55 protein-coding genes, 8 tRNA genes and 2 pseudogenes are annotated in these 54,703 nt (G+C 71.0%); 24 read left to right on the top strand and 41 right to left on the bottom strand.

Annotated elements, in window-relative coordinates:
- Positions 1-330 precede the first annotated feature (330 nt).
- From motA to IPJ78_18520, 3 genes are read left to right on the top strand one after another with little or no spacing between them, the layout of a single operon-like run.
- Entirely contained in the window at positions 331-1,197 is an 867-nt protein-coding gene (motA, locus tag IPJ78_18530; protein ID MBK7908531.1) for a flagellar motor stator protein MotA, read from the top strand.
- Positions 1,198-1,203: 6 nt separating this feature from the next.
- Positions 1,204-2,037: an OmpA family protein gene (locus IPJ78_18525; GenBank protein MBK7908530.1), complete on the top strand. Its 834-nt coding sequence runs from the start codon at positions 1,204-1,206 to the stop codon at positions 2,035-2,037.
- Positions 2,038-2,067: 30 nt separating this feature from the next.
- Entirely contained in the window at positions 2,068-2,511 is a 444-nt protein-coding gene (locus IPJ78_18520) for a response regulator (protein ID MBK7908529.1), read from the top strand.
- Here the strand turns inward: IPJ78_18520 and IPJ78_18515 are convergent.
- The gene (locus tag IPJ78_18515) at positions 2,489-2,887 is read right to left on the bottom strand and encodes a hypothetical protein (protein ID MBK7908528.1); all 399 of its coding nucleotides are present in this window, start codon (positions 2,885-2,887) and stop codon (positions 2,489-2,491) included. The genes IPJ78_18520 and IPJ78_18515 overlap by 23 nt on opposite strands.
- 34 nt (positions 2,888-2,921) lie before the next feature.
- Here IPJ78_18515 and chrA point away from each other — a divergent pair, with 34 nt between their 5' ends.
- Positions 2,922-4,139 carry a chromate efflux transporter gene (gene chrA / locus IPJ78_18510; protein ID MBK7908527.1) on the top strand — a complete coding sequence of 406 codons (1,218 nt, stop codon included), beginning with the start codon at positions 2,922-2,924 and terminating at the stop codon, positions 4,137-4,139.
- On the opposite strand, the gene IPJ78_18505 is transcribed toward chrA, so the two are convergent.
- Positions 4,108-4,977 carry an AraC family transcriptional regulator gene (locus IPJ78_18505; protein MBK7908526.1) on the bottom strand — a complete coding sequence of 290 codons (870 nt, stop codon included), beginning with the start codon at positions 4,975-4,977 and terminating at the stop codon, positions 4,108-4,110. The two genes, chrA and IPJ78_18505, sit on opposite strands and share 32 nt — an antisense overlap.
- Positions 4,978-5,030: 53 nt before the next feature.
- On the opposite strand from IPJ78_18505, the gene IPJ78_18500 reads away from it, so the two are divergent.
- Positions 5,031-5,486, top strand: a complete 456-nt coding sequence (locus IPJ78_18500; protein MBK7908525.1) for a hypothetical protein — start codon at positions 5,031-5,033, stop codon at positions 5,484-5,486.
- On the opposite strand, the gene IPJ78_18495 is transcribed toward IPJ78_18500, so the two are convergent.
- Complete coding sequence (locus IPJ78_18495; GenBank protein ID MBK7908524.1) at positions 5,470-5,964, bottom strand: GNAT family N-acetyltransferase; 495 nt, start codon at positions 5,962-5,964, stop codon at positions 5,470-5,472. The genes IPJ78_18500 and IPJ78_18495 overlap by 17 nt on opposite strands.
- Before the next feature lie 64 nt (positions 5,965-6,028).
- Positions 6,029-6,101 (bottom strand) — tRNA-Gly (locus tag IPJ78_18490).
- Between the two features lie 94 nt (positions 6,102-6,195).
- On the opposite strand from IPJ78_18490, the gene IPJ78_18485 reads away from it, so the two are divergent.
- The 8 genes from IPJ78_18485 to IPJ78_18450 all read left to right on the top strand — a co-directional run bounded on the left by IPJ78_18485 (position 6,196) and on the right by IPJ78_18450 (position 13,623).
- The gene (locus IPJ78_18485) at positions 6,196-7,482 is read left to right on the top strand and encodes an acetyl-CoA hydrolase/transferase family protein (protein ID MBK7908523.1); all 1,287 of its coding nucleotides are present in this window, start codon (positions 6,196-6,198) and stop codon (positions 7,480-7,482) included.
- Between the two features lie 100 nt (positions 7,483-7,582).
- The gene (locus IPJ78_18480; protein MBK7908522.1) at positions 7,583-7,960 is read left to right on the top strand and encodes a GntR family transcriptional regulator; all 378 of its coding nucleotides are present in this window, start codon (positions 7,583-7,585) and stop codon (positions 7,958-7,960) included.
- Entirely contained in the window at positions 7,957-8,862 is a 906-nt protein-coding gene (locus tag IPJ78_18475) for an ABC transporter ATP-binding protein (GenBank protein MBK7908521.1), read from the top strand. The genes IPJ78_18480 and IPJ78_18475 overlap by 4 nt, the downstream gene beginning before the upstream one ends.
- A complete protein-coding gene (locus tag IPJ78_18470) occupies positions 8,862-9,518 on the top strand; it encodes a hypothetical protein (GenBank protein ID MBK7908520.1) in 657 nt (218 codons plus the stop codon). Before IPJ78_18475 ends, IPJ78_18470 begins: the two co-directional genes overlap by 1 nt.
- Positions 9,511-10,662 (top strand): hypothetical protein, encoded by a 1,152-nt coding sequence (locus IPJ78_18465; GenBank protein ID MBK7908519.1) that lies wholly within the window; start codon positions 9,511-9,513, stop codon positions 10,660-10,662. Before IPJ78_18470 ends, IPJ78_18465 begins: the two co-directional genes overlap by 8 nt.
- A complete protein-coding gene (locus tag IPJ78_18460; GenBank protein MBK7908518.1) occupies positions 10,659-11,795 on the top strand; it encodes a hypothetical protein in 1,137 nt (378 codons plus the stop codon). Before IPJ78_18465 ends, IPJ78_18460 begins: the two co-directional genes overlap by 4 nt.
- A gap of 227 nt (positions 11,796-12,022) precedes the next feature.
- Positions 12,023-13,267 carry an ammonium transporter gene (locus IPJ78_18455; GenBank protein MBK7908517.1) on the top strand — a complete coding sequence of 415 codons (1,245 nt, stop codon included), beginning with the start codon at positions 12,023-12,025 and terminating at the stop codon, positions 13,265-13,267.
- Positions 13,267-13,623 (top strand): P-II family nitrogen regulator, encoded by a 357-nt coding sequence (locus IPJ78_18450; protein MBK7908516.1) that lies wholly within the window; start codon positions 13,267-13,269, stop codon positions 13,621-13,623. Before IPJ78_18455 ends, IPJ78_18450 begins: the two co-directional genes overlap by 1 nt.
- Positions 13,624-13,723: 100 nt before the next feature.
- Here the strand turns inward: IPJ78_18450 and IPJ78_18445 are convergent.
- The 9 genes from IPJ78_18445 to IPJ78_18405 form a co-directional block, all read right to left on the bottom strand.
- Positions 13,724-13,795, bottom strand: a tRNA-Thr gene (locus IPJ78_18445).
- A 65-nt stretch (positions 13,796-13,860) separates the two neighbouring features.
- Positions 13,861-13,942, bottom strand: a tRNA-Leu gene (locus IPJ78_18440).
- Between the two features lie 84 nt (positions 13,943-14,026).
- Positions 14,027-14,101 (bottom strand) — tRNA-Asp (locus IPJ78_18435).
- 96 nt (positions 14,102-14,197) lie between these two features.
- Positions 14,198-14,269: transfer RNA gene (locus IPJ78_18430), tRNA-Glu, on the bottom strand.
- Between the two features lie 39 nt (positions 14,270-14,308).
- Positions 14,309-14,381, bottom strand: a tRNA-Glu gene (locus IPJ78_18425).
- Between the two features lie 55 nt (positions 14,382-14,436).
- Positions 14,437-14,509, bottom strand: a tRNA-Trp gene (locus IPJ78_18420).
- Positions 14,510-14,557: 48 nt separating this feature from the next.
- Positions 14,558-14,631, bottom strand: a tRNA-His gene (locus IPJ78_18415).
- 80 nt (positions 14,632-14,711) lie between these two features.
- The gene (gene efp / locus IPJ78_18410; protein ID MBK7908515.1) at positions 14,712-15,278 is read right to left on the bottom strand and encodes an elongation factor P; all 567 of its coding nucleotides are present in this window, start codon (positions 15,276-15,278) and stop codon (positions 14,712-14,714) included.
- 86 nt (positions 15,279-15,364) lie between these two features.
- Positions 15,365-15,949: an arylesterase gene (locus tag IPJ78_18405; protein ID MBK7908514.1), complete on the bottom strand. Its 585-nt coding sequence runs from the start codon at positions 15,947-15,949 to the stop codon at positions 15,365-15,367.
- A 192-nt stretch (positions 15,950-16,141) separates the two neighbouring features.
- Here IPJ78_18405 and IPJ78_18400 point away from each other — a divergent pair, with 192 nt between their 5' ends.
- Positions 16,142-16,861 (top strand): ABC transporter ATP-binding protein, encoded by a 720-nt coding sequence (locus tag IPJ78_18400; GenBank protein ID MBK7908513.1) that lies wholly within the window; start codon positions 16,142-16,144, stop codon positions 16,859-16,861.
- On the top strand, positions 16,861-19,410 hold the full coding sequence (locus IPJ78_18395; protein MBK7908512.1) for an FtsX-like permease family protein: 2,550 nt from the start codon (positions 16,861-16,863) through the stop codon (positions 19,408-19,410). Before IPJ78_18400 ends, IPJ78_18395 begins: the two co-directional genes overlap by 1 nt.
- Positions 19,411-19,563: 153 nt before the next feature.
- On the opposite strand, the gene IPJ78_18390 is transcribed toward IPJ78_18395, so the two are convergent.
- Complete coding sequence (locus IPJ78_18390; GenBank protein ID MBK7908511.1) at positions 19,564-22,062, bottom strand: IPT/TIG domain-containing protein; 2,499 nt, start codon at positions 22,060-22,062, stop codon at positions 19,564-19,566.
- Positions 22,063-22,151: 89 nt separating this feature from the next.
- Here IPJ78_18390 and IPJ78_18385 point away from each other — a divergent pair, with 89 nt between their 5' ends.
- The gene (locus tag IPJ78_18385) at positions 22,152-22,745 is read left to right on the top strand and encodes a hypothetical protein (GenBank protein MBK7908510.1); all 594 of its coding nucleotides are present in this window, start codon (positions 22,152-22,154) and stop codon (positions 22,743-22,745) included.
- Here IPJ78_18385 and IPJ78_18380 read toward each other — a convergent pair.
- Both IPJ78_18380 and IPJ78_18375 read right to left on the bottom strand, forming a co-directional pair.
- On the bottom strand, positions 22,723-23,838 hold the full coding sequence (locus IPJ78_18380; protein MBK7908509.1) for an aminotransferase class V-fold PLP-dependent enzyme: 1,116 nt from the start codon (positions 23,836-23,838) through the stop codon (positions 22,723-22,725). The two genes, IPJ78_18385 and IPJ78_18380, sit on opposite strands and share 23 nt — an antisense overlap.
- Positions 23,839-23,936: 98 nt before the next feature.
- Complete coding sequence (locus IPJ78_18375) at positions 23,937-24,206, bottom strand: hypothetical protein (GenBank protein MBK7908508.1); 270 nt, start codon at positions 24,204-24,206, stop codon at positions 23,937-23,939.
- Between the two features lie 15 nt (positions 24,207-24,221).
- On the opposite strand from IPJ78_18375, the gene IPJ78_18370 reads away from it, so the two are divergent.
- Positions 24,222-25,166 carry a COX15/CtaA family protein gene (locus IPJ78_18370; GenBank protein ID MBK7908507.1) on the top strand — a complete coding sequence of 315 codons (945 nt, stop codon included), beginning with the start codon at positions 24,222-24,224 and terminating at the stop codon, positions 25,164-25,166.
- Here the strand turns inward: IPJ78_18370 and IPJ78_18365 are convergent.
- Together IPJ78_18365 and IPJ78_18360 are read right to left on the bottom strand one after the other, a co-directional pair.
- Positions 25,102-26,280, bottom strand: a complete 1,179-nt coding sequence (locus IPJ78_18365; GenBank protein ID MBK7908506.1) for an NTP transferase domain-containing protein — start codon at positions 26,278-26,280, stop codon at positions 25,102-25,104. The two genes, IPJ78_18370 and IPJ78_18365, sit on opposite strands and share 65 nt — an antisense overlap.
- Entirely contained in the window at positions 26,277-27,164 is an 888-nt protein-coding gene (locus tag IPJ78_18360) for an EamA family transporter (GenBank protein ID MBK7908505.1), read from the bottom strand. The genes IPJ78_18365 and IPJ78_18360 overlap by 4 nt, the downstream gene beginning before the upstream one ends.
- A gap of 45 nt (positions 27,165-27,209) precedes the next feature.
- On the opposite strand from IPJ78_18360, the gene IPJ78_18355 reads away from it, so the two are divergent.
- Positions 27,210-29,321 carry a patatin-like phospholipase family protein gene (locus tag IPJ78_18355; protein ID MBK7908504.1) on the top strand — a complete coding sequence of 704 codons (2,112 nt, stop codon included), beginning with the start codon at positions 27,210-27,212 and terminating at the stop codon, positions 29,319-29,321.
- 28 nt (positions 29,322-29,349) lie between these two features.
- Here the strand turns inward: IPJ78_18355 and IPJ78_18350 are convergent, their stop codons facing one another.
- Together IPJ78_18350 and IPJ78_18345 are read right to left on the bottom strand one after the other, a co-directional pair.
- Entirely contained in the window at positions 29,350-30,567 is a 1,218-nt protein-coding gene (locus IPJ78_18350; protein MBK7908503.1) for an HDOD domain-containing protein, read from the bottom strand.
- Positions 30,568-30,634: 67 nt separating this feature from the next.
- On the bottom strand, positions 30,635-32,332 hold the full coding sequence (locus IPJ78_18345; GenBank protein MBK7908502.1) for a response regulator: 1,698 nt from the start codon (positions 32,330-32,332) through the stop codon (positions 30,635-30,637).
- Positions 32,333-32,450: 118 nt separating this feature from the next.
- On the opposite strand from IPJ78_18345, the gene IPJ78_18340 reads away from it, so the two are divergent.
- On the top strand, positions 32,451-34,499 hold the full coding sequence (locus IPJ78_18340; protein MBK7908501.1) for a CocE/NonD family hydrolase: 2,049 nt from the start codon (positions 32,451-32,453) through the stop codon (positions 34,497-34,499).
- Between the two features lie 6 nt (positions 34,500-34,505).
- Here the strand turns inward: IPJ78_18340 and IPJ78_18335 are convergent, their stop codons facing one another.
- From IPJ78_18335 to IPJ78_18315, 5 genes and pseudogenes are all read right to left on the bottom strand, one after another.
- Positions 34,506-34,781: a DUF1905 domain-containing protein gene (locus IPJ78_18335; protein MBK7908500.1), complete on the bottom strand. Its 276-nt coding sequence runs from the start codon at positions 34,779-34,781 to the stop codon at positions 34,506-34,508.
- A 1-nt stretch (position 34,782) separates the two neighbouring features.
- Positions 34,783-35,466 carry a DUF4349 domain-containing protein gene (locus tag IPJ78_18330; GenBank protein ID MBK7908499.1) on the bottom strand — a complete coding sequence of 228 codons (684 nt, stop codon included), beginning with the start codon at positions 35,464-35,466 and terminating at the stop codon, positions 34,783-34,785.
- Between the two features lie 14 nt (positions 35,467-35,480).
- Positions 35,481-36,800, bottom strand: a complete 1,320-nt coding sequence (locus IPJ78_18325) for an alpha amylase C-terminal domain-containing protein (GenBank protein ID MBK7908498.1) — start codon at positions 36,798-36,800, stop codon at positions 35,481-35,483.
- Positions 36,801-37,173: 373 nt separating this feature from the next.
- A pseudogene (locus IPJ78_18320) lies at positions 37,174-37,749 on the bottom strand (ATP-binding cassette domain-containing protein).
- A complete protein-coding gene (locus tag IPJ78_18315) occupies positions 37,659-37,955 on the bottom strand; it encodes a hypothetical protein (GenBank protein MBK7908497.1) in 297 nt (98 codons plus the stop codon). Before IPJ78_18315 ends, IPJ78_18320 begins: the two are co-directional and overlap by 91 nt.
- Positions 37,956-38,063: 108 nt before the next feature.
- Here IPJ78_18315 and IPJ78_18310 point away from each other — a divergent pair, with 108 nt between their 5' ends.
- Together IPJ78_18310 and IPJ78_18305 are read left to right on the top strand one after the other, a co-directional pair.
- Positions 38,064-38,522, top strand: a complete 459-nt coding sequence (locus IPJ78_18310; protein ID MBK7908496.1) for a hypothetical protein — start codon at positions 38,064-38,066, stop codon at positions 38,520-38,522.
- Between the two features lie 13 nt (positions 38,523-38,535).
- Positions 38,536-40,809, top strand: a complete 2,274-nt coding sequence (locus tag IPJ78_18305) for a glycoside hydrolase N-terminal domain-containing protein (protein ID MBK7908495.1) — start codon at positions 38,536-38,538, stop codon at positions 40,807-40,809.
- Here the strand turns inward: IPJ78_18305 and IPJ78_18300 are convergent.
- The 10 genes from IPJ78_18300 to IPJ78_18255 all read right to left on the bottom strand — a co-directional run bounded on the left by IPJ78_18300 (position 40,758) and on the right by IPJ78_18255 (position 45,835).
- Positions 40,758-41,771, bottom strand: a complete 1,014-nt coding sequence (locus IPJ78_18300) for an AAA family ATPase (protein ID MBK7908494.1) — start codon at positions 41,769-41,771, stop codon at positions 40,758-40,760. The genes IPJ78_18305 and IPJ78_18300 overlap by 52 nt on opposite strands.
- Positions 41,772-41,785: 14 nt before the next feature.
- Complete coding sequence (locus IPJ78_18295; GenBank protein MBK7908493.1) at positions 41,786-42,103, bottom strand: hypothetical protein; 318 nt, start codon at positions 42,101-42,103, stop codon at positions 41,786-41,788.
- Positions 42,104-42,148: 45 nt separating this feature from the next.
- Positions 42,149-43,417: an aminoacetone oxidase family FAD-binding enzyme gene (locus tag IPJ78_18290; GenBank protein MBK7908492.1), complete on the bottom strand. Its 1,269-nt coding sequence runs from the start codon at positions 43,415-43,417 to the stop codon at positions 42,149-42,151.
- Positions 43,414-43,950, bottom strand: coding sequence for a DinB family protein (locus tag IPJ78_18285; protein ID MBK7908491.1), 537 nt, complete (start codon positions 43,948-43,950; stop codon positions 43,414-43,416). The genes IPJ78_18290 and IPJ78_18285 overlap by 4 nt, the downstream gene beginning before the upstream one ends.
- The gene (locus IPJ78_18280) at positions 43,951-44,331 is read right to left on the bottom strand and encodes a hypothetical protein (protein MBK7908490.1); all 381 of its coding nucleotides are present in this window, start codon (positions 44,329-44,331) and stop codon (positions 43,951-43,953) included.
- A complete protein-coding gene (locus IPJ78_18275; protein ID MBK7908489.1) occupies positions 44,331-44,792 on the bottom strand; it encodes a hypothetical protein in 462 nt (153 codons plus the stop codon). Before IPJ78_18275 ends, IPJ78_18280 begins: the two co-directional genes overlap by 1 nt.
- On the bottom strand, positions 44,789-44,947 hold the full coding sequence (locus IPJ78_18270) for a hypothetical protein (protein ID MBK7908488.1): 159 nt from the start codon (positions 44,945-44,947) through the stop codon (positions 44,789-44,791). Before IPJ78_18270 ends, IPJ78_18275 begins: the two co-directional genes overlap by 4 nt.
- Positions 44,948-45,099: 152 nt before the next feature.
- On the bottom strand, positions 45,100-45,261 hold the full coding sequence (locus IPJ78_18265; protein MBK7908487.1) for a hypothetical protein: 162 nt from the start codon (positions 45,259-45,261) through the stop codon (positions 45,100-45,102).
- 70 nt (positions 45,262-45,331) lie between these two features.
- Complete coding sequence (locus tag IPJ78_18260) at positions 45,332-45,553, bottom strand: DNA-binding protein (protein MBK7908486.1); 222 nt, start codon at positions 45,551-45,553, stop codon at positions 45,332-45,334.
- A gap of 42 nt (positions 45,554-45,595) precedes the next feature.
- Positions 45,596-45,835 carry a hypothetical protein gene (locus tag IPJ78_18255; GenBank protein MBK7908485.1) on the bottom strand — a complete coding sequence of 80 codons (240 nt, stop codon included), beginning with the start codon at positions 45,833-45,835 and terminating at the stop codon, positions 45,596-45,598.
- 823 nt (positions 45,836-46,658) lie between these two features.
- Here IPJ78_18255 and IPJ78_18250 point away from each other — a divergent pair.
- A complete protein-coding gene (locus IPJ78_18250) occupies positions 46,659-47,441 on the top strand; it encodes a hypothetical protein (protein MBK7908484.1) in 783 nt (260 codons plus the stop codon).
- 334 nt (positions 47,442-47,775) lie between these two features.
- Here the strand turns inward: IPJ78_18250 and IPJ78_18245 are convergent, their stop codons facing one another.
- Both IPJ78_18245 and IPJ78_18240 read right to left on the bottom strand, forming a co-directional pair.
- Positions 47,776-48,279: an RDD family protein gene (locus tag IPJ78_18245; protein ID MBK7908483.1), complete on the bottom strand. Its 504-nt coding sequence runs from the start codon at positions 48,277-48,279 to the stop codon at positions 47,776-47,778.
- Positions 48,280-48,906: 627 nt separating this feature from the next.
- The gene (locus IPJ78_18240) at positions 48,907-49,557 is read right to left on the bottom strand and encodes a hypothetical protein (GenBank protein ID MBK7908482.1); all 651 of its coding nucleotides are present in this window, start codon (positions 49,555-49,557) and stop codon (positions 48,907-48,909) included.
- A gap of 281 nt (positions 49,558-49,838) precedes the next feature.
- Between IPJ78_18240 and IPJ78_18235 the strand changes: the two are divergent.
- Positions 49,839-50,794, top strand: a pseudogene (locus IPJ78_18235) (IS30 family transposase).
- A 28-nt stretch (positions 50,795-50,822) separates the two neighbouring features.
- On the opposite strand, the gene IPJ78_18230 reads toward IPJ78_18235, so the two are convergent.
- The 3 genes from IPJ78_18230 to IPJ78_18220 form a co-directional block, all read right to left on the bottom strand.
- On the bottom strand, positions 50,823-51,110 hold the full coding sequence (locus tag IPJ78_18230) for a hypothetical protein (protein ID MBK7908481.1): 288 nt from the start codon (positions 51,108-51,110) through the stop codon (positions 50,823-50,825).
- 139 nt (positions 51,111-51,249) lie between these two features.
- The gene (locus tag IPJ78_18225) at positions 51,250-51,648 is read right to left on the bottom strand and encodes a hypothetical protein (GenBank protein MBK7908480.1); all 399 of its coding nucleotides are present in this window, start codon (positions 51,646-51,648) and stop codon (positions 51,250-51,252) included.
- A 232-nt stretch (positions 51,649-51,880) separates the two neighbouring features.
- Entirely contained in the window at positions 51,881-52,888 is a 1,008-nt protein-coding gene (locus IPJ78_18220) for an NAD(P)-dependent alcohol dehydrogenase (GenBank protein MBK7908479.1), read from the bottom strand.
- A gap of 256 nt (positions 52,889-53,144) precedes the next feature.
- Here IPJ78_18220 and IPJ78_18215 point away from each other — a divergent pair, with 256 nt between their 5' ends.
- Entirely contained in the window at positions 53,145-53,972 is an 828-nt protein-coding gene (locus IPJ78_18215) for an AraC family transcriptional regulator (protein ID MBK7908478.1), read from the top strand.
- 238 nt (positions 53,973-54,210) lie between these two features.
- Here IPJ78_18215 and IPJ78_18210 read toward each other — a convergent pair whose 3' ends face one another.
- Positions 54,211-54,468, bottom strand: coding sequence for a hypothetical protein (locus IPJ78_18210; protein MBK7908477.1), 258 nt, complete (start codon positions 54,466-54,468; stop codon positions 54,211-54,213).
- Positions 54,469-54,703 lie beyond the last annotated feature (235 nt).

Below are 54,703 nucleotides of genomic sequence, written 5' to 3'. Positions count from 1 at the left end.
GCGGATCGAGCGCCATCTCGCCCTCGCGGTCGGGGAGGAGTGAGCGGAGATCGGCGTGCATCGCGAAGAGCCGGTCGACCACCGCGCTCAGATCCTCGGGCGCGCGTGGCAGGGCCGCTGCGCCATCGTGGCGCAGTGACGAGGTGACACCGTCGGCCGCCGTGGTGATGTTCGCGAGCTCATGCAACAGCCCGCGCATCACGAGTGTCACGGCGCCGTCCTCCGCATCCGATGCGGTCACGTTCCCCCTCCCGAGGCCGATACTGAGGGTGTCGGCACCCCCGTTCCATGACGGCGGGGCGCCCCTTCCCGCAACCCTTCCGGGACCTCGTGCAACTCATCGCTGGCTTCGTCGTCCTGTTCGGCTCGATCATCGGGGGCTACGTGATGCATCACGGCCAGGTCGGCGTGCTGCTCCAGTGGTCCGAGTTCATCATCATCGGTGGCGCCGCCATCGGCGCGTTCGTGGTGAGCAACGAGGTGTCGGTCATCAAGGGCAGCGTCTCCCGCCTCCTCGGGCTCCTCAAGCCCAACCCGTACACCGCCGAGGTCTACGCGCAGCAGCTGCAGATGATCTACGAGATCATGCAGATCGCCGCGCGCGATGGCCTCGTCGGCCTCGATGCGCACATCGAGGACCCCGAGAAGAGCCCCGTCTTCCAGAAGTACCCGTTCTTCCTCAAGAACCATCACGCCGTCGACTTCTTCACCGACACGCTCAAGTCGCTCTCGTCGGGCGCGATCGAGGACCACCATCTCGCCGACGTGCTCGACGCCGACCTCGAGAAGCATCATCACGAGGAAGCGCTCATCCCCGCCGCGATCAACAAGATGGGCGACGCGATGCCCGGATTCGGCATCGTCGCCGCGGTGCTCGGCGTCGTGATCACGATGGGCTCGATCGGTGGTGCCGCGTCGGTCATCGGCGAGAAGGTCGCCGCCGCGCTCGTCGGCACCTTCCTCGGCATCCTGCTCGCGTACGGCGTCGTCGGCCCCATGGCCACCGCGGTCGAGGGACGCCTCGCGTCCGAGCACGCGTATCTCCAGGTCTTCCGCGCCGCCCTGCTCGCCTTCGCCCGCGGCGACGCGCCCAAGCAGACCACCGAGGCCGCCCGCCGCTCGCTCGACCCGCATGTCCGCCCGAGCTTCACCAAGCTCGAGGAACTCATGAAGGGCACCAAGTCGCAGACCGCGTAACCGCCCATGCCTCCGGCCGGGAAGGACAAGAAGAAGGTCATCATCAAGAAGAAGGGCGGCGGCGGACATGCCGGCCACCACGGCGGGTCGTGGAAGGTCGCCTATGCCGACTTCGTCACCGCGATGATGGCGTTCTTCATGGTGATGTGGATCGTCGGCATGGACGACAGCGCCAAGGAATCCATCCAGGGCTACTTCTCCAACCCGGTGGGCTTCAAGAAGGGCTTCGGCTCCGGCTCGAGTCCCATGGGCTCGGGCAACACGCCCGTGCTCGGCATGCGCGAATCGCCCATGCCGGCCCGCATGGCGGAGGAAGCGGCGATGGAGTCGACCCGCGAACGCCTCCAGGCCGCACTCGACCAGTCGGACCTCGGCGGCCTCGAGGGGAACATCGACGTGCGCATGACCTCGGAAGGGCTGCGCATCGAGTTCGGCGAGGGCCTCATCGGCGATGCGACCTTCGCCTCGGGCTCCTCGGTGATGACCGAACCGATGCTGCGCGCGATCGCCATCCTCGGTGCCGAGATCGCCGTCCTCCCCAACGCCGTGATCATCGAGGGGCACACCGACGGTGTGCCCTTGGTGCGGGCTGGGGGGTATTCCAACTGGGAGCTCTCGTCCGACCGCGCCAACGCGGCGCGGCGCGCCCTGCTCACGCAAGGCGTCACCCCGGACCGCGTGGTTTCGGTGCGGGGAATGGCGGATCGGAGCCCCAAGATCGTGGACTTCCCCCTCGACCCGCGCAACCGGCGCATCTCCGTGCTCCTCCCCTTCCGCACCGCAGGCCCCGGCGGCCCCGAACAGACCCCGTCAGACGTCGCGGCGGCTCCGGTACCGTGACCGCCCCGAACCCGGTTCGTCCGGGTACTGATGCTCGCCACCAGCCGACCGTCCGTGCCTGACGCGAACACGCTCCGACCTGGACCGCGCCCGCGGCCCTGCCTCCTCCTCGTCGAGGATGAGCAGTCGCTCCTGCGCGCCTTCGGGCTGGCGTTCGAGCGGGCCGGTTACGAGGTGCTCCAGGCCGCGGACGTCCCGGCCGCCCTCGAGCACTGGCGCGCCCGCGAGCGCGACATCGCGGTGATCATCTCCGACGTCCAGATGCCCGGCCCGATGGTCGAGGTGCTCATCGCCGAGGCGCGCCGGCGCGAGCCGCGCGTGGGGATCCTCCTCATGTCCGGCGAACTGCGCGGCACCGAGCAGCGCATCACCGACCTCATGGCCTCGGTCGATGGCTTCCTCGCCAAGCCGCTCCGCATCGACGCGCTCAAGCTCGAAGTGGAGCGTCAGCTCAAGGCGCGCGCGCAGGGCTGAGGATCGGCGCCTCGCGACGCGGCCAGGCCGCCATCGCGGGGAGGAGCAGCAACGACAACGCGACCGCGGCGCGGCGCGCATCCTCCATGCCGAGCAGGACGCCGAGCCCGGCGCCAAGTCCGCTCCCCGCGAGCAGTCCGACGATCGCGGCCAGCGCGCCATGCCGGAGCCAGACCACCTGCGCGAGGAGCAGCACCGGCACCACCCCGCCCCACGGCGCCGGCAGCAACCAGATGAGCGCGGCCAGGCCGAGCACGGCGTTCACGAGCGTGACGCGAAGCGCGCGCGGCGAGACGACGACGCCCTGCACCGGCCCCAGAGGCGGGCCGTGCGGCGGCGTCCCCGTCCGCGTCGATGGAGCATGAACGGGTGTCACCACCCGCTCCGAGGAGGTTCGCATTGCCTTGAGTATCGGCCGATATTCCCTCGCTGTGCACACCCCGCTCCGCGACCTCGCCGCGCTCTTCCTCCGTCTCGGCGCCACCGCCTTCGGCGGACCGGCCGCGCACGTCGCGATGATGGAGGACGAGGTCGTCCGGCGCCGCGGCTGGATGTCGCGCGAGGCCTTCCTCGACCTGTTCGGCGCCTCGCAACTCATCCCCGGCCCCAACAGCACCGAACTCGCGATCCACATCGGCTATGCACGCGCGGGATGGCCCGGGCTCCTCGTCGCGGGCGCCTGCTTCATCGTCCCGGCAATGGCGATCGTGTGGGCCATCGCTTGGGCGTACGTGCGCTTCGGCGCGCTCCCGGCGGCGGCCGGTCTCCTCGCCGGCATCAAGCCCGTCGTCCTCGCCATCATCGTGCAGGCGCTCTGGTCCCTCGGACGCACCGCCCTCGTCTCGGCGATGACGCTCTCCATCGGGGCGCTCTCGCTCCTCGGCATCGCGCTGGGGATCCACGAGCTCGTCGTGCTCGCGGCCGCCGCGGGACTGGCCGGACTCGACTGGCGGCTCACGCGCGGCGGCAACCTCTGGGAACGCGGCGCGTCGCTGGTCCTGCCGCTGCCGTGGGCGTCCGCCGTGCGCGCCGGTGCGCGTCCGGAAGCCGCGAATGCCATGGCGATGCTCGGCGGCGGTGCGGCGGCCGTGGCCATCCCGGTCACGCTGGTCAAGCTCTTCCTCGCCTTCGCCAAGACCGGCGCCGTCCTGTTCGGCAGCGGCTACGTGCTCATCGCCTTCCTGCGTGCCGATTTCGTCACACGCACCGGATGGCTGACGGAGTCGCAGCTGCTCGACGCGATCGCCGTCGGCCAGTTCACCCCCGGCCCGCTCTTCACCACCGCCACCTTCGTCGGCTATCTGGTGGCCGGCCACGCGGGCGCGCTCGTGGCGACCGCGGGCATCTTCCTCCCCGCGTTCGTCTTCGTCGCCGCCACCGCGCCGCTGCTCCATCGCCTCAAGGACGCACCGGCCGCGCGCGCGGTGCTCGGCGGGCTCAACGCGGCCTCGCTCGCGCTCATGCTCGCGGCCACGCTCCCGCTCGCGCGGGATGCCTTCGCCGCGCCCTCGCTCGCCGTGCCGCTCTTCGTCCTCGCGCTCGGGCTGCTGCTGCGCTATCGCGTCAACTCGGTCTGGCTCGTGCTCGGCGGCGCGCTCATCGGGTGGGTCGCGACCGCGCGGCCGTGAACACGGCGGTGAAGGCGGGCATCGCGGCGAGGAATCCCGCGGGCGGCGCCCCGGCGAAATCGCGGAAGTCGCGCACCAGGTGCGACTGGTCGTAGTAGCCGCACTCGAGCGCGACGCGCGAGCAGCTCGCGGGGTCGTCGCGCCACGCGGCGAAGACCCGCTGGAAGCGCACGATCCGTGCGAGCATCTTCGGCGAGAGGCCGGCCGCCGTCGCGAAGCGCCGCTGCAGCGTGCGAGTGGTCACGCCGAGCGTGCGCGCCAGCGCGTCGATCTCCACCGCGCCATGCGACCCGCGGATCGCCCGCACCGCCTGCCCCACCAGCTCGTCCGGCGGCGACGAGACCTCCACCAGCGCACGCATCGCGTCGTCGAGGGCGAGCACCTGCGCCTCGAGATCGGACTCGAGCGAGAGTTCCGTCCGCAGCGCCGCGAGCGCCGGCTGGGCGGAGGCACGGAGCGACTCCACCGGCGCCCACGAGTCCGTGAGCGCCGACACGTCGTCCTGGAGCAGCGAGGCGGCGTGCGCCTCCAGCCGCACCGCGACGAGGTCCATCCGGCCGGTCGGCCTCACGACCATCGGACCGAGGATCTGCCCCACGAGGAAGGCCGACGGCTGCAGGGTGCGCGTGCCGTCGGCGGCCACGTGCTCCCAGGGCGGCCCGAGGTTGATGATCAACTCCGGCGACCCATCCGGCAGCGCGGGCTCGGCAACGCCATCGGGATCCGGCTCGCCGCGCAACCACCAGTAGGTGCGCACGAGCCCGGCGAGTTCGGGATGCGGGGGCCGCTCGACGTACTCCATCCCCGGAAGATCCCGCCGCGCGTCGGATTCGTGCAAGCGCCTCCACGCGAGGCCCGCTAGCCTCCGGGCAACCTCTCCTCCCTCCCCTCATGCGCCGACTTCTCCTCGCCTTCGCCCTCCTCGTCCCCGCCTCGGCCTCCGCCCAGGTGCAGCAGCTCCGCTGGCTCGCCGGCTGCTGGGAGCTCCGCACCCCCACCCGCGTCACGCAGGAGAGCTGGATCGCGCCGGCTGGCGGCCTCATGCTCGGCACCAGCCGGACGGTGATCCGCGAGGTCGCACGCGAGTTCGAGTTCCTGCGCATCGAGCCACGCGGCGGCACGCCGACGTACGTCGCACAGCCAGGGGGCGGCACCGCCACCGCCTTCGGCGCGACCGTCGTGAGTGACACCGCGGTCACGTTCGAGAACCTCCAGCACGACTTCCCGCAGCGGATCATCTACCGGCGCATCGGAAGCGACTCGCTCGTCGCGCGCATCGAGGGGCCGCAGGGCGGCCAGCAGCGCGGGATCGACTTCCGGATGAAGCGGATCAGCTGCGATCGGTGAGCGCGCCGCGCTCGCGCGTCAGCTCCACCATCGTCGGTCGGAAGCCGGCGCGGGCGAAGAGCCGCTGCGCCGCCTCGTTCCGCGCCGCGGTCGAGAGCACGACGCGCGGGGCGCCGCGCCGCTCGAGTTCGGCGATCGTCGCCTCGAGCAGGGCGCGCCCCGTCCCCGCATTGCGCACCGCGGCGTCGACCACGAGATCGTGGATCACGCCCGCCGGACCGCGCAACGTCATCCAGTCCTGCCCTTCCATCCCCGCATAGCTGTAGCCGACCACCACGCCCGCTCGCTCGGCGACCATCACCAGCGCGTCCGGCTCCTCCAGCTGCGTCCCGAGGAATCCCGCGTATCCCTCCGCGGTCTGCGCGGTCGCCGCGATGAAGCGCGCCGCGTCCATCTCGTGATGGAGCCGGACCAGCATCGCACCGAGGCGCCCGATCACGGGCAGGTCGGCGGGAACGGCGGCGCGGATGGTGGGCATCGGAATAGGATGGAAGTGACGAAGCCCCCGGCGCAGTGCGCCGGGGGCTTCGGTCCTGCGGAGGAGCGGGCGATGGGACTCGAACCCACGACGTCCAGCTTGGGAAGCTGGCATTCTACCAACTGAATTACGCCCGCGTGCAGTGGAGTATACCCCGCGGCGGGAACCCCGACAAGCGGGTGGTGACGTCCCCGCTACCCCCCGACATACCCCCCTGTCACCTTTCGGCCCATGCGCCCCGTCCCCGACTGGAACTCCCGTTCCCTCCCCGCCGAGGAGGCCGTCCGCGGCATCTCCTCCGGCATGAACGTCTTCGTCCACGGCTCCGCCGCGACGCCCACCACGCTCCTCGAGGCGCTCGCCAAGCGCGCCGACGTCGAGAACGTGACGCTCTACCACCTGCACCTCGAAGGCCCGGTGCCGTGGACCACGCCCGAGCACGTCGGGCGCTTCCGTTCCGTCTCGCTCTTCACCGGCGCCAACATGCGCGAGCCGGTGAACGCCGGCCGCGCCGACTTCGTCCCGATCTTCCTCTCCGATGTCCCCTCGCTCTTCCTGAGCGGGCGCGTCCGCCTCGACGCCGCGCTCGTCCAGCTCTCGCCACCCGACCGGCACGGCTACTGCTCCCTCGGCACCAGCGTCGACGCCGCACGCGCCGCGGTCGACAGCGCGCCGATGATCATCGCCGAGATCAACAACCAGATGCCGCGCACGCACGGCGACACCTCCGTGCCGTTCGAGGAGATCGAGGCCTTCACGCATACCGACCGGCCGCTCCCGCAGCATCTCCCCGAGGCAGAGTCGCCGGTCATCGCGCGCATCGGCGAGCTCGTCGCGGGGCTCGTCGAGGACGGCAGCACCCTGCAGATGGGCATCGGCGCCATCCCCGACGCGGTGCTCAGCCGCCTGCACGACCGGCACGACCTCGGCGTGCACACCGAGATGTTCTCCGACCGCCTCGTGGATCTCGTCGAGGCCGGTGCGGTGAACAACCGCCTCAAGGCGATCTTCCCCGGCCGCATCGTCACGAGCTTCGTGCTCGGCTCCAAGCGCGTCTTCGATTTCGTGAACGACAACTCCGAGGTCGAGTTCATCAGCGCGGACATGTCCAACGACACCGGGCGCATCGGCCGCAATCCGAAGGTCGTCGCGATCAACAGCGCCATCCAGGTGGACCTCACCGGTCAGGTCTGCGCCGACTCGATGGGCAGCCGCATCTACTCGGGGATCGGCGGGCAGATGGACTTCATCCGCGGCGCCGCCCGCAGCGCCGGTGGCAAGCCGATCATCGCGCTGCCGAGCACCGCCGCCGGCGGCAAGCTCTCGCGCATCGCGGCCACGCTCACCGAAGGCTCCGGCGTGGTGACCACCCGCGGGCACGTGCACTGGATCGTGACCGAGTACGGCGCGGTGAACCTCCACGGCAAGAGCCTGCGGGAACGCGCCGAACTGCTCACGAGCATCGCGCATCCCGACTTCCGCGCCGAGCTGACCAAGGCGGCCCGCCGGGGGCTCTGACCCGGGGGCCGGTCCCCGCGGCGCCCCGTCGCCGCTTCCGGGCTCTTGACAGGGATTCCCGGTCGTCCTACTGTATGGTTACACCAACACAGTAGGGCAAGTGTTCAAATCCATCGATCCTCGCAGCCCAACGCCGCTCTACGCCCAGATCGCCGACCGCATCCGGTTGGCGGTCGCGGCGGGTGAGCTGGTCAAGGGCGAGAGTCTCCCCAGCGTCCGCGCCCTGGCGACCCAGTTGCGCGTGAATCCCGCCACGATCGTCCAAGCCTATCGCGAGCTCGAACGCGATCGGATCCTGGAGATGCGGCAGGGCTCCGGGACCTTCGTCGCCGACGTCCCCACCGAGACGCGCGCGAAGGAGAAGTCCGTCGCCGCCCAGCGCTTCGTCCGCCAGATGCTCACCGAGGCCGCGCGGCAGGGACTCTCCCCTTCCGACCTGCACACCGCCCTCGAACGCGAACTCCCGGAGTCCAAGTGACCGACGCGATCAAGATCCGCAATCTCGCCTGGCGCGCCGGAAAGGAGTTCGCCATCCGCGACCTCGCGATGACGGTTCCGACCGGCGCCATCTACGGGTACCTCGGCCCCAACGGGTCGGGCAAGACGACGACCATCCGCCTCATGCTCGGCATGCTCCCGCCCGCCGATGGCGCGATCGAGGTGCTCGGCCACAGCGTGCCCAAGTTCGCGCATCGGGCGCTCGAGCGGATCGGGTACGTGCCGGAGCGGCTGCACCTCTACCAGTCGCTCACGGTCGATGAGTCGATCCGCTACCATCGCGCCTTCTACAAGGATTTCGACGGCACCGAGGCCGAGCGGCTCCGCAAGCGCTTCGGGCTCCGCGAGGACCAGCTCGTCCAGCGCCTCTCCAAGGGCGAGGCCGGCAAGCTCATGATGCTCCTCGCGCTCTCGCAGCGCGCCGAGCTCCTCGTGCTCGACGAACCGACCGACGGCCTCGACCCGGTGATCCGCCGCGAAGTGCTCGGCGCGCTCGTCGAGTACGTCGAAGCGAAGCAGGCGACGGTGTTCATCTCCAGCCACCTCGTGCACGAGCAGGAGCGCATCTGCGACTGGGTCGGCGTGATGGACGGCGGCCGCATGATCGCCGAACTGCCGATGCAGGAGTTCCGGAGCGGGATCAAGCGGCTCCGCGTCTCTCAGGCCCCGGTGGTGCGCGATGCGGCGCCGTTCGCGCTGCTCTCGCGCGAGACGCTCACCGCGTCGCACGAGGAGTGGGTCGTGCGCGGCTGGCAGCCGGAGATGCGCGAGTGGTTCCAGCGCGTCGGTGCCGACGTGCGCGAGATCCAGGACCTCGACCTCGAGGAGAGCTTCGTCGAACTGCTCCGCGGCGCCCGCACCGTCACCCAGGAGACCCGCTGATGTTCGGCCAGATCCTGTACACCCAGATCAAGTGGTCGCGCATCTCCCTCGCGACGCTCTCGGTGCTCAGCTTCGCGGCGCCCGCTGCGATCTGGCGCACCTTCCACGGCTCCTACTATCGGACCGCCTCGGCGATGGAGGTGCTGAGCGGGTTCGGCATCCTCGGCACCGCGCTCGCGATCCTCGCCTTCCTCACGGGCTTCGTGATGGTCGCGCACGCGTGGCAGGCGGATGCCGCGGCGAAGCACGTCTACCCGCTCTCGCTCCCGCTGCCGTGGCATCGCTACGTCATGCTCCGCTTCGGCGCCGGCGCGGTGCTGCTCGTCGTCCCGACCCTCGCGCTGCTGCTCGGCTCGCTCCTCATCCTCGCGATGATCGAGATCCCGAGCACCCTGCACGCGTATCCGATCGGGCTCGCCGCACGCTTCCTTCTCGGCTCGTTCGTCGGGTACGCGCTGACGTTCGCGTTGCAGTATCTGTCGGGGAAGAGCGCCGCGAAGGTGCTGCTCATCCTGCTCGTCGGCTTCTCCGTCTTCGCGATCGGCGCCGAGAGCACCGGGCACAGCGAGTGGGTCACGAACCTGCTCGGCGCGCTCTTCGAGTACCCGGGGCCGCTCGGCGTCTTCGGCGCCGAGTGGATGCTGATCGATGTCTGAGCGGCGGCGCGTCCTCATCTGGGCGGCCGCGTCGGCGATGGCGCTGTCGAGCGGCGCCGCGATGGCGCCCCTCGGTGCGCAGGACCTCGAGACGTGGCGGGCACGGAAGAACGAACAGTCGGCACGGACGACAGAGGCGCGGCGCGTCTACGATGGCCGCTTCGGCCGGACGGTCGTCTTCGATCACCCCCTCGTGACCAGCGCGATCGGCAGCGTCGCCGCGAGCGCCGGGCTCCCGTCGGGCGACAGTGCGGCCGCCGTCGCCGGCTTCGCGCGCGCCGAGCGGATCCTGCGTGAGCGCCATGGCGCGGCCGCCGTCGCCCTTCTCGCCTCCGCGCGCTGGGGCATCGAGTACGAGGACCCGTCCGCGCGCGACCAGATGGGCCTGCGACGCGTGGACTTCCGGCATCGCGTCCGGCTCGCACGGCTCGACGTCAAGCAGGAGCCGGGGGTCACCGTCAGTCCGGTCGCCGTGGACGAGGTCGAGCGCTTCGTGCTGATGTCGGCGGGCGTCTCGCTCGTCGCCGCCACCCCTGCACTGCGCCATATGGCCGGCTACGCGGCGTTCATGCCGAACGAGGACATCTTCGCCGAGGTGGCGCGTCGGCTCGCGACGTCGTGGTCGGGCACCGCCCGCCGCTGCGCCAACGGTGCGGTTGCCGCGTGCGAGACGCTCCTGCTGCCGTTCGACGGCGCGAAGGACCCCACCCACTACTACGACCCGGTCGACTTCAAGGCGATCGTCACCGTCGGGCGGCTCCCCGCGCTCGGCGACAGCGTCTTCTTCGCCGAGCGCCGTGCCTGCCTCGCCGGGAACGAGGCGGTCTGCGCGCGGCTCATGGACCGGGTCGACATCCCGGATCCGTTCAACGCGGCCTCGCGCGGGACCTTGCTCACGTATGCGATCGAGATCGGCGGGACGGAGGCGGTCGCGCGCGCCGCGGAGCGGAAGGATGCGTCGTCCGTCGAGGCCGCCGCGCACATCGCCGGCGTCTCGTCCGACTCGCTGCTCATCGGCTGGCGGGCCCGCGTCTTCCGCGCGCTCGACGAGACACGCGGCGCGACAACCGTGCCGTTGTTCTTCACGACCCTCGCGTGGAGCGGGATCCTGCTCGCCCTGGCCACGCGCCGGAGGTTCCTATGAACGCGGTGCTCAAGTGGGTGGGAGGCACGGTGCTCGCCGCGGCGACCGCCGCCGCGGTTATCGTCCCCAAGTCCGAGGCCACGGGCACGACGTTCTGGGGGATGGATTCGCGCTCCGACTCGCTGTTCGAGGTCTGGAACACCGAGCGCGGCCGGCTCAACGTCGCGAGCGTGGTGGTCTCGCGCGGCGAAGCGCGCGTCGCCGCGCGCGGCGTCACGGGTGTGCCCGCCGACCGCCCGCTCTTCCGGTTCGCTCCCGCCGTCCCGCAGGCGACGCGCGACCTCATCGAGGAGCGCGTGATGGGCGAACTGCGCGGCGCCGACGCCCTGCCGACGCGCTATCCGGTGGCGGTGATCGTGGAGGTGGACTCGGGGCCTGCGGCCGGCGGGTTCTATACGCAGGCGGTCGTGCTCCCCGAGCGCGCCGGGGAGCCGTGTGTGGTGCGCTACGTGCTGCAGCCCTCCTCGCGTTCGAAGTTCTTCCCCGTCGCGTCGCAGCGGCTGCTGAGCACCTGCGCGTTCCATGCGGCGTTCGGCCAGCCGGGCGAGGGGACCGCCGCCTGGCTCAGCGAGACCCGCGGGATCGCCGCGCGGTTCCTGCAGGTCCCGCCCGCCTACGTCGGCGATACGTCGCGCGTCGCGCTCGGCATCCGCATCTGGGGGTGGAACGAGCCAGCCGAGGCCGCGCTCGCGTGCCGCGTCGGTCGGCTCGAGGCGTGCGATCGCTTCATCGGCGCGGACGTCTCCTCCGCCATCTATTCCGAGTGGTTCGAACCACAGCCGATCGACCGCACGGCGCTCGTGACGGAGTTCCCGGGCGTGCAGGTCAACAACTCGGCGCGCTGGCAGCCCGAGAACTGGTTGCTACGCTCCGCGATGATGGCCGGACTGCTCGAGGAGCTCGGCGAGGAACGGTTCGGGCAGCTCTGGCGCGATCCGCGCGGTCTGCGGGAGGCGTACACGGCATCGTCCGGCGAGCCCTTCGCGGCCTGGGTCCACGGCTATCTCTCGGCGCGGACGGAGCCGTACACGCCGGGGCCTGGCATCCCGATGCACCAGAATGCGCTCGCGCTCGCGGTGGTGATCGCGGCGGCCTCGCTCGCCATCTTCCGGGCCCGGCGGGCGATGACCTGACGCGGAGGCGAGGCCGAGAAGTGCGAATTTGTCTTGTTTTTCGTGACAGAAGTGCGATTTTCGATATGATTCAGTGTTTTTGTGCGTGATTTCTTGCGTTTGCGGCACGACATGAATAGTATTCCGGCTGCCGGTCACCCGACCTCCAGCCGCCGCCTTCCGTGCCGCCTGCCCTCAACGCACCCGACACTCTCTTCGTCCTCCTGAGCACCGCCCTGGTGCTCCTGATGACCCCCGCCCTCGCCCTCTTCTACGGCGGGCTGGTCCGCGCCAAGAGCATCCTCAACACCATGATGATGTCCCTCGTCGCCGTCGGCGTCGTGGGCCTCCTCTGGGCGCTCCTCGGGTACTCCCTCGCCTTCGGCACCGGCGGCACGCTGCTCGGCGACCTCTCGTTCGCCTTGATGAACGGGATCGGCCTCGAACTGCGCGAGGGCGGCACCATCCCGAACCTGCTCTTCTTCGCCTACCAGGGCACCTTCGCGATCATCACCGCCGCGCTCATCTCGGGCGCGATCGTCGAGCGCATGCGGTTCAGCGCGTACGTCCTCTTCCTCGGGGCGTGGACGCTCCTCGTCTACTCTCCCGTCGCGCACTGGGTCTGGGGCGGCGGCTGGATGGGCAAGCTCGGCATCCTCGACTTCGCCGGCGGCACCGTCGTGCACATCACGGCCGGCACGGCCGCCTGGGTGGCGGCGCTCATGGTCGGCCCGCGTCGCGACTACGGGCGACAGGCCTTCCTCCCGCACAACGTGCCGATGATGCTCACCGGCGCCGCGCTGCTCTGGTTCGGCTGGGTGGGCTTCAACGGTGGCAGCGCCCTCGCGGTGAACGGCACCGCCGTGCAGGCCACGGTGAACACCATCCTCGCGCCGTTCGCCGCGATGGCGATGTGGATGGCCCTCGAGTACTGGCGCACCGGTCGCGCGACCGCGGTCGGCGCCGGCACCGCGCTCGTCGTCGGGCTCGTCGCCATCACGCCCGCCTGCGGCTTCGTGAGCCCGCGCGCCGCGCTCGCCATCGGCGCACTCACCGCCATCCCCTGCCATCTCGTCATCCTCTACCGCGTCCGCACGCGCCTCGACGACTCGCTCGACGTCCTCGGCGCCCACGGCACGGGCGGCGCGGTCGGCGCCCTCCTCACCGGTGTCTTCACCAGCACCGCGTGGGGCGGTCCGGCCGGACTCCTCGAGGGCGCGCCGATGCAGCTCGGGCTGCAGGCACTCGGCGTGGCCGTCGCGGCCGCCTGGACCGCCGTCGCCACCTGGGCGATCCTCTTCGTGATCGGCAAGGTGGTGCCGCTCCGCGTGACCGCGCGTGACGAGGCCGCCGGCGTCGATGTCGGCGAGCACGGCGAGGAGGGCTACACCGACGGCGAAGGCGCCATCCTCGTCCTCGAGAGCGTCACCCCGGCGCTCGCGCCGACCGCCACGCACCCGATCGTCACCACCCCGCTCGCCCGGAGCGCCTGATGAAGCTCGTCGTCGCGATCATCCGTCCCGAGCGGCTCACCGCCGTGCTCGAGCAGCTCTACCGCGCCGACGTGCGCGGCCTGACGGTGAGCAAGGTGCAGGGCCACGGGGGCGAGACCGAGCACGTCGAGACCTATCGCGGCGTGACGGTGAAGATGGACCTGCAGGCGAAGGTGCGGCTCGAGATCGGCGTGAGCGAGCCGTTCGTGCAGCCGACGATCGACGCGATCGTCGCCGGCGCGCGCACCGGCGACGTCGGCGACGGCAAGATCTTCGTGATGCCGGTGGAGCGCGTCGTCCGCATCCGGACCGGCGAGACCGACTCGAGCGCCGTGACCCCCATCGCGGCGAGCTGACCGTCGGCCGTCGGCGCCAAGACGAAGGTGCGAAACACGAAGGGCGCCCCCGAAGGAGCGCCCTTTCTTCCTTCCTCCTTCCCCCTTCTGCCTTATCACAAGCCACAGGTGGGAATTGAACCCACGACCGCTCGATTACGAATCGAGTGCTCTACCCCTGAGCTACTGTGGCGAATCAGGAAGTAGCGAACGGCGCGGTGTTCATCGCCCGCCTACCCTCTACGACCTGCCCAACCATGCCCTGGCGCGGACTCGAACCGCGACGCCTTGCGGCACCACCCCCTCAAGATGGCGTGTCTACCAATTTCACCACCAGGGCAATCCGAACCGATGAAGGGTCAAGGATGAAGGACGAAGGTGGGAGCCGACTTTCCACCTTCATCCTTCGACCTTCTTCGTAGAACGGGAGCGACGGGGCTCGAACCCGCGACCTCTCGAGTGACAGTCGAGTGCTCTAACCAAACTGAGCTACGCCCCCAACTCATTGATCGTGCACCGAACGGGGGACGTCTCCCTCGCCCTGCCTGATCCCTTCCACCTTCACCCTTCCTTCATCCAGCCCGCCGGGCTGTCATAGCCCCAACGGGAATCGAACCCGTCTCTACACCTTGAAAGGGTGTCGTCCTAACCGATAGACGATGGGGCCGATCGTCCTGCGAGTCCCTGCGCCTGCCTAGCTCCTGCATAGCGGTAACGGGATTCGAACCCGTGTTCCAGCCTTGAGAGGGCCGTGTCCTAGTCCCCTAGACGATACCGCCAAAGGATCCTGCGAGGTGCTGCTTTCCACCTTCGACCTTCCACCTTCATCCTCAACAGGCCCGGAGGGAATCGAACCCCCAACCGCCGGTTTTGGAGACCGGTGCTCTACCAATTGAGCTACGGACCTTCAAAGGGTGGCACTGCCGTCCGCCCTCTGCCATCTGCCCTCTCAAGGGGTGGATGACGGGATTCGAACCCGCGACCCTCGGAACCACAATCCGATGCTCTAACCGACTGAGCTACATCCACCATGTCCCGGCGGCAAAGCCCGAGAGTCAGGGAAAATAAACCGGCGGGGCGCCCTAATCAACCGGCGCCCGCCGCCAGTCTCAGTCCTTCGCCCGGTCCATGTACTCGCCGGTGTTCGGGTTCACCCGCACCCGCTCCCCCGTCGCGATGAACTCCGGCACGTTGATCGTCACGCCGTTCTCCAGCACCGCCGGCTTCGAGCTCGCCGTCTTCGTCGCCGTCTTCATCACCGGCGCCGTGTCCGTGATCGTCAGGTTCAGGAACTGGGGCAGCTGGACCGACATCGGCTTCCCGTTATAGAACTCCACGATCACCATCATGTTGTCCTGCATCCACGGCGCGTTGTCCCCGAGCGTCTCGTCGTCCATCTCGAGCTGCTCGTAGTTCTCCGTGTTCATGAAGTGGTACGAGTCGCCGCCCTTGTAGAGGAACTGGAGCTCGTGCGTCTCCATGTCCGCCTTGTGGAGCTGGTCGTCGGCGCGGAACCGGTGCTCGAAGTTGTTCCCCGAGCGGAGGTTCTTCAGCTTCGCCTGCACCATCGCGCGGAGGTTGCCCGGCGTGTGGTGGCGGAACTCGATGATGCGGCAGGGATCGCCTTCGAACACGATCACCATGCCACGACGGATCTGCGTTGCCGGGAGCGCCATATGAGGTCAGTGCAAGCGTGGAGGACAGGCTAAAACAAGACAGCCTATAATCTTAGCCGGGCCTCCATCCGCGGTCAACCGACCCCTCACCCCGGGCCGGCCCCGCCGCGCGAGAACGCCCCGGGCACCTCACGCAGCACCGGCCCCAGCGCCTTCCACATGTTCCGCGCCGCCCGCCGAGCCCCCTCCGCGTTGGGGTGGATCCCGTCCTCCTGGTTCAGCGACCGGTCCCCCGCCACGCCCTGCAGGAAGAACGGGATCAGCACCACCCCTTCCTCGCGCGCCACCTCCAGGAACGCATCGTGGAAGCTCCGCGTGTACGCCGCCCCGAGATTCGGCGGCGCCTCCATCTGCGCCAGCAGCACCCGCGCCGCCGGGTTCGCCGCCCGCACGCGCTTCACGATCGCCACGAGATTCGCCCGCGTCGTGTCCACCCGCAGGCCGCGGAGTCCGTCGTTCGCCCCGGCCTCGATCACCACCACGTCCGCACGGTCGCGGAGCAACCAGTCGATGCGGCGCAGCGCCCCGGCCGACGTCTCCCCCGAGAGCCCCGCCGCGACGACCCGCACCGAATAGCCCGACGAATCGGCGAGCCGCTGCAGCACTGCCGGGTACGCCGAGTCGGGATCGAGCCCCAGACCGGCCGTGAGGCTCGTCCCGACGATCAGCACGCGCGGACCAGATCCGGAGCCGGCCGGTGCACCGGCCGTCGTGCCCGCCGTTGCTGGCGCAGCCGTCACCGTGGTTGATTCCACGGGAACCCGCGCGTCCGACGCCGGCTTCGATTCAGTACCGCCCCCGCAGGCGACCAGCGTCGCCAGCCCCAGCGCCACGCCCCACTTCCTCACGTCCACACGCATTCGATGCTCGCGGCTCGAGACCTGACCAAGGAATACCAGAGCGGCACCTCCGCCCTGGCGGTGCTCCGGGAGGTGTCGTTCGACATCCCCCAAGGCACGTTCGTCTCCATCGTGGGCCCGTCGGGGAGCGGCAAGACCACGCTCCTGGGCCTGCTCGCGGGACTCGACCTGCCCTCCCGCGGTTCCGTGCTCCTCGACGGCGCCGACCTCTCGCGCCTCGACGAGGACGCGCGCGCCAAGCTCCGTGGCGAGAAAGTTGGGTTCATCTTCCAGTCGTTTCAACTCATCCCCACCCTGACGGCGATGGAGAACGTGCAGGTCCCGCTCGAACTGCGCGGCGACGCCGATGCGGCGACGCGCGCCAAGGACCTGCTACACCGCGTCGGGCTCGGGGATCGCACCGGGCACTTCCCCAACCAGCTCTCCGGCGGCGAGCAGCAGCGCGTCGCCATCGCCCGCGCCTTCGCCAACCAGCCGCGCATCCTCTTCGCCGACGAGCCCACGGGCAACCTCGATGGCGCGACCGGCGACCGCATCGTCGCGCTCCTCGACGAGCTCAATCGCGAGTCCGGCGCCACGGTGGTCATCGTCACGCACGACCTCACGCTCGCCGAGCATGCGCAGCGGGTGATCCGCCTCAAGGACGGCCTCGTCGTCGAGGATCGCCCGTCGCGCGCCGCCGGCGCACCCGCCATCGCGCCCGCGACCGCCACGACCGCCTGATGGGCCGCGCCCCGTTCTCCACGCTCCTCGCGCTCGCCTGGCGCGAGAGCCGCACCGCGCGCCGCCGGCTCCTGCTCTACATGAGCTCGATCTCGCTCGGCGTCGCCGCGCTCGTCGCCATCGACTCCTTCGCGGCCAACGTCAACCAGAGCATCGAGGCGCAGTCGAAGGCGCTCCTCGGCGGCGACGTGCAGCTCCGCGCGCGCAACGGCTTCACGCCGGCCCTCGACTCGATCCTCGACTCGCTCGCCACCGCGGGCGTGCCGTCGGCCCGCGTCGTGAGCTTCGCCTCCATGGCGCAGGCGCTCCCCTCCGAGGGCACCCGCCTCGCGCAGGTGCGCGCCGTCTCGCCGGGCTATCCGTTCTATGGCGACGTGATCACCGATCCGGTCGGCGCGTGGGCGGCGCTGCAGGACGGTCCCAACGCCTACGTCGACCCGGCGCTGTTGATCGCGCTCGACGCGCGCATCGGTGACACGCTCGCGATCGGCTACGGGCGCTTCGTGATCCGCGCCTCGCTCACCAACGTCCCCGGCGACCCGGGCATCGCGGCGACGGTCGGGCCACGCATCTTCATCCCCGACCGCTATCTCGCCGAGACGCAGCTCATCGGGCTCGGCAGCCGCGCCGAGTACGAGGCGGTGCTCAAGCTGCCGGTGGGCGTCGCCGGGCCCACCTGGGTCGCGCCGCTCCGGCCGCGCCTCGACTCGGCGGGCGCGCGCGCTCGCACCGTGGTCGAGAACGAGATCGACCTCACCGACGCGATCACCCAGCTCGCCAAGTTCCTCGGCGTCGTCGGCCTCATCGCGCTGCTGCTCGGCGGGATCGGCGTCGCCAGCGGCGTGAACGCGTTCGTGCAGCGGAAGATCGACACCGTCGCGGTGCTCCGCTGCCTCGGCGCCTCGGGGGCACAGGTCCTCACGATCTACCTGCTGCAGGCCGGCGCGATGGGCCTCCTCGGCGCGACGATCGGTGCCGCGCTCGGCGTGGGCATCCAGTTCCTTCTCCCTCAGGTGCTCGGCGATTTCCTCCCCGTCGATGTCGCCGTCACCATCGTCCCGTCGGCGATCCTGCTCGGGCTCGCGGTGGGCGTCTGGGTGGCGCTGGTGTTCGCGCTCCGGCCGCTGCTCGTGCTGCGTCGAGTGTCGCCGCTTCAGGCGATCCGGCGCGACGACGCGGCACTCTCCGCGGCGAGCCGCCGCGACAGCGCGACCTGGGTGGTGAACCTCGCGGCGGTGGCGAGCGTGCTCCTCCTCGCGATCGATCGCGCCGACACGACGCAGCAGGGCCTCTTCTTCGCGGCCGGGGTCTTCACGAGCATCGGCCTGCTCTACGGGAGCGCGGTGCTGCTCTCCCGTCTCGCGCGTCGCCTCGTCTCCCCCCGCTGGCCGTACGTCGTGCGGCAGGGCGTCGCGAACCTCTACCGACCCAACAGCCAGACGCGCGCCGTGGTGCTCGCCCTCGGCTTCGGTTCGTTCCTCGTCACGACGATCGTGCTCGTGCAGGCGAACCTGCTCAAGTCGTTCGACATCACCGCGGCCAACTCGCGCGGCAATCTGGTGTTCTTCGACGTGCAGGAGGACCAGGCGCCGGGGCTCGACTCGCTCGTGCGCGGGCATGGGCACGAGCTCGTCTCGACGACGCCGATCGTCACCATGCGGATCGTCGAGATCAACGGCCAGACGACCGACGCCTGGGCGGCGGCGCACGCGATCCCGGCACGCTACTGGGCGCTGCGGCGCGAGTATCGCTCGACCTACCGCGACTCCACGGTGCACACCGAGACGGTCACGGCCGGCACCTGGTTCGGGAAGGCCGACGCGTCGGCCGAGGTGTTCGAGTACTCGATGGAACAGGACGTGGCGAACGACCTGAAGCTCTCGCTCGGCGACACCGTCACGTGGGACGTGCAGGGCGTGCGGGTGCGCGCGCGACTCACGAGCCGGCGCGAGGTGGATTGGGGGCGCTTCGAGCCGAACTTCTTCGCCGTCTTCCAGCCGGCGGCGATCGCCGCGGCGCCCAAGCAGTTCGTGCTCGTGAGCGCGGTGGAGGCCGACACGGCGGTCGCGCGGCTGCAGCGCGATGCGGTGAAGCGCTACCCGAACGTCTCGAGCATCGACCTCTCGCTCGTGCGGAAGACGATCACGGGGATCGTGGACAAGGTCACGCTCACCGTGCGCTTCCTCGCGCTCTTCTCGCTCGCGATGGGCATCCCGGTGCTCTTCAGCGCGGTGGCGGCGACGCGGCGCGACCGGTTGCGCGAAGGGGTGCTGCTCAAGACGCTGGGCGCGACGCGCAGCCAGATCGGGCGCATCCTCCTCGCGGAGTACGCCCTCCTCGGCCTGCTCGGCTCGCTCTCGGGGATGCTCCTCGCCTTCGGCGGGTCGTGGGCGCTGGTGACGTTCGTGTTCGAGGGGAGCTTCACACCGGCGCTGCTGCCGGCGTTCGGGATCGCGGCGGCGATGACGCTGCTCGCGGTGTCGATCGGCCTGCTCACCGGACGTGATGTCTTCCGCGAGACGCCGATGGCGGCGCTGCGCGAGGGCTGACCCGCGTCACGCGGCCGCGCCGACGGCGCGCGGCCGCGTGCGGTTCACTGACGCGGACGATCCCGAGGCGAACGCCCGGCGGGAGCGGCGCGCCGCGATAGCCCCGGAGCTCGAGCGCCTGCGCCGCGACCGCGGCATCGAGCGCGAGCTCGATCACGGCGAAGCCGCCGGGCTCGATCCCGACGAGATCGGCCGCGAAGCTCCCGCCCTGCAGCGCGAGCGGCTGCACCGGCCAAGGGCGCGCGAAGGGGACGGCACCGGCACCACGCATGACCCGGCCACGTCGCAGAGTCCCTGGTAGATCGAGCGCAGGTCGAACGAGGGGAACCGGAGTCGCGGGGACTCCGCGACGAATCCCGCGAGATCATCCGACACCATCGCGAGCGACCACTCGACGAGCAGCTCGTCCCACCCGCGGCCGGTGCGCGCCTCGAGGTTGGCGACCCCGGACTGCCGGTTCACCGTGAGCGCCGTGAACAACAGCGGTTCGCTCGGGGCCTCGAGGTCGGCCAGCCAGCGCGTGAGCGCCCAGGCGCTTCCGTAGTACGAGAAGTCGCCCGCATCACCGCCCAGCGGGGACCGCGCCGTCGGGGCATCGAGGAACGTCCAGAGCGCCTCGAGGTGCGGTCGCATGGCGCGCGGCGCGTCGGCGCAGGCGGGATACGCCGGGTCGTTCGCGCGCAGCTCGCAGGCGAGCGACGCCGAGAAGTCGGCGTTGGAGAATCGCACCGCGCCGTACGCCGCCCGGAACCAGAGTTCCTCCGCGTGGCGCGCGGTGGCCTCCTCGAGCCACTGCTCCTCGAGCGGCTGTCCGCGGACGATACGCTCGGCGTACGAGGTGACGTGCTTGAGCTCGTGCACGAGCGTCGCCCGCATCTCGTGCCGCCAGAGGGTGCGCGACCCGGCCTCCATGCCGTCGGCGAGCGACTGCGGCACCTGCGCGTAGAGGTACTCGCCGACGTTGCTCGCGGCGAACTGCGCGCGCGGGAAGAAGTCGCAGGTGACCACGCCGGCGAGGACCGCGCCCCCGAGCCGCGCGTTGAGGCGCGGCGTGAAGACGATCATCACGCGGCCGTTGTCGTCGAGCCGGCTGTCCATGACCAGCGGATTGCCGAACGCCTGCACGATGGGCCAGCCGCGCGCCTCGAGCTCGGCGCCGATCGCCTGATAGTCGAGGTCCATCTGCCCGGCGACGGTGGCGCCGTACTCGGCGACGGTGGCGGTGTCCTCGAGGAGCGCGACGTGCTCTCCCACATGCACCACGCGCGCACCGATGGCCGTGTACTCGGAGCAGACGTTCGCCTGGCCGATGGCCGGGATGCGGAGCGGGACGATGCTGCCGAGCGTCGGTGCGGTGAGCGCGGCGCCGTTGGCCGCGGGCGCGCGAAGCAGCGCGGGCGCGGAAGACGCGGGCCGACCGCGGGCGGCCTCGGCATTGGCCTCGAGCAGGCGCCCATGCGCGCGGGCCTGCGCACGGGCGCGACGGCCGGCCAACCACTCACGCGCATCGACGCGGCCGCGCGCACCCTCGAGCCGTGCCGACGCTTCGCGGACGGCCACGGCGTTCCGCTCCGCGGCCACGGCCGCGCCGTCGAGCGTCGCACCGCCCGCGCCGACGGCATCGCCGCGGAGCGTGAGCGAGGCGGGCCCCGCGCCGTACGCGCGCGCCGCATGCGGCACGGTCACGAGATATCGCCCAGCGGCGGGGGACAGGAGGAGGCAGCGCGCGTCGGACGCGGTGGTGAGCGCGAGCGACTGGCCCACCGAGAGCGCGACCGGCGTCCCGGTGTTGAGCGCCACCGGCGCGATGCCCAACCCGCCGCTCGTCCCCACCTGCAACGTGACGGTGCGCGACGGCTGGCAGGCGAACGAGCTCGCCGGCGGCAGGCTCAGCGTGAGCTGCGTGTTGCTCGCCGCGGTGACGACCACCGGCGTCCCGTCGATGAGGACCGAGTTCCCCGCCGCCGCGCCCGCGAAACCGAGGCCGGTCACGACGACCGATTGCCCGGGCGTGACCGTGCTCGGCGTGACCGAGCTGATGATCGGCGCCGACGGCCCGGTGAGCGGCTGCACATCCACCACCACCTGGTCGGCGAAGCCCTCGGCACGCACGGTGACGACGCTGCGTCCCACCGCGAGCGGCGTGACGACCCCGACGGGACTCACCGCCGCGAAGCGCGACGCCGCCGACTCCCATTCGAACGTCGCGCCGATGATGCCGATCCCGGCGTGATCGAAGGCGCGCGCGAGGACCTGCGTGCCGCCCCCCGGCGTGAGGAGCCGCAGCGTGTCGAGGTCGATCCGCAACTCGGCGATCGGCGGATTGACGAGATCGAGCCGCAGGTCGGCGTGGACCGTGCCCACCGTCGCACGGGCGATCCCCTCGCCGGGGCGCTTGGCGAGCATGAGCCCATCGGTGGAAACGTCGAGGGTGCCCGGCGTGAGCGAGCGCCAGCGGACCACGACGCCCCCGACGGTATCACCCGAGGCATCGAGGGCCTTCGCGGAGACGCGCATAAGGTCCCCGGGCCGCAACTCGTCGGAGGGGACGTCGAGCGCGAGGCTTCGGATCCGCCCCGGCCCGGTCGCGCCATCGCACGCGAGCACCCCCCACACGGCAACGAGCGCCGCGAGCGGCCGGATGCGACCCACGACAGCGGAGGGGGACGGGCGCATACGCATATCTTACCCCCCGCCGGGATGGTTGGCGACCGGTCCGCGGCGCACGGTACATTCCCCCCGTGACCACCACGCCGAGCCCGACGGTCGACGACGATGCCCCGCTCGGGGAGCGCATGCGCGCCTGGGCGACCGGCCGCATCTGGTGGTGGCGCGCCCTGCTGTTCCTCGCGCTCGCCAGCCAGGTCCCGCGCCCGCTGCGCGAACAGGGCGAGGCGACGCTCTGGAGCGGGATCATCTTCGGCGCGCACGAGTTCGGGCACCTCTTCTGGGCCTTCGCGGGCGAGTGGATGGGGATCGCCGGCGGCTCGCTCACGCAGCTGCTCGTCCCCATCGGCGCGATGGCGCTCGTCTGGCGCGGCAAGGACTGGTTCGGCGTCGCGGTCTGCGGGCTCTTCCTCGCGACGAGCCTCGCCGAGCTCTCCTGGTACATCGCCGATGCGCGCAACGAGATGCTCGACCTCGTGAGCTTCTCCCCCGACGGCGCGGTGCACGACTGGAACTACCTGCTCGGCTCCATGGGCTGGCTCAAGCAGGACATCGCGCTCTCGCGGTTCGTGCGCTTCGTGGCCTGGTGCGTCCTGCTCGCGTCCGGCGCGCTCACGGCGCGCCTCTGCTGGTGGATGGCGACGCTCAAGGCGCCCACGACGACCTGAGCAGCACCTCGAGCACGCGCGCGGCCCGCTCGATCTCGTCCTCGGTGTTGTAGTAGTGCGGCGAGACGCGCAGCAGCGTCGCCGCCTGCTTGCGGTCGAGGTCGATGAGCGCATCCTCGCGCGACTGTGCGCTCGTGTTGATCCCCTGTGCACGCAGCGCGAGGACGACGTCGCGCGCGACCCGGCCGTCGATGGTGTAGGTGGTGATCGCCGAGAGCCGCGCGCCGTGGTCGAGCCCGCGCACCCCGGGGATCGCGGTGAACCGCTCGCGGGCGAACGCCGCGAGCGCGTGCGACCGTGCGGCGGCCGTGGCGATGCCGACCTCACGCGCGTACCGGGCGGCGGCGCCCATGCCGAGCACGAGCGCGTACGGGAACTCCCAGCTCTCGAAGCGCCTCGCATCGTCCACGAGCGTGTGCTCGTCGGCCGCGACCCAGCGGGCGCCGCGCATGTCCACGAGCAGCGGGTGATCGCCGCGCGCGAGTGCCGCGTCGCTCACCGCGAGGAAGCCGATCCCGCGCGGGCCGCGCAGGAACTTCCGCGCCGTCGTGCTCAGGTAGTCGCACTGGAGCGCGGCGAGGTCCACCGGCAGTTGGCCCACCGCCTGGCACGCATCGAGGAGGTACGGCACGCCCGCCGCGCGGCAGAGCGCGCCGACCTCCTCGGCGGGCTGGATGAGCCCCCCATTGGTCGGGATCCAGGTGAGCGCCGCGAGGCGGAACGGCCCCTGCTGCAGCAGTCGCGCCCATGCGGCGAGGTCCACGCCGCCCTCGGGCGCGTCGGGGCACCGCACGAACTCCACGCCCTGCCGGCGCTGGAGCGAGAGGTACATCAGCTGGTTGCTGACGTAGTCGTCGCTCGAGGTGAGGATGCGGTCGCCGGGGCGCCAGTCGAAGGCCGCGAGCGCAGCCGCGAACGCATGCGTCGCGCTGGCGGCGATGGCGATGTTCCGCGCCCGCGCGCCGACGAGCGCGGCGCATGCGTCGTAGACGGCCGCGATCTCGGTCGCGGCGGCGTCGGCGGCCTCGTAGCCGCCCAGATGCAGCTCGCGCTCGAGGTGCGCGGTGATCGCGCGATGCACCGGCGCGGGCATGAGCGCCGCGCCGGCGTTGTTCAGGTGGATGCGGTCCGCGCACCCCGGCGTGTCGTCACGCCACTGCGCGAGCAGCGCAGGTGGGAGCCCGTTAGACTTCAGCGCGTCGTGCACTGCGGCCGCAGCGGCGGCATGCCGGCGCACTGGATCGACTCGGCCATGCCCTGCGCGATGGTCCCGCAGGCGGTGTTGACCGCGGTCTTGAGGGCTTCGGTCGAGTCCTGCCCCGACGCCTTCGCGCAGTTCTCCACGCCGCCGAAGCGGACGCAGGCCGAGCACTCGACGGCCTGCGCCGAGAGGGTCGAGTAGAGCAGGATCCCGGCGAAGCCGGTGGCGAGCAGGATGGTGACGAGCGTGCTGCGCTTCATGGAGGAGCCCGGTTGATGTCGCGTTTCGCAAGATACGGTTGGGGCGTGCTGGCGTTCAACCTGCTCGTGATCCTGTGGGGCGCCTACGTGCGCGCCTCGGGATCGGGCGCGGGGTGCGGCGCGCACTGGCCGCTCTGCAACGGCGAGGTCATCCCGCGCGCGCCGAGCGTGGAGACGCTCGTGGAGATGGCGCACCGCATCACCTCGGGGATCGCGCTGCTCCTGGTCGTGGGACAGCTCGCGTGGGCGCGGCGTGCCCTGCCCAAGGGCGATGCGGCCCGCGTCGTGGCGCACGTCGCGATGGCGCTCATGCTCACCGAGGCCCTCGTGGGCGCGGGACTCGTGCTCTTCGAGATGGTGGCGCAGAACCAGAGCATCGCCCGCGCATACTGGCTCGCGGCGCACCTGCTCAACACCTTCGGGCTCGTCGCGGCACTCGCCCTCGTGCCCTGGTACGCCTCGGGCCAGTCGGCGCCGCGGGCCGGCCGCTTCGGCCCCGAGCTCAAGCTGCTCCTCGCCGCGCTGGCGGGCACGCTGCTGCTCGGGATGACCGGCGCCGTCACCGCGCTCGGCGACACGCTCTTCCCCGCCGCATCGCTCGCCGAAGGGATGGCGCAGGACTTCTCGCCCACGGCGCACTTCCTCGTGCGGCTGCGCGTGGTGCATCCCACGCTCGCGGTGCTCGTCGTGATCCTGCTGCTGCTCACCGCGGGCGTGAACGCGAAGCTCCGCCCCTCGGTGACGACGCGCCGGCTCGCGATGGCGGTGGCCGGACTCGCGGTGACGCAACTCGCGGCCGGGCTCGTGAACCTGCTGCTCCTCGCGCCCATCGGGATGCAACTCGTGCACCTGTTGCTCGCCGACGCGCTCTGGATCGCGCTCGTGCTGCTGGCCGCTAGCTCGTGGGCCTGGTCGGATGGATCCGCATCGACCCCGGGAGCGCGTCCAGCAGCCGGTTGAGGTCGCTGGCGCGATCGAGCGTCGTCACGAACGTCAGGCCGTCGAGCGTGACGACGAGCATCTTCGACACGCCGTACATCACCACGCTGCCGTGGCCGGCGTGCACGACGTTGCAGTCGGCATCGACGAAGTGCACCGGGCCCGACGCGCCGTTGCCGTCGTCGTCGAGTTCGCGCGCGCGGCGCAGCGAGGCCCAGGTCCCCACGTCGTCCCAGCCGAACTCGCCGAGCAGCACCAGCAGGCGATCGGTGCGCTCGAGGAGGCCGCGCTCCAGCGAGGTCGCGCGCACCATCCCCACGAAGCCGGGGAGATTGCCGTTCGCGAGCGGCTCGAGCGCATCGCGCACCTCGGGCGTGTGCCGCCGCAACTGCGTGAGCACCGTCCCCGCCGCGCCGACGAGGATCCCGCCGTGCCAGAGCGCGCCGTCCTCGATCCGCGACTCGGCCTCGGCCTCGCTCGGCTTCTCGACGTAGCCGCGCGTGATGGCGGCGCCGCCCTTGAGGAGCGGGACATCGCCGTCGAGCGGCGCGCCGGGCATGACATAGCCGAAGCCGGTCTCCGGGCGCGACGGCCGGATGCCGATGGACACGAGCGCCTCCTCGCGGGCCGCGTACGCGGCGGCCCGGCGAAGGGTCCGGCGATACTCCTCGGGGAAATCGACCGCGAGGTCGGCGTGCACCGCCACGAGCATCGCACTCGGCCCGGCGCGACGGCTCAACTCCTGCGCCGCCCACGCGAGCGCGGCCGCGGTCCCGAGCGGCCGCGGCTCGACGAGCACGTTCTCCTCGGGGACATCCTTCGTGACCGAGCGGATCGCCGGCGCGATGTCACGGCTGGTGAGGATGAGCACACGCTCGGGCGGGATCGTCGGCTGCAGGCGCCCGACCGCATCCTCGATGAGCGTCTGGTCGGAGACGAGCGCGAGCAGCGGCTTGGGACGCACCGGCGTGGAGAGCGGCCAGAAGCGCGACCCGATGCCCCCGGCGAAGATCACCGCCCAGAGGGCGACATCCGTCTCGGGTTCACCGGCGATCAGGGGCTGTTCGGCGGGCAAGGTGCCCGTGGCGCTCCCCGTGGAGGGAGTGCCGAGGATGATGCCGCTCGGTTCCTTCATCGGCGAGTAAGGTAGGGGCGCAACGAGATCATCGCCACCGCACCGACGATGGTCGTCATGGCGAGGATCAGGCGTCCCGTCAGGGCTTCCCCGGCGAAGAGCCAGCCGAGGATCATCGCGACCACGGGATTCACGAACGCGTACGTCCCGGCGAGGGCCGGACGGACGTTGGCGAGGAGCCACTTGTACGCGCTGAAGCCGAGGACCGAGCCGGCGAGCACGAGGTAGGCGAGCGCGGTGAGGGCGCGTGGCGTGAAGTCGCCGCGGTCGAGCTGCGCCCACTCGCCGCTCGCGGCCGAGACGGCGAGCATCACGCTGCCGCCCATGAGCATCTCCATCCCCGTGCCGATGAGCGGCACCGGCAGCGGCGGCAGCGTGCGCGCATAGAGCGAGCCGCCCGCCCAGGCGAGCGTGCTCACCAACAGGACGCCGAGCCCGAGCGGCGACACGTTCCCGCCTCCCTCGTGCGGCGCGACGAGCAGCGCGATCCCGACCAGTCCCAGCAGCACGCCGGCGACCTCGTACCCGGACGGCTTCACGCCCTTCGCCCCGAACCAGCCGAAGACGAGCAGCCAGAGCGGCACGAGTGAGACGATCAGCGCGATGACCCCGGACGGCTCGCGATGCGCCGCCCAGGTGACGGAGCCGTTGCCGAGCGCCAGGAGGCTGACGCCGACGATGATGGCGGTGATCCACTGCTGGCGCGTGGGCCGCGCGGCGCCGCGGGCCCGGAAGAACCCGTACAGCAGCGAGCCCGCGATCACGTTCCGGATGCCCGAGAGCAGGAACGGCGGCAGGTCGCGCACCGCGAGCGCGGTGGCGAGGTAGGTGGAGCCCCAGATGAACCAGGTGGCTGCCATCGCGAGGAGGATCCGGGCACGCACCCGCGAATAGTAACGGAGCGTCCCGCATGGCATATTGCAGGGGTGATGCGCTCCGTTCCTCCATTGGCGCGTCGCATCGGCGTGCGGGCGCTGGTCCCCGCGGCGATGCTCCTCGGCGCCTTCGTGCCCGCAGCTCCGCTGCGCGCGCAGTCCGCGACCTGCGCGCCCGCCCGCACCGCCCTCGTCCTCTCCGGCGGCGGCACCAAGGGACTCACCCATCTCGGCGTGCTCCAGGTGCTCGACTCGCTCGGCATCGTGCCAGACCTCGTCGTGGGCACGAGCATGGGCGCGATCGTCGGCGCGCTCTACGCCAGCGGCGAGTCGCCCGCCGCCGTGCGTCGACAGCTGGGCGAGATCCCGCTCGACGCGCTCATCCGTTCCTACGAACCGACGATCTCCGCCTCGCTCGGCGGCCTCAAGCCGGCGCTCGTCTGGCAGAAGGAGCCGGCGCACTGGGTGCTGCAGACCGGCGCGGTGCGCGAGGCCGAGCTGAACGCGGCCCTCTCGCAGCTGATGCTCCGCGCGAACGTGCTCGCGCGCGGCGACTTCGATTCCCTGCCCATCCCCTTCCGCGCCGTCGCGACGGATCTCGACAGCCGCGCCACGGTGCCGATCGGCCGCGGGGACCTCGCGCGCGCGATGCGCGCGAGCATGTCGATCCCGCTGTTGCTGCGTCCGGTGGTCATCGACGGCCGCACGCTCGTCGACGGCGGACTCTCGTCGAACGTGCCGGTGGGCGTCGCGCGCGCGATGGGCGCCGAGCGCGTGATCGTCTCGCGCGTGCTCTCCCCCAAGCCCGACCCGGCGGCCTTCGACGACCCGCTCACCGTCACGGTGCAGCTCTTCGAGTTCCTCTGGGTGCAGGATTCGGTGAAGCCGCGCGCCGAGGACATCGACATCGCGCAGCCGACCGAGGACTTCGGGATGATCGACCTCCGGCCCGAGATGCTCGATTCGCTCGTGCGGGTGGGACGGCGCGCGGCCGAGGCGGCCTTCGCCGGCGCGCGGTGCGTGCGCCCGGTGGCCACGGCCCCGCGCGCGGTGGCGACGCCGCCGTCGGTCGGGCATGTGCGCACCGCCCCACCGGGCGCGTCCGGGCACGATGCCGCGCTGCGCGCGCTCCATCTCACGCCCCGTGCGCCGCTCGACCTGCCCGCCGTGCGCGAGGGGCTCGGGGCGCTCGCTTCGCACGAGCGCTACCGCGGGCTCTGGCTCACGCCCACCGGGGACGCGACCCGCGCCGACTTCGACGTGCAGGTGGAGGAGGCGCCGCAACGCGCCATCGGGTTGGGCTTCGCCTTCGACCACTCGATGTCGGGCCGCATCTGGCTCGCGGCCGTGGACCGCTCGATCCTCGGGCGCGACCTCGAAGGCTCGGCGCTCTTCACGAGCGGCACCTGGCGGACCGATCTCACCGTCGCCGCGCGGCGGCGGGCGCGCGTGGGATCGCGCTACATCCCCGTCGGCGGAACGGTGCAGCTGCTCACCGAGGATGTGCGGCTCTGGCAAGGCGCGACCGAACTGCCGCACGCGTCGGTGGACGAGGTGGGCGTGGTGATCGGCGTGCGCCCGCTCTACGAGCCAGGCTGGTCATGGGAGTTCGGCGCCGACTACCGCTTCTGGCAGCGGCGCAACGGCGAGTCGATCGGCACGGTGGGCGCGCGATACGCCGTCCGGCATCTGGCCGCCGGGAGCGCGATGCCCGACATCCAGATCGAGGCGATCGGCCTGCAGGCCTGGCAGCGCGGGGCGATCGACCTCGCGCAGACGCACCACCTCGGCGCGATGGAGGTGCGCCCGCGCGTGCGCGCCGGATGGGGGCACGCGCTCCCGATCCACCAGACCTTCACGCTCGGTGGCCTCGACGGCTTCGCCGGCCTGCGCCTGCTCGAACAGCGCGGGGACCGCGAGCTCTTCGGGTCGCTGCTGCTCCGCTGGCCGCTCGGGGGCCAGCTGCACGCGCGGCTGGAACCGATGGTCGGCGTCACGGGCGTCGGGGACTTCTTCGGCGGTCCCGGCGCGCTCGACGGCGTCGTCCTCGCCGGCGCACGCATCGGCGTGGACCTCGAGACGCCCTTCGGCCCGATCCGGCTCGAGGAAGGCTTCAACAACCAGGATCGGCGTCAGGCGCTGATCCGCGTGGGACTCTGGTTCTAGCGGCGCCGGCCGTCGCGGCCGGCGCGCGTCAGACGTGCCCGCGCATCCCGCGCGCCCAGCGCGCGGCCTCGAGGACGATTGGCTGGATCGCTTCGCGGGCGAGCCCGAGCTCATCGGCCTGCGATGCCGCGGCCTCCCAGAGGCCGAGTTCCGCCGCCTCCGCGAGGAGGATCGGCCCGGCGAGCGGTCCGATGCGGTCCATGAGCGCCTGCTTCACCTCGTCGGTCACGTTGATCATCGCCAGCAGCTCCTCGATCGGCGTGCCGAGGACGACGTCGAGCATCGAGAGCAGTCCGGCGAAGAAGGCCGCCGGCGCGCGGCGACGATCGACGCGTTCGGCGACGAGCTCGGCGAACCGCGCCCGCTCGAGCGCGAGACGGAACCGCTCGTTCTCCTCGCCGTTCGTCTGCGGCCCCGCGGCCGCGAGGAGCACGGCGACCCAGCGACGCAACGACAACCGGCCCACGAGCGCGATCGCCTTGCGCACCGAGTCCACGCCCGACGAGCCGTTGGCGGCCGAGTTGGCGATGCGGAGCAGCTTGAGCGTGAGCGTCGGATCCGCGGCGAAGGTCCGCTCGAGGTCACGGAGGTTGAAGTCCTCGTCGCCCAGGCGGTTCATCGCCTCGGCGAGCACCGCCACCTGCGGCGAGACCCGCTTGCCCTGGATGATCTCGGGGCGCGCGAAGAAGTACCCCTGGAAGAGCTCGAAGCCGGCGGCGCGGCAGGCCATGTAGATCGCCTGCGTCTCGATCCGCTCGGCCAGCACCGGGAGTCCCCGCGCCTTGTACTTCTTGATCTCGGGCACGAACGACATCGGGTCCTTCCCGAGGACGTCGATCTTCACCACGCTCGCGAGGTCGAGGAAGGGCGCGAACTGCGGCCCGTCCACGTAGTCGTCGAGCGCGATCTCGAACCCGTTGGTCGAGAGGCGCTGGATGGCGGCGATCGTCTCGGGCGTGACCGGGACGGTCTCGAGCACCTCGATCACGCAGGTCGAGCGGTCGAGCAGCGTCCAGTCATCCTCGAGCAGGGCGCGCTCGGGGAGGTTGATCCACGCGCGCGCCGTGCCCACGAGCTCGGCCAGGCCGATGTCCACGAGGGCGGAGACGATCGTCCGGGCGGACATCGTCGCCGTGTCGGTCGGACCGGCCGAGGTGCTCGTATCCGTCTCGCGGTAGAGCAGCTCGTACCCGACGACCGTGCCGTGCGAATTGAAGATCGGCTGTCGCGCGACAAGGGCATCCATGCTTCCCAGTGTCGGCATCCGGCGCGCTTTCATGAGAGCGCCGGGGCCCCGCGCGTGGGCCGTTCGGTCAGCGCGCCGCGGCGATCGGCGGCGCGGCGAGGAGCCCGGCGACCGCGGCGAGCAAGTCACGACGCGCCACCGGCTTGGCGAGCTGTTCGGCCCGCGACCCATCCCGCGCGAGCCCGGCGAGCCGGTGCGATTCGGGAGCGTAGCCGCTCAGGAAGAGCGCGTTGATCCCCGGCCGCAGGACCTGCATCCGCTGGAACGCGCCCGGGCCGTCGAGGCGCGGCATCATCACGTCGCTCACGAAGAGGTCGAACTCGCTCGGCCGCTGCGCGAAGAGCGCGACGGCCGCCTCGCCGTCCTCGGCCTCCGTGACCTCATACCCGGCGCGGCGCAGCGTGGCGGCGATCACCCGCCGCACATCCGGTTCGTCCTCGGCCAGGAGCAGGTGCGTGGCGGCCGGCGTGCGGGCCGCCGGTGCGGCCTGCGCGGCCGCGGGAACGGCGCCGAGCAAGGGCAGGTGGATGCTGAACGACGAGCCATGCCCCGGCTCGCTCTCCACCGTCACCGAGCCGCGCATCTGCCGGACCGCGCCGTGCACGATCGCGAGCCCGAGACCGGAGCCCAGCTCGCGCGTGGTGAAGAACGGTTCCCAGATGCGCTGCAGGAGCTCCTGGCTCATCCCCACGCCGGTGTCGCTCACGCGCAGGCGCGCGAGCGCCCCGCCCTGCTCCGCCGTCACGTCCGCCGAGGCGCTGCCCGCGGGCGCGACGTCGACCGTGATGCTGAGCTCGCCCCCCTGCGGCATGGCATGCCCCGCGTTGACCACCAGGTTGAGCAGGAGCTGCTCGACCAGGGTCGCGTCGGCGAGGACCATCGTCGGGTCGGCGGGGCGCCGCACGTGGATCCGCACGGACTCGCTCACCGCGCCGCGCATGAGGTGCTCGGCCCCGGCGACGACCGCCGAGAGGTCGAGCGGCTCGAGCACCACGGGGCGCTGCCGGGAGAAGGTGAGGAGCTTGTGCGTGAGCCCGGCCCCCCGGCGCGCGGCGTCGCGGATCGCGACGACCCGGGCGAGCGACTCCGCCGTGGGGAGGGCGTCCTCGAGCAGCTCGGCCTCGCCGACGACGATGTTCAGCACATTGTTCACGTCGTGCGCGATGCCGCCGGCGAGGAGGCCGACCGCCTCCATCTTCTGCGACTGCCGCAGCTGTTCCTCGAGCGAGCGCTGCCGGTCGATCGCGAAGCCGATCGCGAGCAGCGCGGCCGCCGACGTCATCAGCGCCGCCTCGGGCTCCGTCCACTCGCGTGGCGCGCCGATGTGCTCCGCGCAGAGCACGCCGATCGACTCCCCGCCCACGAGGAGCGAGACATCCAGCATCGACGTGATGCCGAGCGGCTTGAGGTAGTCGTCCCGGAACTCGCTCGTGCGCGTGTCGAGGCGCGCATCGGAGGCATCGACGACGCGGTACTCGCGCAGCGCGGCGAAGTAGCGCGGATGCGTCGCGCCGCGGACGACCACGGCCCCGGTGGAGAACACGCCGCGATCGTGGAGGCCGCGACAGCGGATCTCGGTGCGATCCTTGTCGTAGGTCCAGACGCTGACGCGTGCGACCTCGAGCGCCGCCGCCAGCTCGCGCACCGTGGTGGCGATGGCGGTCGCGAGATGTTCGTGATCCATGATCGCGAGCGCATGGACGGCCTGGTGGTGCCGTTGCAGCTGCGCGTTCAGGGCGAGCGGATCGTTGGGAGCAGGGACCACGTGCGCGGTGCGGGGGTGGGGGCGGAACGCGCACGAAGATGCGGCTCCCGGGTTCGCCCCGCAAGGCACCGGAACGGCGCGTATGGCCTCCTCCCTGACAGGGTGTCAGATTCCGCGCGTGCGCACTCCCGTCCCCCTCTCCGCCGCCCGCCGGGCGCTGCTCCTCGCCTCGGTCGGGGCGTTCCTCGGCGTCGGTGCCTGCGCGGGCCCCCCGGTCGACCCGAACGACCGCCCAGCGACGCACCAGTACACGGTCGAGTACGACTCGGTGAAGATGCGCGACGGCATCTGGCTCGGCATCACCCGCTGGGTGCCGGTGGCGATGAAGGCCAACGAGCGCTTCCCGGTGCTGCTGGAGATGATCCCGTACCGCAAGGACGACGACTTCTACGCGCGCGACTTCCCGCTCTATGACTGGTTCGCGCGGCGCGGCTTCCTGATGGCGAAGGTCGACGTGCGCGGCACCGGCGCCTCCACCGGCCCGGTGCCGTCACGCGAGTACTCGGAGGCGGAGCTCGACGACGCGGTGGAGCTCATCGGCCTCCTCGCCGCCGACCCGCGCGCGAATGGCCGCGTGGGGATGTGGGGGATCTCGTGGGGGGGCTTCAACGCGATCCAGATCGCGATGCGTCAGCCGCCCGCGCTGCGCGCCATCCTCGCCATGCACGCGAGCGACGACCTCTTCCACGACGACGTCCGGTACATCGACGGCGTGCTCCATCTCGACCGCTACGCGCTGCAGATCGACCACGGCAATGGCCTGCCGCGCACGCCGCGCTACGCCCTCGACTCCGCCTATTACGCCGACCGCTTCGAGGCGCGCCCCTGGCTGCTCACGTACCTCGCCGAGCAGGAGGATGGCGAGTTCTGGCGTCGCAACGGACTGCGATGGCATCGCGCCGCGCTGCAGGTGCCGGCCTACTTCATCGGCGGGCTGCTCGACGGCTACCGCGACACGCCGATCCGCGCACTCGCGTCGCAGGTCACCGCGCCGGTGAAGGTCGAGATCGGCCCCTGGAACCACTCCTGGCCCGACAACGGCGCCCCCGGTCCCAACTACGAGTGGCGCGTGCGTGCCTCGCGGTGGTGGGACCACTGGCTCAACGACAAGGACACCGGCCTGATGGACGAACCGCCGCTCCTCGTCTTCCAGCGCGAGGCGCCCGCGCCCGATGCCGAACTCGAGACCACGCCCGGCGGCTGGCGCTTCGAGGAGTGGCCGGCGCGCGGTGCGACGATCGTCACCACGCCGCTCGGCACTGACACCGCGCGGACGCTCGCGTCTGCGCCCGGCAGCGGCACCGCCGCCGGCGAGTGGTGGGGCGAAGCCACCGGCGACATGGCCGCCGACGACGCGCACGCGATCACCATCGACCTCCCCGCCGCCGACACCGCCATCGCCATCCTCGGCCTGCCGCGCGTGACGATCGCCGTGCGCGAGGGCGCGCCCCTCGGGCACTGGGTCGCGCGGCTCGAGAGCGTCTGGCCGGACGGACGCTCCTCGCTCATCACCGGGGGCGCGGTGAACGTCGCGCACCGCTACGGCACCGACGCACCGCGACGCGCGGAGCCCGGCGCGGTCGATTCGCTCACCATCGACCTGCACTTCACCACCTGGACGCTGCCCCCCGGGCACCGCCTCCGCGTGGCGCTCACCAACGCGCAGTTCCCCATGCTCTGGCCCACGCCGTACGCGGCGACCGGCGTCGTGGACCTCTCGCGCTCGCGGCTCGAACTCCCGGTGGTCCCGCGCGAGAGCGCGTTCCCGCGGCCCGTGCTCCCCGCCCCGCACCCGCGACCCGCGCGCGAGGATGTCACCTGGCTCGCCGACACGAGCGTGGGGCCGCTCGTCACGCGCGACAGCGCCGCGGGGACCACCGTCGTCCGCTGGCTCACCGTGAACGCGCGCAAGCAGGGCGAGGCGCGCTTCGCCGCGCGGGAGGAGTACCGCTACGAGGTCCGCGACGCCGATCCCGCGAGCGCGAGCTGGGAAGGATCCGCGATGCACCAGATCGACGTCGACCGGACGATCCTCGTCGAGACGCGCTTCAGCGTGCGCGGGACGGTGGACGCCTTCGACGTGACCGTCTCGCGCCGCCTCACCATGAACGGTCGGATGATCCGCGAGAAGGAATGGGTGGAGCGGATCCCGCGACGCTGGCACTGAGCCCCATCAGAGGCTCTTGAATCGCAGCGTCACGCGCACCCGGTCGCCATCACCCTTGTCGCCCCGCACCTTCGCCGGCACGGCGAGGAGCGTCCGCCCGTCCTTGCCACGCCAGACGCTCGTCTCCCACGTGGTGCCATCGACCGTCGCCGTGACCGGTGTGCGCCCCCACCCGTGCGTCACCGGCGGGGCGTACTTGTCCGGCACCGGTGCGAAGTGCCAGCCGCCCTTGCCCGGGTAGCGCCAGAGCACCGCGGTGAATGCACCACCGTACGCGGGCACGCTACTTCCAGAGGAAGAGCTTCTGCACGACCCACCCGAGCCCCGCCGCGACCGCGCCGAGGGGGCCGAGCACGTGCTGCGGCTCGAGCGTCAGGTGCACCGTCGAGAGGTCCGCCTGCGACCGCAGCGAGCGGAGACGCCCCTGCAGCGAGTCGAGTTCCCCCTGCACGCGCGCGAGTTCGCGCTCCACCGCGATGATCTCGTCCACGGTGTTCGTGCGCTCGTGCAGCGCGCGCAGCCGGTCGCGCGAGGTCTCCAGCGCCCGGATGCGCGCGTCGAGGTCGATCACCTCCTCGGTCACGTCCTGCGACGCGATCGACCGCGCGCGCGCCTTGCCGAGCGCGGCGATCGACTCGAGCGTGGCATCGAGCCGCCCATCGGGGATGCGCACCGTCATCGTCACCGTCCCTGACGTGTTCGCGGTGCGCGACACCTGGCCGCTCGCCGCCCCCACGAGCCGTTCCACCTCGGCCTGCGCCGCCGCGACCTCGGCCACCGCGACGGTGAGCGAGGCCGTACGGATGATCGTGCGATCGGCGGATGGCGCGTTCACCCCTTCCCGTGCGCGCATCGACACCGCCGCGACGCCGCGGCCGCTGAAGTCGGTGTCCGACCGCAACGTGCCCTGGCAGGCCGCGAGCGGGAGCGCGAGCCACACCGCGATCCCCGCGAACGCGCCGCGCATCACCCGGCCCGCCCTCACCGCAGGTACACCACGTAGCCGTGCGCCGGCAGCGCGATCGACCCGCTCGCCGCGAGTTCGATCGCCGCGCCGGTGAACGCGTCGCGATACGTCCCCGGTGCGCCGAGCCCGGTGTACGCGAACGTCGCCGCCGCGTCACCGAAGTTCACCGCCACCACCACGTGGCTCTCGCCCTTGCTCCGCGTGAACGCGTACACGTCGGCCGAGCCGGTGCCCGCGAGCTTCACCTGCGCCCCACCATCGGCGCCGTTCCAGAGCGCCGGCGTCGCCGCCTTCGCCGCGAACATCGCCCGATAGAACGGCACGAGCGTCGTGTCGGTGAAGGTCACGGTGTCCTTCTCGAAGAACCGCAGCCGCTTCGACAGCTTCCCTTCCTGTCCCGTGTAGAGCAGCGGGAACGAGTTCGCGAGCGTCGCGGCGAGCACGAAGGCGGGGAGATGGTCGTCCCCCATCCGCTCGAACTCGGTCCCCTGCCAGCTGTTCTCGTCGTGGTTGCTCGTGAAGTACATGCGGTACGCGTTCGCCGGGTACGTCTGCTGCTTCGCGAGGTACTCGTCGAGCTTCGCGACCGGCTCCTTCCCCTGCGTGATCCCGTTGAGCAGGTGATGGAACTCCCACCCGTAGCTGGCGTCGAAGGCCGCGTGCATGTTCACCCCCTCCTCCTCGGCGAGCATGAACAGGTCCGGCTTCGCCTGCAGGAGCGCCGTGCGCGCCTCGAGCCAGAAGTCGAGCGGCACGCCCCACGCCACGTCGCAGCGGAAGCCGTCGAGCCCCATCTCGCGCAGCCACCAGGTCATGTCGTCGATCATCGCCGCGCGCATCGCCGGCTGCGCGAAGTCGAGCTCCGCGACGTCGGTCCAGTCCGTCTCCTTGCCGTCGCGGTCGATCGCATTGGAGATCTGCCCCGCCGCGTTGCGCACGTACCAGTCGGGGTGCGTGGTGATCCAGGTGTGGTCGTGCGCGGTGTGGTTCGCCACCCAGTCGAGGATGACCTTCATCCCGAGCGCGTGCGCCGAGTCGATGACCGCCTTCAGCTCGGCCTGCGTGCCGAACTCGGGGTTCATCTTCCGGTAGTCGGAGATGGAGTAGTAGCTGCCGAGTCCCCCCTTGCGGCGATCGACGCCGATGGGCTGCACCGGCATGAGCCAGAGGATGTCCACGCCGAGGTCGTCGAGGCGCGCGAGGTGCGGCAGCAGCGCCGTGAAGGTCCCCTCGGGCGTGAACTGGCGGACGTTCACCTCGTAGATCGCGGCATCGCGCGCCCACTCCGGGTGCGCGGCGATGGGCGCGGCCGACCCGGCGGGCGTGGACTCCATCCCGCCGCCGCAGGCGGCGAGCGCCGGAGGCGAGATGGCGACGGGAGGAGGGCGGGGTGCGATCCGACGACGAGCGCGCGGGGGGTCGACGCCCGAGGGAAAGATGCAGCGTCGAGCGGGCGTCGCGCGACGGCAGCGGATGGGGCCCGTGAGGGGAGCTCGGGCGGGGGGGCCGGATGAACCCCTGGTGCTGTCGCGCGAGCACGGGCGCCCCGAGCTCATACGTCGTCCCCGCGGTGCTCCATGTGACATGATCCGCGAGCGAGAGCAGCGTCGGCACCTCGTGGCCGCTCACGACCACCGCGCATCCCTCGTCGGCGAGCGACCGCAACAGCGCGCCGATGCGCTCGTGGTCCACCGGCGCGATCCCGCGGAACGGCTCGTCGGCGAGGAGGCAGCGCGGCCGCCGCGTGAGCACCGCTGCCAGCTCGGCGCGCCGCCGCTCGCCGCCGGAGAGCTCGAACGGGCGCGCCGCGAGGAGATCCTCCACTCCCGCGAGGCGCGCCGCCTCGAGCGCCGGCCGCGCGGCATACCGCGCGGCGAAGAGCTCCAGCTGCTGCCCCAGCGGGAAGGCCGAGGAGAGCAGGTCGTGATCGGGAAGGAAGAACACGCCCGCGCGCGCCAGCCGCGCCATCGACGGCCGGAGGATCGTCCGACCATCGAGCTGCACCACGCCGGAGTCCGGCGCGACGAGTCCCGCGGCGATGCGGAACAGCGTGGACTTCCCGATGCCGTTGCGGCCGAGCACCGCGCGCACCTGCCCGGCCACGGCTCGCAGCGACGCCGATCCGAGGATGCGGCGCGTGCCGAATGACTTCGAGACGCAATCCGCCGCGAGGACGGGCACCTCCCCCCGCGTCAGCGCATCGCCCACGCCACCTCCCCCACCAGAGCCGCCAGCACGAACAGGCCCGCCGTCACCGCAGGGGCGTACCCGAGGTTCGCCCAGAGCATCCGCTCGCCGCGGCGCGCGATGTCGACGGTGCCGAGCACCCCCGTGAGGACGATGATGCCGAACGGGCTCTCCGGCGCAGGCGCGCCCATCCCCTCCGCCGCGGTCCCGATCGCCATCAGCGCGACCTTCAGGATCAGGTAGAGCACGAGCGCGCGCGTGAGCAACGGCATCAACGGGAGCAGCAGGCGGGACGCGGGCATCCGCCTGCTACCATGCCCGCCTGTCAGGGTTCCTCCCGAATGGCGCTCGCCGTCCGGCCCCGATAGTTTCCCCCGCTCCCACCACCTCTTCACGGATCGAGGAACGACATGACGATGAACCGGCTCGTGCTTGGCCTGCTTGCCCTCTCCGTCCTCGCCTGCGGCGGCGCCCGCTCCCGCGGGGGCTCGGGGACCAGCGAGTACACCCGCCAGGTGCAGGGCTACCTCGCCCGCCTCAGCGAGAACGCGCAGAAGTCCGGCTTCAAGCGCGTCGTCGCCGGCCCCGTCTTCGGCTCGCTCGACGACGACGCCGAGGGCTCGCACGACATGACGGTCTCGGGCGGCACGCAGTACGTCCTCTTCGGCGCCTGCGACAACGACTGCACCGACCTCGACCTCCTCATCTATGATGGCGACGGCGACCTCGTGCGCCGCGACGTCGCCGCCGACGATCGCCCGGTCGTCGTCTTCTCCGCCGCCAAGTCGGGGAAGTACAAGATCAAGGTCGTGATGGCCGTCTGCAGCGACGAACCCTGCCGTTACGGGCTCCAGCTGAACGCGAAGTAGCGTTCCGCCGCTCGTGCCGGGGCCACTCCGCACGCGCCGCCTCATCCGATTCGCCGCCGCGCTCTGCCGCGGGACACTCGCCGCCGGCGCCTTCGCGTCGGCGGCGAGTGCGCAACCGGCCCGCACCTCCGCGCTCCGCGTCGCCGCCCCCATCGCCACCTGGGACGAGGCCATCCCGCTCGGCAACGGACTCCTCGGCGGGCTCCTCTGGGGCGGGAGCGACGCCATCAAGCTCTCGCTCGACCGCGCCGACCTCTGGGATCTCCGGCCGGCCGCACCATTCGGGCGCGACGGCCACCGCTACGCCGACATGGTCCGCCTCGTCGGCGCCAAGGCCGCCGACTCGCTGCGCATCCGGTTCGACGATCCGTACGACAACATCGCGCACCCCACCAAGCTGCCGGGTGGCCGCGTGGTGCTCACCCTCGCGCCGGGGCGCGTCGCGCGCCAGTTCGCCCTCGACCTCGCGCAGGCCGAGGGCAGCGTCAGGTTCGATGACGCGACGATGACCGCGTTCTTCAGCGCGACCGACACCGTCGCGCTGCTCCGCGTCCCCGCCCTCGTCGCGGCGACGATCGTGCGCCCGAAGTCCCTCGACCAGCTCGGGTACGCGCCCGCGCGCGTCGTGCGCGACAGCACCGCCGGCCGCACCTACCAGTCGATGCACCAGCAGGCCGCGCTGGGCCTCGCGTACGTCGTCGCGGTCGCCACGCGCCCCGACGGCGACGCGACGCTCGTCGCGGTGACCATCGCGACCTCCGCCGATGGCGGCGACCCCGAGGCCATCGCACGCGCGCGTCTCGCGCGCGCACTCGACGCGGGGTACGACGCCGCCCGCCGAACGCACCGCGCCTGGTGGGCGCGCTTCTGGAGCACCGCGGCGCAGCTCACCGTGCCCGACACCGCGATGCAGGCGCACCTCGACTTCGTGCAGTACCTCTATGGCGCGGGTGGTCGCGACGGCGCGCCCCCCATCCCGTTGCAGGGCGTCTGGACCGCCGATGGCGACGCGCTGCCGCCGTGGAAGGGGGACCTGCACAACGACCTCAACACGCAGACGACCTACCTCGCGGCGCACGCCGCCGGCGCGGACGACGCGATGCGGGGCTGGCTCGAGTACAACTGGCGCCTGCTCCCCGCCTATCGGCGCTTCGCGCGCGACTTCTACGGCGTGGACGGCGCCGCGGTCCCCGGCGTGCAAGCCCTCGACGGACAGCCGCTCGGTGGGTGGGGCCAGTACTCGCTCTCGCCGACGATGGGCCTCTGGGTCGCGCAGTCCTTTCACCTGGAGTGGCGCTACTCGCACGACGAGCGCTTCCTGCGCGAACGCGCCTATCCCTTCACCGCCGCGCTCGGCCGCGCCACGCGCGCGTTGCTCGTGCGCGGCGTGGACGGGCGCCTGCGGCTCCCCCTCTCCACGAGCCCCGAGATCTTCGACAACTCGATGCGCGCCTGGTTGCCGTCGATGTCGAACTTCGACCTCGCACTGCTCCACTGGGGCTTCGGCGCGCTCGACGAGATGGCCACCGCGCTCGGCGACACCGCCGCGGCCCGTGAGTGGCGCACGACGCGCGAGGCGCTCGACCCGATCCTCGTCGATCCGGTCACCGGCACCCTACCCTTCGCCGCGGGCCTCCCCTACGACCAGTCGCATCGCCACTTCTCGCACCTCATGGCGATCCACCCGCTCGGCCTGCTCACCATCGCCGAGCCGCGCGACAGCGTCGTCGTGCGACGCTCGCTCGACGAGCTCGCGCGCGTGGGGAGCGACTGGTGGGTGGGCTACAGCTTCGCCTGGTACGCCGCCATGCTCGCCCGCGCCGCCCGCGGCGAGGAGGCGCTCGCGGAGCTCGAGAAGTTCCGCAGCGCCTTCCTCCTCCGGAACGGCTTCCACGCCAACGGCGACCAGTCAGGGCGCGGCCTCTCCAAGCATCGGTATCGCCCCGTCACGCTCGAGGGGAACTTCCTCGCGCTGCACGCCGCGCACGAGATGGTGCTGCAGAGCTGGGGCGGGACCGTCCGCGTCTTCCCGGCGGTGAGTGCGCGCTGGCGCGATGTCGCGTTCCGCGACCTGCGCGCCGAAGGCGGCCTGCGCGTGAGCGCGGTGCGACGCGGGGGACGGACCGTCTCCGTGCGGCTCACCGCCTCGGTCGCGAGCCTTGTCCGCCTGCGCGATCCGTTCGACGGCGCCGCGGTGCGCTGGGATCGCGCCGGTGTGCGCCGCGAGGGTCGCGACTACGTCGTGGAGCTGCGCGCCGGCGAGTCGGTCGAGGCGCGGCGGCCGTAGCCGCCGAGCACGCGCTCCACCGCGGCGATCGCAGCGCGCTCCCGCGCGTCGAACGGCCCGCGGATCGCCTCCCACGTGCGCCCCGCGTCCCGCAGCTCGCGCTCGATCAGGTGATGATGCCGCACGCGCTCCAGTTCGAGCACGCGTGTCCCGTCGGCGACCCAGGGCACGTCGGGCGCGAGCAGCAGCATCGCGTCGTAGCGTCGCGCGCGCGCCGCCGCGACCAGCCACGGATCGCACGCGCCGAGGATCATCTCGCTCCAGGTGCACGTGGTGTGGAGCTCGGTGTCGCAGATCAGCACCGGCCCGCCCTCGGCGGCCATCGCGTCCTCGAGGCTCGCCTGTCCCCAGACGATCGCCTCGAAGTCCGCGGGCCCCAGCGTGCGCGCATCGCGCGTCTCGCAGTACTCGCGCCCGTACTCGGGGACCCACCGCACGCCGAACCGCTCGGCGAGCCGTGCGGCGAGCGTCGTCTTGCCGCTCGACTCGGGCCCGAGCAGCGCGACGCGGCGCACCAGCCACGGCTTCACCTCGCGCGGCACGAAGCGCCAATGCGCGACCGGATCGGCGCGCAGGGCGCTCCCCGACACCGGCATCACGCGACGGTCGCGATCGACGCACACATGCTCGGCGCCGAGCCGGCGCCCCAACTCGTCGCCGTACGCCTCCGAGGTGAAGACGCGATCGACGCGTCCCGCGTGCCGGGCGATGAGCGCGGTCCAGAGCGGCCAGAAGTCCGCCGACTCCTCGGGCGCCTGCGGCACCACGTCGGTCACGTGCACGACGGTGCAGTCCGGGTGCGCCCGGCGCACCCACTGGAAGCGTTCGCCGCCGGGGATCGGGTCGTCCGGCAGGCTGCACACGAGCACCGTGAGCGTATCGCACTGCCGGCGCGCCTCACGGATGAGGTGCGCGTGCCCGAGGTGGTACGGGAGGAACTTGCCGAGGACCAGTCCGCGCATCGACCGCGGTGGCGTCAGAAGCCCGCGGTCCGCACCGCGGCACGGGACGCCGGCGTAACGTGCACGCAGCTGATGCTCTCGTACGACACGACGAGCCGGTCCGTCGCGCCCGAGTTAGGGGCCGCGGCGGCCCCGGCGCGCGCGCGCTGCGCGGCGATGTCCGCCTCCTCGGGCGGGAGCACGTCGAGCGAGACGAACCCGTCGTCCACCTCGTGCACGCCGGTCACTTCATAGACCGCGCCGGTGCGCAGGTGCAGCTCCACGCGATGACGTGGATCGTTCTGGCGCACCGCATCCGCGAAGGCGGTGCGGAAGTACTGGGCGTTCAGCATGGTGGTGCCTCCGTGACCGAATCTACGCGAATGCGCGCCGTTCAGTCACCCGCGAGCGGGATCACCCGCCACCACGCGTGCGGACGCCGCGCTGCCCGCGGCCCGACCCGTCGCCCATGCCCAGAGGAAGTTGTAGCCGCCGATCGGCCCGAACGCGTCGAGCAGCTCGCCGCACAGGAAGAGCCCGGGGTGCCGCTTGCTCTCCATCGTGCGCGGGTCGATCTCGGCGAGACTCACCCCGCCGCCGGTGACCTCCGCCTTCTTGTAGCCGTCGTCGCCGCTCCACGGCAGGTCGCCGCGCACGAGCATCTCGATCAGCCGCTTGCGCTCCTCGCGCCGCAGCTCCGCGAGCGAACGCAGCGGATCGACCGCCGCGCGCTCGATGAGCGCCATCGCCAGCCGGTCGGGGAGCTCGCCGCGCACCGCCGCCGCGACCGTGCGCGCGCCCTGCGGACGCAGCGCCGCCTCCCACTCGGCGTCGCCCAGCGCGGTCCACTGCACCGTGAGGCGCGCCGGCATCCCCTCGTGTCGCGCCCGCACCACCACATGCGAGACGTTGAGCGCCGCCGGCCCGCTGTAGCCCTGGTGCGTGAAGAGGAACCCGCCCGTGTGCGTCGCCGTGCGCGCCGCGGAGCGCGCGGTGAGCGTCACCGTGAGCGACACCCCAGAGAGCGCGGCGAACGCTCCCGACGCATCGTGGATCGGCGTGAGCGCCGCGTACGACGGGTGCATCACATGCCCCAGCGCGCGCGCCGTCTCGAGCCCGAAGCCCTCGCTCCCCGTGTTGGGCACCGAGAGGCCGCCGCTCGCGAGGATCACCGCGTCGGCGTCGATCGGGTCGGCGTCGGCGAGCGTCACGCGCCAGGCGCCCGCGTGCGGCGCGACGTCGAGCACGCGCGTCGCCATCCGCAGCGTCGCGCCGCGCGCGCGGGCGAGCGCGAGCAACCCGTCGCGCACGTCGCGCGCCTTGTGCGACGCGGGGAACACCTTCGCGAGCGCCGGCTCCTCCGCCAGCGGGATCCCGACCGTCTCCTCGAAGAACCGCCGCTGCTCGGCGAGCGGCCACGAGCGCACGATGCGCCGGAGGGTGTTCGGCGACGAGTCGGTCACGAAGCGCGTCTCGTCGAGCGTCAGCGGGAGGATGTTGCATCGGCCGCCGCCGCTGATGAGGATCTTGCGGCCGCCGTCGGCGGTGCGCTCCACGAGCGTGGTGCGCGCACCGCCACTCGCCGCGAAGATCGCCGCCATCGCGCCGGCCGCTCCCGCGCCCACCACCACCACGCGCCGCGGCGCGCGCCCCTCGGGCGCGCTCATCGGTCGAGCACGGGGAGATACGCGCGCCACGGGCCCACCGCCTCGCGATAGCGCTTCGCCATCACCCGCGACGTCTGCGCGAGATGGCCGAGGTCGTGCGCGACCCAGGTCGCGAGCAGCTGCCGCAGCGTCACCGCCCCGAAGGCGGGATGCTCGCCCACGAGCGCGAGCTGCGCGTCCGTCAGCGACCAGCGCCGCAGCGTCGCGACGTTCCCGGCGCGCAACGTGGCGAACTCGTCCAGCAGCGCGCCGAGGGTCTTCCCGGCGCTCTCGTGCTGCTGCGCGAAGCGGTCGAACGGCGCGAAACGGCGGTCGCTCCCCTGCGCGAGGATGATCCGCGCGCGGGGGATCCAGTCGGTCCGCTCCCCATGCACGAGATGGCCCACGTTGTCGAACGCGGTGAAGGTCTCCGGCCCCTCGTCCGCGGTGGTCCACGCCTCCGGCAGCCCGGCGAGCAGGGCGCGGAACGCCGACGGCGTGCGCTCGAGCAGGGCCACCGCCTCGGCGAGGTCGAACGCGTGGGGCGCGGGCACCTAGGTGTCGAAGGGGCCGCGCAGGAGCACCGCACCGTAGAGGGCGGCCATTGCGCCGAACGGGAGCGCCATCACCCGGACCGCCATCGGCGCGCCGTCCGCCTTCACCAGGCCGAGCGCACTGATCATATAGAGCATGAGATTCAGCAGCACCGTGGGGCGTCCGTAGATGCCGCCGAGGCGCTGCTCGCGCGCGATCCAGTTGTGGAACGCGATGCCCGCCCAGCCGGCGGCGATCAACTGTCCGATCCATGCGGCGTTCGGCGGCATCCCCGGCGCGAGCCACGGCAGGATCCGGTCCGACGCGAAGAGGAGCGCGAGACCGCCGAGCGCGAGCAGCGCCGCGCTCGCGCGCGAGAGGATGGCCGATGCGGCTCGCACTAGTAGAGTTCGCCCACCGGCGCGACCGGGCTCCGCCGCTCGAAGGTCGCGTCGGGCTCGTCGCGCGCGATGAGCACCCCGCCCCAGAGTTCGAAGCGCACGGGCGCGCTCATGGCGAGGCACATCCCGGGACACAGGTAGGACACGAGCACATCACGACCGTCGAGCGAATACCGGAACGGCAACTCGTTCCGGGTGATCGTCGGCATCGGTCCCATCGTCGGCAACTCGATATGGGTCCGCCGCACGCCGGTGCCGTCGGCGCGGAGCAGGATCGTGTCCGCGTGGATGCGGTAGTACGCGTCGTTCGGGGCGTACGTGAACCCGCCGGGCCCGCGCACGTACACGCCGGCGGCGTCCTCCGGCGCGAGCGGATCGGAGCAGGCCGTCGCGGCGACGACCAGCGTCAGCGCGGCGAGCAGCGTGGCGACCGGCGCGCGAGACGCCCATCGCGTCCTCATCCGCCGCGGCGCCCCGACTTCGCGTTCGTCGATTGCGGCTTCACCCGCGGCGCCGGCACCGGGACCGGGGCCTTCGCCGGCGTGACGCCCGGGCGGAGCGCCTGCGGCTTGTGGCTCGAGAAGTCGGGAACGGCCGTACGATGCTTCTTCGCCATGGGACCTCCCTTATGAGGATGCGCGCGTGCGGCGCGTCAGCCAGAGGATCGTCCGCGTGTCCAGCGGGATGTCGCCGTACACGCTCACCATCAATATCTGCTCCAGGAACGCCAGCGCATAGAGGCCGATGACGGCGGTGAACCAGCGGGCGTCAGATCGACCAGTGCCGGGCGAGCCGGCGGCCGCCCCAGACGCCCAACGCGAGCCCGACGATGCTGACCATGAAGGCGGTCATGATGCCGACCCGCGCGCCCAGCCACCAGCCGATGGCGCTGCCGACGGTCGAGACGATCATGACGAGCAGTTTTTCCACGGGGGTACCTGGAGAAGGGCCGGGTCGCGCCTGTCCTGAAGATGCGCCCGATCGCCCGACCGCGCTCGGCTCAGCCTTGCCGGAAGTGGCGTCCCTGCTGTTCGAGGGCGGCGCGAAGGAGGCGGATGCCCTTGGGTCCCATCCCGTGGAGCGCCGCGACCGACGCCTCGGACCGTTGGGCGAGCTGCGCGAGCGAGCGGATCCCCGCGTGCGCGAGCGCCCGCAGCGCGGGACCGGAGAGCCCGGCCGGGAAGGCCTCGGCGTTGGGATGCGTGACCGCGTCGCGGGACATGGGAGACCCTCGTGGGAGGTGGGTGTGGGCCGCGCGCCCGAGCTAGCGGGTGGTGGTGGTGGCCTGAGCGGCCACCCGCGCCGGCTCGGCCGTTCGGGGCGCGGCGAGCGACTGGGACTGCGTCGCCTCGAGGGCGGCCAGGCGCGCCTCGAGCGCGGCGATCCGCTCGTGCTCGCCCGCCTTCGCCTCGATGGCGCGCACGTAGCGCCGCGTCCAGTAGAGGCCGCCGCCCAGCGCGGCGAACCAGAAGGCGATGGTCCATCCGGCGACGACCATGTTCATGCGTGTCCCTCAGGGCGTTGCGGGAGTCGTGGCGTTGCCGCTGGGAGGAATCTGCTGGCGGCGGGCCTCGGGGCGCCACGGGTCGGCGCGCCGCGCGACCGCGGAGCATGGCGAGATGGAGCCGCGCGGTCACCTCCTGGATCACTCGGACGGGCACCGCCAGGTGCCTGTCGCCTCACACACAGAAGACCGGACGTCCCTGCCAATACGGCCGATAAGAGCTCGCCATTCAGGCGTAATTGGAATTGGCGTTCTGGAGAGATATAGGAGTAGAGGGACTCGCTCCAAGTCTCCTTCGCCGACCGACGAGAGTGCGTCGCGCGGCGAAGAGGAGCCCGCGACCTCGTGTGAGCCAGTCGAGTCGACCGCACCGGTCGGCGCGACCACCTACGAGTCGGGGGCAGCGTGGTAACGAGGTGCCGGATCTCGAGTTGCAGCCGCGCGCGACGTGCGCGCAGCGTGCCGCGACGGGCGCACGGTTTCGCGAGACTGGCGCACAGTCCGGCGCGACCGGCGCACGGTCGGCGGCACGCGGCGTCCGGTCACCCGGGTGCTGCGCACAGTCCGCCGCGACGTGCGCACAGTGCTCCGCGACGTGCGCACGGTGCCCCGCGACGTGTGCACAGTGCCCCGCGACGTGCGCATCGTCGCCCGCGACCGAGTCGCGGTCCGCCGCGACCGAGTCGCGGTCCGCCGCGACCGCGCGGTCCGCCGCGACCGATCCGGAGCCGCTCCCGTCCGGCCTCGAGTCCGTTCGGTCCGACGTCGAGCTCGCACTGCCGTCCCCCGAGTCCACCAAATCCCATTCAGAGGAGCTTCACCCATGTACGTGATCCATCAACGAGTGACCGAAGCGTTCATGCGCGTCTGCATCTTCCTCGACGAGCATCCCATCGAGAGTCCGGTCGACATCCGGCAGGCGCGGCGGATGCTGGAAGCGTCGCTCACGCGCCTGCGCGAGCATGCCGGCACCCAGTACTTCGGGACGGCGACCGGCCGCGCCGAGAGGGAGCGACAGGTGGACCGGATCGGGCGCCTGCGCGACGAGTTCATCCGCCCCGTCGTGACCATCGCGCGCGCGCACATCGGCCCCGGGGCCGATGTGGGGATTCCGGCGGGATTCCGGATGCCGAAATCGTCGCTCAGCGTGGCGCAGGTGCTGCAGACGGCCGACGCGATGCTGGAGCAGCTCGCGCCGCACGAAGCGCTGTTCGTCGCGCAGGGCATGCCGGTCGACTTCCTCGCGCAGTTCCGCGCCGCGCGGGACGCGGTGGCGCTGGGGGCGGAGCGCCGCGAGACGCTCCACGTCTCGCGCCTCACCGCCAGCAAGGGGATCCCCGACGAGCTCCGACTCGGCCGACTCGCCGTGAACCGGATCGATGCGATCGTGCGGGCGCGCTACCGGCGCGACGAGGCGACGCTCAGCGCGTGGCGACAGGCGAAGCGAGTGCATCGCCTGCCGGGCCGGCGGCGGGTGCGCGAGGCGGCGGTCGTCGCGGCGGATCCGGTGGTGCTCGCTCCGGTGGTGCTCGCTCCGGCAGCGCTCGCTCCGGTGGCGCGTGCGCAGGTGCAGGAGGGACCGATGCGACCGCTCCTCGCCGCGTGAGCGCGCGAGCGAGCGCGTGCTCGCGAGCAGTCCGGTGATCCCCGCTGGCGCGCCACCTGGAGACCGGCGACGAACATCAGGCTCGCGACCGGAAGCCCGAGGGCGCGCTCGCGCGTGACGAGCCGCCCTCGCGCTGCGCTGTCCGTGGATCATCGCGCTGCTCCGAGGTGACGCCGCGCGGAGTGCTGCTGGGTTCCGTGCACACCTCCATGCTGGGCAAGATGGATGGGGTCGCGATGACGCTCTGACTACGCAGTGCCTAACGTCGGTCCGATACATCGGAGCGGCGGCCCGCCGCCGCTTCCTTGGCACGGCCCTCAGTCACCAACCGTCGTCAGGCCGCCGCCACGATCGTGCCGGCGATGAAGTCGTGCACGCCTCGTTGACCTCGCGTGTACGCGGCACAGGCGAGGTACACCATCATGAGTGCGTTCGCCAATACAAGGCCGACGCCCTGGCCGATACTGAAGGTGCCCAAGTCTGCCGCGAGCGCGAACACCGAAGCATGTGTCAGCTCCCAAGGTACGAGTTTCGCGGCCGTTCGGCCGACGGCCCGAAGGCTACTGAGGCGGGCGCCGTCCTGCCGCGTCACGTGAAGCCGCAGCCAACGTTTGCCCAGGGTCGCGCCTCCGCGAGAGGCATCCGCGATCGCGAAGTACAACCACGCGGGACCAGAGAAGTTCACGAGAAGCACCAGCCAGATCTCGGGGCCGCTCTGCGGAACGAACCCGAGAGCCCGCTGCATGAGCCAACCTGCCGGCGCGAGCACTGCGAAGAGCAGGGCCACGTCGACCGCGTACGCCACAGTGCGCCGAATGAGCAGGTTGGGTTTCTGCATGTACGGTGATCGTCGCTGTGCCCTTGCTTGACACCGGCCGATTCTCTCGCTCGGCGTAACGTCAGGTTGTGCCGTGGCCGATTCAGTAAATGCGGTTTGGCGGCCACGGCCGACCCTACAGTACGATGAGGCCGGGGCCGCCAACCCGCTACCCTGGCCGGCCATCTGCACCAACTGCCGCTAGCCCGCACCACGCGGATCGCGCGGATGCGATCGGCGCTCGGAGCGATCGAGCCACCAGTTGATAGAAGCACCAACTGCTGCCGAGAGCCAGATTGCGACCGTCGCGAGGACCGCGAATCCAATGCCGAGCCACATCGCGGTGCGCTGACCGACCAGATCTCGCGCGCCATACGCGGCTAAAGCAACGAACGGATACACGAGGGCCGTGGCCCACACGAGTTGGCGCACATCGGCGGCAGCCTCACTTCGCGGGCGCTCATGCTCAGACCGTCCCTTCATCGATGCTCGTCCGTGTCGGGCTAACGTCAGGTCGTGGCGTGGCCGCCTCCATAAGATGCAGGTGGGCGGCCGCGCCGTACCGAAAGGTACGACAAGGCGCGGCCGCCCACCTGCTCCCCTAGACGGCCGGCGGTCACCAACTGCCGTCATGCCCCCGCGGGCAGATCAGTAGGTGGTTGAGTGGCCGACTTCGAATGCGCGAACGCGACCGCCCTTCACGATAACGACGGCGCACGAGTAGACGGACCACGTGACAGTCGTGTCTCTGCGCGTGCCGATTGTCCTGTAGGGCCCGACTTCTTCGCGGCTCCAGCTGAAGAAGAGCGAGTCGCCCACCTGCCGCTCCGGGGCACCGAGCTGCGACCTGAGGGCCTCGTCGGTGAGTCCGAGCATGAGTTCGCTCCCTTGGAGGCGCACTGCGATCGTCGGCGGCAGATGGGGGCATGACACCCCACGATCGACTGCGCGCACCGAGTCACTGAGCGCGATGAAGGAGAGGTAGTGCTCCGGGCCGCCCATTGAGCTCGAGCCGAAGACGACGCTCACGTTCTTACCGCGCGCCTGGCCACGGTAGCAGAGCCGAGTGTCCCCGCTCGCATCAGCAGGCTCCTCCCACAGCGTCCCCCCAAACTGGGAGGACAGCGCGGTCAGCGTCGCGACTTCGGGGCGCATCACCTCCGTGCCGAGCGTGACGGCAGGAAGCAGCGCACTGTCGATAGGCGACAAGGCTTGCTGAACGCTGTCCACGCGCAACGACCTTTCGCTGTCGGGCGCAGGCGCGCGCTCAGCGCAGGCGAGCGTCGCGACGCCCGCCAAGGTAAGCCACGCTAGGCGCTGCACTGATGCCAGTCTGGTGGGCATAGCGTCACGTTGTGCCGCGGCCGTTCTCACAAAATGCGGGTTGGCGGCCACGCCGGTCCTTCAGGAACGATAAAGCGTGGCCGCCAACCCGCTACCCTAGCACGGCCATCGGACACCAGCCGCCGTTATGCCGGGCGCATTCACATAGTAAGTGCACTGCGGTCGCCGCACCCGGAAGCGGGTGAGGTGACCTGGGGCAGGCTAGGCTTCAGTTCTCCTCCAAGAGAAAGGACGCCATGACCTACACCCAGATCACTCTCGAAGAAAGGTACGCCATTTCGGCGCTACGCAAGCTCGACTACTCCTCTGCAGAGATCGCGCGGGAGCTGGGGCGCGACCCCAGCACCATCAGCCGCGAGGTGCGCCGCAACGCCTGGCGCACCGACGGCCGCTCGTACAGGGTCGACAAGGCGCAGTCGTATACGAACGAGCGCCGGCGCGCCTCGCGGCGAAACACGCAGTTCACGGCGGAGGAGTGGGCCTTCGTCGCGGACCTGCTGCGCGAGGACTGGAGCCCGGAGCAGATCGTCGGGTGGTGTGCGCGCTTCAATATCCTTGCGATCAGCCACGAGACCATCTATCGCCAATCCATGAGGACCGCGCCCGAGGCGGCACCCTCTACACCCATCTGCGCGTGATGACGAAGAACCTGCGGAAGCGCTATGGCACCTACGACAGCCGCGGCCGCCTCGCGGGCAAGCGGCATATCTCGACGCGGCCGGCCGGCGCGCACAACCGCTCGCGCATCGGGCATTGGGAGGGCGACACCGTGCTCGGCAACACGCAGCATGGCGCGTGCGTGGTGACGCTCGTGGAGCGAAAGTCGGGCTTCGTCGCGATCGGCCTGCTCGCACAACGCACGGCCGCCAACACGAACGCGCGGCTGCGGCAGCTGATCGAGGCGCAGCCGCGGCCGGTGCGCACGCTCACGCTAGACAACGGGACTGAGTTCCACTCCTACAAGAAGCTCGAGGCCGTCGTCTCCACGAAGTGCTACTTCGCGACGCCGCACCATTCATGGGAGCGTGGGAGCAACGAGAACATGAACGGGCTCTTTCGGCAGTACGCGCCCACGCGCACCTCGATGGAACACCTGACGCAGCAGGCCTGTCAGCGCATCGCGGACAAGCTCAACCGCCGTCCGCGCAAGCGGCTTGGCTTTCGCACCCCGGAGGAGATCTATGCGGCATGATGCTCAGCGGTGCACTTCAAAGTTGACTTTACATGGCCCCGTCCCGATCCAGCGGCAGCCACTCGAGCGCCGGCGTCCAGTCGAGGGAGGCGGCTTCCATCAGGGCGGTGAAGCGCCGCTTCTCGAGCGCGCTCAGCCGCTTGAGGTCCGGATACTCGGGGAGCGGCGGCTCGCCCCTTCGGCTCGCCTGATAGTTGGCTTCAAAATGCAGGCCCATGAGTGCGCGGAATCGGGCACTCACGGCTGGGGACTGCTCCACGCCGGCGAGGCACCGATCGATGATCTCGCGGAACTCGGCCAACTCTGAAGTCGTCATCTCTCGATGGACCGCCGGGTGAGTCTGGTCCGCATAACGTCAGGTTGTGCTGCGGGCACTCCATAAGATGCGGCGGCGCAGCCGCCGCTTCCATACCGTGACCGTCTGCACCAACTATCGTTAGGCGACGCCGCGCGCGCTACCCGCCTCGCTGTTGGGTTCCCGTTTCGATCTCTGCGGCTGATTTGACCTCGCCCCTTCGCATGGTAGAGGTGCGCGCCCACATCGCTTCAAACTCGGCCTCGCTTACTTCCGGACCCTCGAAGTCAGCGAGCGTCATGTTCGTGTCGCACCAGTAGCCATACTCCGTATCGTCGGGCGCAGCATAGACTGGAGTTCCGTGAGCATCGAGCCCAATCTCGCGCCACGGCTCGCCGGACGGGCCGCACTCAACCCACCATTCGCGCACGAGATGCTTGCTATCTCGGAAAGCGGCGTCTGGTTGCGGAATAAAGAACAAGAGGGCGCGCACTACGCGCTCCTTCGCATCCATGCCCTGCTGCCAGTTGGTGGCCTTTCTCGTCCGAATGAAGGTCATCTGCGTTCGCCTAACGTGTGCTTCTGCTGCAGGTGCTCCAATAGAATGCGCGGGCGCAGCCCGCGCCACCAAAGTGCACCTGTCGGCAGCAAGCTGCGTTATCGCGCGCGCGGCCAGACCCAGTCTGCTCCGCCTTAATTTAGGAGGGTGTGCGCGCATGGGCGGCGTTGGCCAGAAGGGCAAGCCGCATTGGGGCCCGTGTCACAGTGTGGGGCGGTCCGCGGTAGCGCCCTCAGCGGTCGAGAACCACGCGATACCGCGCCTTGCCGCTGCGCAGGTGCTCAATCGCATCGTTGACCCGGTCTAGCTTGAAGTGTTCAGTCTGCGGAGTGATCCCGTGTCGCCCGACGAAGTCCAGCATCCGAGCGATGTCCGACGGGCTTCCCGAAGGCGAGCTGGACACTGAGCGATGCGCCATCATGAGCGAAGTTACGGGAAAGGCCAGCGGCTCGGTCACGGCGCCGAGCACGTGTAGCCGCCCTCGTCGCTTCAGCGTTCCGAGCAGCGCCTCCCAGTCGAGTGGAACGTTCACGGTCGTCAGGAGCAGGTCGAAGCGTCCCGCCGCGCTTGCCATGGCCTTGGCATCCGTCGAAAGCATGACCTCGTGCGCCCCCATCGTCTGAGCCTCCGCCCGCTTTGCCTCCGTCGATGTGAATGCCGTGACGTGACAGCCCCACGCGCGCGCGAACTTGACCGCAAGGTGCCCAAGGCCACCGATACCAACGATCCCGACACTCGCGGTCGGCGAGATGGCGAACTGTGAGAAGGGGCTGAAGACCGTGATGCCGCCGCACATCAGCGGACCCGCCGTTCGAGGATCTACGCCCTTCGGCAACTTGAACACGGCCTGGGCCTGCGCTCGCACCTGCTCGGCGTAGCCGCCCGGCCGGCCGATGAACGTACTGACGGCGGAAGCGCACATGTGGTGATCGCCGCTCATGCATTCCGCACACCAGAGGCAGGAGCCCGCGTTCCATCCAAGACCCACCACGTCGCCCACCTTGAGATGCGAGACGCGCTCGCCGGTCGCACGGATGGTCCCTACGATCTCGTGGCCAGGCACCAAGGGATACGGAGTGAATCCCCACGCGTTGTCGATCATGCTGACGTCGCTGTAGCAGATGCCACAACTGTCGACATTCAGGTCGACCTCGTCCGGGCCAAGTGGGCCGAGTTCGTACTCGAATGGCTCGAGTGGACCACCCGCCTTGAACGCTGCAAATCCCCGAACTGTCGTCATGGCGACTCTCCGATTGCCGACGATGTGATGGTTGCGGACCGTGCGATGCGGCCGCGCTACACCGTAGGGCGAAGGATGAGAGGTAGCCTCGCGCCGTGCCTGCCATTTTCTTCCCATTTCTTGCCTGATTCTCTCCGCCGGCATGTCACCGCTGCCACTGACGTGTAGGTTAGTGAAGGCCTCGCCCTGCATCCCTGCACACACCCGGTTCAACGCGATGACTTGGGAATCACTGATTGCGCCACTGGAGCGCGCGATGCCGCAGTTGCACGCGACGTCGGGCTACGTCGCCAGCCCACTGCCCGGCTTGGGCGTCGTGCGACACACGGCGCCGACGCCACTCGAAGCGAGCGTCTACGAGCCGGTCCTGTGCCTCATCCTTCGAGGCCGCAAGCGGACTTTCTCTGGACCGGCACAGGTAGACTTTGGCCCCGGAGAGTCTCTCATTGTCAGTCACGCGATTCCGGTGGTATCGCAGGTGACGGTCAGTCCGTATCTGGCACTGATTCTCTCACTCGATGTCGAGCTGGTGCGCAGCATCGACGAGGAGATTGCCGCGGGACCCGCTCGGCGCACCACCGGTTCGGCGCTCGCACTGGGTGCGACGGATGCGCGAGTGCTCGAGGCCCTCGGCCGATACGTGTCACTCGCCGGGGATGCGTCGGAGGCGCGCATCCTGGGCCCGCTCGTCCTGAAGGAGCTTCATTTCCGACTCTGTCAAGCGACGCACGGGGGAACGCTGCACGACCTCGCGCGCGAGCACAGTGTGGCCAGCCGGATCCGAGAGGCTGTGGGCACCATCCGCAGCAGCTTTCGCGTAGGCGTGTCGGTGCGGGACCTCGCGAGGGTAGCCGGGATGAGCGACTCCACATTCTTCCGCAACTTCAAGGCAGTGACCGGCAACACGCCGCTGCAATACTTGAAGGAGATGCGACTGCTTGAAGCACGTCGGTTGTTGTCGACGCGCGGCTACAACGTGACGCAGGCGGCCTTCGAGGTTGGGTATGCGAGTCCAACGCAGTTCAGTCGTGAGTACTCGCGGCGGTTCAGCGTGCCGCCCAGCGTCCACGCTCAGGCGAGCTAACACTCCCTTGTTGGCATGGCCCAGCGAGGACGGGCAGCCTCAGGGAGAACCTTGCCGGAGGGAGTGCCCGTCGGTCGCGATAACGTCAAGTTGTGCTGCGGCCGATTCAATCAATGCGGGTTGGCGGCCCCGGCCGACCCTGAAGTACGATGAGGCCGGGGCCGCCAACCCGCTACCCTAGCCGGCCATCAGCACCAACTGCCGTTAGCGAGCGGTACGCACGGCTCGGCCCGACGGGTCAGGCTAGCGTGATCCAGAGGCCAGCGGCCACGGCGATCAGCGCCCCGGTGAGGAGCGTCCAGCGGAGAGCGCGCTGCGTGACGAACTGACTCGCCGAGCCGAGCACCATCCCGGTGAGCATGGTGATGGATCCGCTGGACGTCGCGGCCGGCGCGGCTGAGAAGAAGCGCGCTCCGAGAGCCCAGGCAAGCAGAAGAGCCCAGACCGCAAGGATCGCCATCTCGATGCGTCGATCACGTACAGAGAGAAGGGTCATGCCTGCCTCAGCTCGAAGTCCGGGTCCGTCGCGCTAACGTCAAGTTGTGCTGCGGCCGCTTTCATAAAATGCAGGTGGGCGGCCGTGCGATACCGAAAGGTACAAAAGAGCACGGCCGCCCACCTGCTTCCCTAGCGCGGCCGTCTGCACCAACTGTCGTTAGGTTGGCGCGCGCGGGAATCTCTCGGGTTCGAGCCTCGGCAAGTTGAAATGCCCGATGAGCGGGCCGATGTAG

The sequence above is a fragment of the Gemmatimonadota bacterium genome (genome assembly GCA_016714015.1).
GTDB lineage: Bacteria > Gemmatimonadota > Gemmatimonadetes > Gemmatimonadales > Gemmatimonadaceae > Pseudogemmatithrix.
Note: the sequence above shows the minus strand (reverse complement) of the source record. Positions and strands in the feature narration are given on the sequence as shown.

Excerpts from the sequence above, each read along its gene's own strand:
- IPJ78_18525 (MBK7908530.1), top strand. The coding sequence starts at position 1,204 with ATGCCTCCGGCCGGGAAGGACAAGAAGAAGGTCATCATCAAGAAGAAG.
- IPJ78_18520 (MBK7908529.1), top strand. The coding sequence starts at position 2,068 with ATGCTCGCCACCAGCCGACCGTCCGTGCCTGACGCGAACACGCTCCGA.
- IPJ78_18500 (MBK7908525.1), top strand. The coding sequence starts at position 5,031 with ATGCGCCGACTTCTCCTCGCCTTCGCCCTCCTCGTCCCCGCCTCGGCC.
- IPJ78_18495 (MBK7908524.1), bottom strand. The coding sequence starts at position 5,964 with ATGCCCACCATCCGCGCCGCCGTTCCCGCCGACCTGCCCGTGATCGGG.
- IPJ78_18485 (MBK7908523.1), top strand. The coding sequence starts at position 6,196 with ATGCGCCCCGTCCCCGACTGGAACTCCCGTTCCCTCCCCGCCGAGGAG.
- IPJ78_18470 (MBK7908520.1), top strand. The coding sequence starts at position 8,862 with ATGTTCGGCCAGATCCTGTACACCCAGATCAAGTGGTCGCGCATCTCC.
- IPJ78_18465 (MBK7908519.1), top strand. The coding sequence starts at position 9,511 with ATGTCTGAGCGGCGGCGCGTCCTCATCTGGGCGGCCGCGTCGGCGATG.
- IPJ78_18460 (MBK7908518.1), top strand. The coding sequence starts at position 10,659 with ATGAACGCGGTGCTCAAGTGGGTGGGAGGCACGGTGCTCGCCGCGGCG.
- IPJ78_18455 (MBK7908517.1), top strand. The coding sequence starts at position 12,023 with ATGACCCCCGCCCTCGCCCTCTTCTACGGCGGGCTGGTCCGCGCCAAG.
- IPJ78_18450 (MBK7908516.1), top strand. The coding sequence starts at position 13,267 with ATGAAGCTCGTCGTCGCGATCATCCGTCCCGAGCGGCTCACCGCCGTG.
- efp (MBK7908515.1), bottom strand. The coding sequence starts at position 15,278 with ATGGCGCTCCCGGCAACGCAGATCCGTCGTGGCATGGTGATCGTGTTC.
- IPJ78_18400 (MBK7908513.1), top strand. The coding sequence starts at position 16,142 with ATGCTCGCGGCTCGAGACCTGACCAAGGAATACCAGAGCGGCACCTCC.
- IPJ78_18395 (MBK7908512.1), top strand. The coding sequence starts at position 16,861 with ATGGGCCGCGCCCCGTTCTCCACGCTCCTCGCGCTCGCCTGGCGCGAG.
- IPJ78_18380 (MBK7908509.1), bottom strand. The coding sequence starts at position 23,838 with ATGCCCGCGCCGGTGCATCGCGCGATCACCGCGCACCTCGAGCGCGAG.
- IPJ78_18375 (MBK7908508.1), bottom strand. The coding sequence starts at position 24,206 with ATGAAGCGCAGCACGCTCGTCACCATCCTGCTCGCCACCGGCTTCGCC.
- IPJ78_18370 (MBK7908507.1), top strand. The coding sequence starts at position 24,222 with ATGTCGCGTTTCGCAAGATACGGTTGGGGCGTGCTGGCGTTCAACCTG.
- IPJ78_18365 (MBK7908506.1), bottom strand. The coding sequence starts at position 26,280 with ATGAAGGAACCGAGCGGCATCATCCTCGGCACTCCCTCCACGGGGAGC.
- IPJ78_18355 (MBK7908504.1), top strand. The coding sequence starts at position 27,210 with ATGCGCTCCGTTCCTCCATTGGCGCGTCGCATCGGCGTGCGGGCGCTG.
- IPJ78_18350 (MBK7908503.1), bottom strand. The coding sequence starts at position 30,567 with ATGGATGCCCTTGTCGCGCGACAGCCGATCTTCAATTCGCACGGCACG.
- IPJ78_18330 (MBK7908499.1), bottom strand. The coding sequence starts at position 35,466 with ATGCGCGGCGCGTTCGCGGGGATCGCGGTGTGGCTCGCGCTCCCGCTC.
- IPJ78_18325 (MBK7908498.1), bottom strand. The coding sequence starts at position 36,800 with ATGGAGTCCACGCCCGCCGGGTCGGCCGCGCCCATCGCCGCGCACCCG.
- IPJ78_18315 (MBK7908497.1), bottom strand. The coding sequence starts at position 37,955 with ATGCCCGCGTCCCGCCTGCTGCTCCCGTTGATGCCGTTGCTCACGCGC.
- IPJ78_18310 (MBK7908496.1), top strand. The coding sequence starts at position 38,064 with ATGACGATGAACCGGCTCGTGCTTGGCCTGCTTGCCCTCTCCGTCCTC.
- IPJ78_18300 (MBK7908494.1), bottom strand. The coding sequence starts at position 41,771 with ATGCGCGGACTGGTCCTCGGCAAGTTCCTCCCGTACCACCTCGGGCAC.
- IPJ78_18295 (MBK7908493.1), bottom strand. The coding sequence starts at position 42,103 with ATGCTGAACGCCCAGTACTTCCGCACCGCCTTCGCGGATGCGGTGCGC.
- IPJ78_18290 (MBK7908492.1), bottom strand. The coding sequence starts at position 43,417 with ATGAGCGCGCCCGAGGGGCGCGCGCCGCGGCGCGTGGTGGTGGTGGGC.
- IPJ78_18275 (MBK7908489.1), bottom strand. The coding sequence starts at position 44,792 with ATGAGGACGCGATGGGCGTCTCGCGCGCCGGTCGCCACGCTGCTCGCC.
- IPJ78_18270 (MBK7908488.1), bottom strand. The coding sequence starts at position 44,947 with ATGGCGAAGAAGCATCGTACGGCCGTTCCCGACTTCTCGAGCCACAAG.
- IPJ78_18260 (MBK7908486.1), bottom strand. The coding sequence starts at position 45,553 with ATGTCCCGCGACGCGGTCACGCATCCCAACGCCGAGGCCTTCCCGGCC.
- IPJ78_18255 (MBK7908485.1), bottom strand. The coding sequence starts at position 45,835 with ATGAACATGGTCGTCGCCGGATGGACCATCGCCTTCTGGTTCGCCGCG.
- IPJ78_18250 (MBK7908484.1), top strand. The coding sequence starts at position 46,659 with ATGTACGTGATCCATCAACGAGTGACCGAAGCGTTCATGCGCGTCTGC.
- IPJ78_18245 (MBK7908483.1), bottom strand. The coding sequence starts at position 48,279 with ATGCAGAAACCCAACCTGCTCATTCGGCGCACTGTGGCGTACGCGGTC.
- IPJ78_18230 (MBK7908481.1), bottom strand. The coding sequence starts at position 51,110 with ATGACGACTTCAGAGTTGGCCGAGTTCCGCGAGATCATCGATCGGTGC.
- IPJ78_18225 (MBK7908480.1), bottom strand. The coding sequence starts at position 51,648 with ATGACCTTCATTCGGACGAGAAAGGCCACCAACTGGCAGCAGGGCATG.
- IPJ78_18220 (MBK7908479.1), bottom strand. The coding sequence starts at position 52,888 with ATGACGACAGTTCGGGGATTTGCAGCGTTCAAGGCGGGTGGTCCACTC.
- IPJ78_18215 (MBK7908478.1), top strand. The coding sequence starts at position 53,145 with ATGCCGCAGTTGCACGCGACGTCGGGCTACGTCGCCAGCCCACTGCCC.
- IPJ78_18210 (MBK7908477.1), bottom strand. The coding sequence starts at position 54,468 with ATGACCCTTCTCTCTGTACGTGATCGACGCATCGAGATGGCGATCCTT.